The 54,710-nt window shown below is 70.9% G+C and carries 55 protein-coding genes and 2 tRNA genes (2 of these 57 cut by a window edge); 26 read left to right on the forward strand and 31 right to left on the reverse strand.

The features are described 5' to 3' along the window. On the reverse strand, positions 1-613 hold the 5' portion of the coding sequence (locus AB0J69_RS05745; protein ID WP_364113253.1) for an FAD-binding protein. 596 nt of this gene lie to the left of the window's left edge; 613 of the gene's 1,209 nt are visible here — the first part of the coding sequence; its start codon is at positions 611-613; its stop codon lies off the left edge, out of view. Between the two features lie 80 nt (positions 614-693). Here AB0J69_RS05745 and AB0J69_RS05750 point away from each other — a divergent pair, with 80 nt between their 5' ends. Further along, on the forward strand, positions 694-1,041 hold the full coding sequence (locus AB0J69_RS05750; protein WP_364113255.1) for a PLD nuclease N-terminal domain-containing protein: 348 nt from the start codon (positions 694-696) through the stop codon (positions 1,039-1,041). Here AB0J69_RS05750 and araA read toward each other — a convergent pair. From araA to AB0J69_RS05810, 12 genes are all read right to left on the reverse strand, one after another. Further along, positions 1,038-2,504, reverse strand: a complete 1,467-nt coding sequence (araA, locus tag AB0J69_RS05755; RefSeq protein ID WP_364113257.1) for an L-arabinose isomerase — start codon at positions 2,502-2,504, stop codon at positions 1,038-1,040. The genes AB0J69_RS05750 and araA overlap by 4 nt on opposite strands. Further along, positions 2,501-3,154, reverse strand: coding sequence for an L-ribulose-5-phosphate 4-epimerase (locus AB0J69_RS05760; protein ID WP_364113259.1), 654 nt, complete (start codon positions 3,152-3,154; stop codon positions 2,501-2,503). Before AB0J69_RS05760 ends, araA begins: the two co-directional genes overlap by 4 nt. Further along, positions 3,154-4,773 carry a ribulokinase gene (gene araB, locus AB0J69_RS05765; protein WP_364113411.1) on the reverse strand — a complete coding sequence of 540 codons (1,620 nt, stop codon included), beginning with the start codon at positions 4,771-4,773 and terminating at the stop codon, positions 3,154-3,156. The genes AB0J69_RS05760 and araB overlap by 1 nt, the downstream gene beginning before the upstream one ends. Positions 4,774-4,843: 70 nt before the next feature. Beyond that, on the reverse strand, positions 4,844-5,827 hold the full coding sequence (locus AB0J69_RS05770) for a LacI family DNA-binding transcriptional regulator (RefSeq protein ID WP_364113413.1): 984 nt from the start codon (positions 5,825-5,827) through the stop codon (positions 4,844-4,846). Positions 5,828-5,890: 63 nt separating this feature from the next. Then, the gene (gene mmsB / locus AB0J69_RS05775) at positions 5,891-7,150 is read right to left on the reverse strand and encodes a multiple monosaccharide ABC transporter permease (protein WP_364113261.1); all 1,260 of its coding nucleotides are present in this window, start codon (positions 7,148-7,150) and stop codon (positions 5,891-5,893) included. 76 nt (positions 7,151-7,226) lie between these two features. Then, positions 7,227-8,756 (reverse strand): multiple monosaccharide ABC transporter ATP-binding protein, encoded by a 1,530-nt coding sequence (mmsA, locus tag AB0J69_RS05780; protein ID WP_364113263.1) that lies wholly within the window; start codon positions 8,754-8,756, stop codon positions 7,227-7,229. 56 nt (positions 8,757-8,812) lie between these two features. Beyond that, positions 8,813-9,931: a multiple monosaccharide ABC transporter substrate-binding protein gene (gene chvE, locus AB0J69_RS05785; protein ID WP_364113265.1), complete on the reverse strand. Its 1,119-nt coding sequence runs from the start codon at positions 9,929-9,931 to the stop codon at positions 8,813-8,815. Between the two features lie 192 nt (positions 9,932-10,123). Continuing rightward, positions 10,124-11,107, reverse strand: coding sequence for a galactofuranose ABC transporter, permease protein YjfF (yjfF, locus tag AB0J69_RS05790; RefSeq protein WP_364113267.1), 984 nt, complete (start codon positions 11,105-11,107; stop codon positions 10,124-10,126). Beyond that, positions 11,104-12,117, reverse strand: a complete 1,014-nt coding sequence (locus AB0J69_RS05795; protein ID WP_364113269.1) for an ABC transporter permease — start codon at positions 12,115-12,117, stop codon at positions 11,104-11,106. Before AB0J69_RS05795 ends, yjfF begins: the two co-directional genes overlap by 4 nt. Then, a complete protein-coding gene (locus tag AB0J69_RS05800; protein ID WP_364113271.1) occupies positions 12,114-13,625 on the reverse strand; it encodes a sugar ABC transporter ATP-binding protein in 1,512 nt (503 codons plus the stop codon). The genes AB0J69_RS05795 and AB0J69_RS05800 overlap by 4 nt, the downstream gene beginning before the upstream one ends. Positions 13,626-13,786: 161 nt before the next feature. Then, positions 13,787-14,785: an ABC transporter substrate-binding protein gene (locus AB0J69_RS05805; RefSeq protein WP_364113273.1), complete on the reverse strand. Its 999-nt coding sequence runs from the start codon at positions 14,783-14,785 to the stop codon at positions 13,787-13,789. Positions 14,786-14,859: 74 nt separating this feature from the next. Further along, entirely contained in the window at positions 14,860-15,840 is a 981-nt protein-coding gene (locus AB0J69_RS05810; RefSeq protein WP_364113415.1) for a LacI family DNA-binding transcriptional regulator, read from the reverse strand. Positions 15,841-16,136: 296 nt separating this feature from the next. On the opposite strand from AB0J69_RS05810, the gene AB0J69_RS05815 reads away from it, so the two are divergent. Beyond that, positions 16,137-19,529, forward strand: a complete 3,393-nt coding sequence (locus AB0J69_RS05815) for an alpha-L-arabinofuranosidase C-terminal domain-containing protein (protein WP_364113275.1) — start codon at positions 16,137-16,139, stop codon at positions 19,527-19,529. Between the two features lie 31 nt (positions 19,530-19,560). On the opposite strand, the gene AB0J69_RS05820 is transcribed toward AB0J69_RS05815, so the two are convergent. Continuing rightward, positions 19,561-20,307 carry a metallophosphoesterase gene (locus tag AB0J69_RS05820; RefSeq protein WP_364113277.1) on the reverse strand — a complete coding sequence of 249 codons (747 nt, stop codon included), beginning with the start codon at positions 20,305-20,307 and terminating at the stop codon, positions 19,561-19,563. A gap of 77 nt (positions 20,308-20,384) precedes the next feature. Here AB0J69_RS05820 and AB0J69_RS05825 point away from each other — a divergent pair, with 77 nt between their 5' ends. The 3 genes from AB0J69_RS05825 (at position 20,385) to AB0J69_RS05835 (ending at position 23,601) form a co-directional block, all read left to right on the forward strand. Continuing rightward, entirely contained in the window at positions 20,385-21,800 is a 1,416-nt protein-coding gene (locus AB0J69_RS05825) for a PLP-dependent aminotransferase family protein (RefSeq protein ID WP_364113279.1), read from the forward strand. Between the two features lie 22 nt (positions 21,801-21,822). Continuing rightward, positions 21,823-22,026 carry a DUF4236 domain-containing protein gene (locus tag AB0J69_RS05830; RefSeq protein ID WP_364113281.1) on the forward strand — a complete coding sequence of 68 codons (204 nt, stop codon included), beginning with the start codon at positions 21,823-21,825 and terminating at the stop codon, positions 22,024-22,026. A gap of 102 nt (positions 22,027-22,128) precedes the next feature. Continuing rightward, a complete protein-coding gene (locus AB0J69_RS05835) occupies positions 22,129-23,601 on the forward strand; it encodes a pyridoxal-dependent decarboxylase (protein ID WP_364113283.1) in 1,473 nt (490 codons plus the stop codon). A 6-nt stretch (positions 23,602-23,607) separates the two neighbouring features. Here AB0J69_RS05835 and AB0J69_RS05840 read toward each other — a convergent pair whose 3' ends face one another. After that, positions 23,608-24,555 carry a WYL domain-containing protein gene (locus AB0J69_RS05840; protein ID WP_364113285.1) on the reverse strand — a complete coding sequence of 316 codons (948 nt, stop codon included), beginning with the start codon at positions 24,553-24,555 and terminating at the stop codon, positions 23,608-23,610. 98 nt (positions 24,556-24,653) lie between these two features. Here AB0J69_RS05840 and AB0J69_RS05845 point away from each other — a divergent pair, with 98 nt between their 5' ends. From AB0J69_RS05845 to AB0J69_RS05855, 3 genes are read left to right on the forward strand one after another with little or no spacing between them, the layout of a single operon-like run. Further along, positions 24,654-25,049: a VOC family protein gene (locus AB0J69_RS05845; protein ID WP_364113287.1), complete on the forward strand. Its 396-nt coding sequence runs from the start codon at positions 24,654-24,656 to the stop codon at positions 25,047-25,049. Positions 25,050-25,070: 21 nt separating this feature from the next. Continuing rightward, the gene (locus AB0J69_RS05850; RefSeq protein ID WP_364113289.1) at positions 25,071-25,592 is read left to right on the forward strand and encodes a nucleoside-triphosphatase; all 522 of its coding nucleotides are present in this window, start codon (positions 25,071-25,073) and stop codon (positions 25,590-25,592) included. 21 nt (positions 25,593-25,613) lie between these two features. Then, on the forward strand, positions 25,614-26,135 hold the full coding sequence (locus tag AB0J69_RS05855; RefSeq protein WP_364113291.1) for an AAA family ATPase: 522 nt from the start codon (positions 25,614-25,616) through the stop codon (positions 26,133-26,135). A 5-nt stretch (positions 26,136-26,140) separates the two neighbouring features. Here the strand turns inward: AB0J69_RS05855 and AB0J69_RS05860 are convergent. Then, positions 26,141-26,213, reverse strand: a tRNA-Ala gene (locus AB0J69_RS05860). Positions 26,214-26,287: 74 nt separating this feature from the next. Here AB0J69_RS05860 and AB0J69_RS05865 point away from each other — a divergent pair. Continuing rightward, positions 26,288-27,178: an RNA polymerase sigma-70 factor gene (locus AB0J69_RS05865; protein WP_364113293.1), complete on the forward strand. Its 891-nt coding sequence runs from the start codon at positions 26,288-26,290 to the stop codon at positions 27,176-27,178. Between the two features lie 40 nt (positions 27,179-27,218). On the opposite strand, the gene AB0J69_RS05870 is transcribed toward AB0J69_RS05865, so the two are convergent. The 8 genes from AB0J69_RS05870 to AB0J69_RS05905 all read right to left on the reverse strand — a co-directional run bounded on the left by AB0J69_RS05870 (position 27,219) and on the right by AB0J69_RS05905 (position 32,386). Then, entirely contained in the window at positions 27,219-27,749 is a 531-nt protein-coding gene (locus tag AB0J69_RS05870) for a hypothetical protein (protein WP_364113295.1), read from the reverse strand. 9 nt (positions 27,750-27,758) lie between these two features. Then, on the reverse strand, positions 27,759-27,974 hold the full coding sequence (locus tag AB0J69_RS05875) for a helix-turn-helix domain-containing protein (RefSeq protein WP_364113297.1): 216 nt from the start codon (positions 27,972-27,974) through the stop codon (positions 27,759-27,761). Between the two features lie 58 nt (positions 27,975-28,032). Beyond that, positions 28,033-28,872: a metal-dependent hydrolase gene (locus AB0J69_RS05880; RefSeq protein WP_364113299.1), complete on the reverse strand. Its 840-nt coding sequence runs from the start codon at positions 28,870-28,872 to the stop codon at positions 28,033-28,035. Beyond that, a complete protein-coding gene (locus AB0J69_RS05885; protein WP_364113301.1) occupies positions 28,869-30,035 on the reverse strand; it encodes an MFS transporter in 1,167 nt (388 codons plus the stop codon). The genes AB0J69_RS05880 and AB0J69_RS05885 overlap by 4 nt, the downstream gene beginning before the upstream one ends. A 244-nt stretch (positions 30,036-30,279) precedes the next feature. After that, positions 30,280-30,885 (reverse strand): SRPBCC family protein, encoded by a 606-nt coding sequence (locus AB0J69_RS05890; protein ID WP_364113303.1) that lies wholly within the window; start codon positions 30,883-30,885, stop codon positions 30,280-30,282. A 31-nt stretch (positions 30,886-30,916) separates the two neighbouring features. Further along, entirely contained in the window at positions 30,917-31,294 is a 378-nt protein-coding gene (locus tag AB0J69_RS05895) for a hypothetical protein (protein ID WP_364113305.1), read from the reverse strand. Then, positions 31,291-31,653: a hypothetical protein gene (locus AB0J69_RS05900; protein WP_364113307.1), complete on the reverse strand. Its 363-nt coding sequence runs from the start codon at positions 31,651-31,653 to the stop codon at positions 31,291-31,293. The genes AB0J69_RS05895 and AB0J69_RS05900 overlap by 4 nt, the downstream gene beginning before the upstream one ends. Positions 31,654-31,699: 46 nt before the next feature. Next, positions 31,700-32,386: a TetR/AcrR family transcriptional regulator C-terminal domain-containing protein gene (locus AB0J69_RS05905; RefSeq protein WP_364113309.1), complete on the reverse strand. Its 687-nt coding sequence runs from the start codon at positions 32,384-32,386 to the stop codon at positions 31,700-31,702. Positions 32,387-32,430: 44 nt separating this feature from the next. Between AB0J69_RS05905 and AB0J69_RS05910 the strand changes: the two genes are divergently transcribed. Continuing rightward, positions 32,431-33,789, forward strand: coding sequence for a DHA2 family efflux MFS transporter permease subunit (locus tag AB0J69_RS05910; protein ID WP_364113311.1), 1,359 nt, complete (start codon positions 32,431-32,433; stop codon positions 33,787-33,789). Next, positions 33,759-34,253: a DUF523 domain-containing protein gene (locus tag AB0J69_RS05915; protein ID WP_364113313.1), complete on the forward strand. Its 495-nt coding sequence runs from the start codon at positions 33,759-33,761 to the stop codon at positions 34,251-34,253. The genes AB0J69_RS05910 and AB0J69_RS05915 overlap by 31 nt, the downstream gene beginning before the upstream one ends. Here AB0J69_RS05915 and AB0J69_RS05920 read toward each other — a convergent pair. The 3 genes from AB0J69_RS05920 to AB0J69_RS05930 are packed head-to-tail and all read right to left on the reverse strand — an operon-like array spanning position 34,229 to position 35,750. Next, complete coding sequence (locus AB0J69_RS05920; protein ID WP_364113315.1) at positions 34,229-34,615, reverse strand: hypothetical protein; 387 nt, start codon at positions 34,613-34,615, stop codon at positions 34,229-34,231. The two genes, AB0J69_RS05915 and AB0J69_RS05920, sit on opposite strands and share 25 nt — an antisense overlap. 41 nt (positions 34,616-34,656) lie before the next feature. Next, a complete protein-coding gene (locus AB0J69_RS05925) occupies positions 34,657-35,253 on the reverse strand; it encodes a helix-turn-helix domain-containing protein (RefSeq protein WP_364113317.1) in 597 nt (198 codons plus the stop codon). Next, positions 35,253-35,750, reverse strand: coding sequence for a hypothetical protein (locus AB0J69_RS05930; protein WP_364113319.1), 498 nt, complete (start codon positions 35,748-35,750; stop codon positions 35,253-35,255). Before AB0J69_RS05930 ends, AB0J69_RS05925 begins: the two co-directional genes overlap by 1 nt. 38 nt (positions 35,751-35,788) lie before the next feature. Between AB0J69_RS05930 and AB0J69_RS05935 the strand changes: the two genes are divergently transcribed. The 8 genes from AB0J69_RS05935 (at position 35,789) to AB0J69_RS05970 (ending at position 45,770) form a co-directional block, all read left to right on the forward strand. After that, on the forward strand, positions 35,789-36,466 hold the full coding sequence (locus AB0J69_RS05935) for a response regulator transcription factor (RefSeq protein WP_364113321.1): 678 nt from the start codon (positions 35,789-35,791) through the stop codon (positions 36,464-36,466). 10 nt (positions 36,467-36,476) lie between these two features. Further along, positions 36,477-37,811 (forward strand): HAMP domain-containing sensor histidine kinase, encoded by a 1,335-nt coding sequence (locus AB0J69_RS05940; RefSeq protein ID WP_364113323.1) that lies wholly within the window; start codon positions 36,477-36,479, stop codon positions 37,809-37,811. 41 nt (positions 37,812-37,852) lie between these two features. After that, on the forward strand, positions 37,853-38,878 hold the full coding sequence (locus tag AB0J69_RS05945) for a lytic polysaccharide monooxygenase (RefSeq protein ID WP_364113325.1): 1,026 nt from the start codon (positions 37,853-37,855) through the stop codon (positions 38,876-38,878). A gap of 155 nt (positions 38,879-39,033) precedes the next feature. Beyond that, a complete protein-coding gene (locus AB0J69_RS05950) occupies positions 39,034-40,404 on the forward strand; it encodes a Dyp-type peroxidase (protein WP_364113327.1) in 1,371 nt (456 codons plus the stop codon). 338 nt (positions 40,405-40,742) lie between these two features. Beyond that, positions 40,743-41,423, forward strand: a complete 681-nt coding sequence (locus tag AB0J69_RS05955) for a GAP family protein (RefSeq protein ID WP_364113329.1) — start codon at positions 40,743-40,745, stop codon at positions 41,421-41,423. A gap of 44 nt (positions 41,424-41,467) precedes the next feature. Then, positions 41,468-43,372, forward strand: a complete 1,905-nt coding sequence (locus tag AB0J69_RS05960; RefSeq protein ID WP_364113331.1) for a VWA domain-containing protein — start codon at positions 41,468-41,470, stop codon at positions 43,370-43,372. A 44-nt stretch (positions 43,373-43,416) separates the two neighbouring features. Continuing rightward, a complete protein-coding gene (gene nhaA, locus AB0J69_RS05965; RefSeq protein ID WP_364113333.1) occupies positions 43,417-45,213 on the forward strand; it encodes a Na+/H+ antiporter NhaA in 1,797 nt (598 codons plus the stop codon). 65 nt (positions 45,214-45,278) lie between these two features. After that, a complete protein-coding gene (locus AB0J69_RS05970) occupies positions 45,279-45,770 on the forward strand; it encodes a hypothetical protein (protein ID WP_364113335.1) in 492 nt (163 codons plus the stop codon). Here AB0J69_RS05970 and AB0J69_RS05975 read toward each other — a convergent pair. Further along, a complete protein-coding gene (locus AB0J69_RS05975; RefSeq protein WP_364113337.1) occupies positions 45,761-46,537 on the reverse strand; it encodes an NAD(P)H-binding protein in 777 nt (258 codons plus the stop codon). The two genes, AB0J69_RS05970 and AB0J69_RS05975, sit on opposite strands and share 10 nt — an antisense overlap. Before the next feature lie 77 nt (positions 46,538-46,614). Between AB0J69_RS05975 and AB0J69_RS05980 the strand changes: the two genes are divergently transcribed. Beyond that, positions 46,615-46,947, forward strand: a complete 333-nt coding sequence (locus AB0J69_RS05980; RefSeq protein ID WP_364113339.1) for a hypothetical protein — start codon at positions 46,615-46,617, stop codon at positions 46,945-46,947. Here AB0J69_RS05980 and AB0J69_RS05985 read toward each other — a convergent pair. Beyond that, positions 46,934-47,386 carry a hypothetical protein gene (locus AB0J69_RS05985; RefSeq protein WP_364113341.1) on the reverse strand — a complete coding sequence of 151 codons (453 nt, stop codon included), beginning with the start codon at positions 47,384-47,386 and terminating at the stop codon, positions 46,934-46,936. The genes AB0J69_RS05980 and AB0J69_RS05985 overlap by 14 nt on opposite strands. A gap of 45 nt (positions 47,387-47,431) precedes the next feature. Here AB0J69_RS05985 and AB0J69_RS05990 point away from each other — a divergent pair, with 45 nt between their 5' ends. From AB0J69_RS05990 to AB0J69_RS06010, 5 genes are all read left to right on the forward strand, one after another. Further along, the gene (locus AB0J69_RS05990) at positions 47,432-48,409 is read left to right on the forward strand and encodes a YafY family protein (protein ID WP_364113343.1); all 978 of its coding nucleotides are present in this window, start codon (positions 47,432-47,434) and stop codon (positions 48,407-48,409) included. A gap of 114 nt (positions 48,410-48,523) precedes the next feature. After that, complete coding sequence (locus tag AB0J69_RS05995; RefSeq protein WP_364113345.1) at positions 48,524-49,384, forward strand: hypothetical protein; 861 nt, start codon at positions 48,524-48,526, stop codon at positions 49,382-49,384. 110 nt (positions 49,385-49,494) lie between these two features. After that, positions 49,495-49,848: an SPW repeat protein gene (locus AB0J69_RS06000; protein ID WP_364113347.1), complete on the forward strand. Its 354-nt coding sequence runs from the start codon at positions 49,495-49,497 to the stop codon at positions 49,846-49,848. A 519-nt stretch (positions 49,849-50,367) separates the two neighbouring features. Then, on the forward strand, positions 50,368-51,438 hold the full coding sequence (locus AB0J69_RS06005; protein WP_364113349.1) for a glycosyltransferase family 2 protein: 1,071 nt from the start codon (positions 50,368-50,370) through the stop codon (positions 51,436-51,438). 96 nt (positions 51,439-51,534) lie between these two features. Continuing rightward, entirely contained in the window at positions 51,535-51,870 is a 336-nt protein-coding gene (locus tag AB0J69_RS06010; RefSeq protein ID WP_364113351.1) for a hypothetical protein, read from the forward strand. A 755-nt stretch (positions 51,871-52,625) separates the two neighbouring features. On the opposite strand, the gene AB0J69_RS06015 is transcribed toward AB0J69_RS06010, so the two are convergent. After that, a tRNA-Ala gene (locus tag AB0J69_RS06015) sits at positions 52,626-52,698 on the reverse strand. A gap of 66 nt (positions 52,699-52,764) precedes the next feature. Next, on the reverse strand, positions 52,765-53,679 hold the full coding sequence (locus tag AB0J69_RS06020) for a TetR/AcrR family transcriptional regulator C-terminal domain-containing protein (protein ID WP_364113353.1): 915 nt from the start codon (positions 53,677-53,679) through the stop codon (positions 52,765-52,767). Positions 53,680-53,831: 152 nt separating this feature from the next. Here AB0J69_RS06020 and AB0J69_RS06025 point away from each other — a divergent pair, with 152 nt between their 5' ends. Beyond that, on the forward strand, positions 53,832-54,710 hold the 5' portion of the coding sequence (locus tag AB0J69_RS06025) for an FAD-dependent monooxygenase (RefSeq protein ID WP_364113355.1). Its footprint extends 354 nt past the window's final position; only the first 879 of its 1,233 coding nucleotides appear in the window; its start codon is at positions 53,832-53,834; the stop codon falls past the right edge of the window.

Here is a 54,710-nt window from a genome sequence, read left to right on the forward strand (position 1 = left end):
GGCTGACGCTGTAGCCGCTCGACATGATCGCGTCGAAGTCGCCGAGCGCGTCCGCCGGCAGGCCCTCGCGGACGTACTGGCGCAGCTCGAACGCGGGCACGAGGTCGAGCGTCAGCGAGGCCACGACGCCGAGGGCGCCGATCGAGACCACCGCTCCGGGGAAGTCGGCGTCCCCGCGCGTGAGCGACAGCAGCGAGCCGTCGGCGGTGACGAGGTCGATCCCGGACACGGCGGCGGCCAGGCTCGCCACGCCGTCGCCGGAGCCGTGCGTGCCCGTGGCGACCGAGCCGGCCACGGAGATGTGCGGCAGCGAGGCCATGTTCGCCAGCGCGAACCCGGCCTCGTGCAGCAGCGGCGCGAGCCGCGCGTACGTCATGCGCGCGCCCACCCGCACCTTGGCCGCTCCGCTGTCGATCTTCACCAGGTCCGGCATCCGGTCCAGCACCACGAGGTCGCCGGTGGTGTCGGCGACGTGGTTGAAGGAGTGCCCGCTGCCCAGTGCCCGCACCCGGGCACTGGCCGCGACGAGCCGCTGGAGCTCGTCGAGCGAGGTCGGATGATGGACATTGCTTGCCTGGAATGTGGTGTTTCCAGCCCAGTTGGTCAGCGTCACGGCCTTACCTTCCCACAGCGACGCCTTGTCAGCCCGCGCGGGTACCGCTAGTTTCAGGTGCCGCTGACCGGAGGTGTGCCGTGCTCTACTTGTCCCAGGTTCTCGGCCTGGTCACGCTCGCTCTCTGGCTCTACTGCGTCTTCGATGTGATCACCACGCCCGACACGCTCTGCCGGAACCTGCCGAAGATCGGCTGGGTGCTGATCGTGCTGCTGTTCCCGCTGATCGGGTCGATCGCCTGGCTGGTGGCGGGCCGGCCCGAGCGGACCCAGGCCGTCACGCGGCCCAGCGCCTTCCCTGAATACGACCGTCCCGGCCGCTTCGCCGCCACCAGTCCCGATGACGACGAGGAGTTCCTGCGCCGCTGCCGCGAGCGCGCCGAGGAGCAGCGCAGGAACGCCCCCGGGAAACCTCAGGACGAGAGTTAGAAGCCCTGGGCCAGGCGGTAGTACGCCTGGTTCCAGCGCAGCTCCTTGGTGAACCGCTCGGTCGTGGTGTCGGCGTCGATGACCACCAGCTCCACGCCCAGCACGTCGGCCAGGTCGGTCAGCTCCTCGCGGCCGACCGCCGTGGACAGGACCGTGTGGTGCGGCGCGCCGGCGGTGAGCCACGACTCGGTGGAGGTGCGCAGGTTCGGCCGCGGGCTCCAGACGGCGCGGGCCACCGGCAGCTTGGGCAGCGGCTCGGGCGGCGACACGATGTCGATCTCGTTGGCGACGAGGCGGAACCGGTCGCCCATGTCGGCCAGGCCGACCACGATGCCGGGGCCGGGCTGGGCGTCGAACACGAGCCTGACCGGGTCCTCGCGGCCGCCGATGCTCAGCGGGTGGATCTCGCACGACGGCGTGCCGGCCGCGATGGACGGGCAGACCTCCAGCATGTGCGCGCCCAGGATGAGCTCCTGGCCGGGCGTCAGGTGGTAGGTGTAGTCCTCCATGAAGGAGGTGCCGCCGGGTGTCCCCTTGTCGGCCATGGCCTTCAGGGTGCGCAGGAGGACCGAGGTCTTCCAGTCGCCCTCGCCGCCGAAGCCGTACCCGTCGGCCATGAGCCGCTGCACGGCGAGGCCGGGGAGCTGGCGCAGGCCGCCGAGGTCCTCGAAGTTCGTGGTGAACGCCTTGAAGCCGCCCGCCTCCAGGAAGCTCCGCAGGCCCAGCTCGATCCGGGCCGCGTAGCGCAGCGAGTCGTTGCGCTCGCCGAGCAGCTCGGGGGCCACGGTGTACTGCTCGGCGTACTCCTTGACCAGCGCCGTCACGTCGGCGTCGGGGACGGCGTCCACGACCTCGACCAGGTCGTTGACGCCGTAGGTGTTGACCGAGACGCCGAAGCGGAGCTGCGCCTCGACCTTGTCGCCCTCGGTGACCGCCACGTCGCGCATGTTGTCGCCGAAGCGGGCCAGCTTGAGCGTGCGCACCTCGGCCAGGCCCTTGGCGGCCCGCACCCAGGTCAGGATGCGCTCGCCCACGGACGGGTCGGAGACGTGCCCGGCCACGGTCTTGCGCGGCACGCCGAGCCGGGTCTGGATGTGCCCGAACTCGCGGTCGCCGTGCGCGGCCTGGTTGAGGTTCATGAAGTCCATGTCGATGGAGCTCCACGGCAGCTCCACGTTGGCCTGCGTGTGCAGGTGGAGCAGCGGCTTGCGCAGCGCGTCGAGCCCGGCGATCCACATCTTGGCCGGGGAGAACGTGTGCATCCACGCGATCACGCCGGCGCACTCGTCGTCGGCGTTGGCCTCGAGCATCACCCGCCGGATGGCCGCGGCGTCGGTCAGGACGGGCTTCCACTCCACCGGCGTGGGGAGCTGCTCGGCGATCCGCTGGGACTGCTCCGCCACCTGGCGCAGCGTGTCCTCGCCGTACAGTCCCTGGCTGCCGGTCAGAAACCAGATGTTCAACGCGGGCTCCTCTGTCCGTAGACGTTCTGATAGCGGTCGTACAGGCGGTCGATGTCGTCCTGCGCGATGGGCAGCGGGTCGCCGAGCTGGCGGGCGACGTGCACCGTACGCGCGACGTCCTCGCACATCACGGCGGCCTTCACCGCGGCCTTGGCGTCCTTGCCGATGCTGAACACGCCGTGGTTCTGCATCAGGACCGCCTTGGAGCGGTGGCCCTTGAGCGTCTCGACGATGCCCTGGCCGATCGAGTCGTCGCCGATGAGGGCGAACGGCCCGATCGGGATCTCGCCGCCGAACTCGTCGGCCATCGCGGTCAGCACGCACGGGATGGCCTCGCCGCGGGCGGCCCAGGCAGAGGCGTAGGTGGAGTGGGTGTGCACGACGCCGCCGACCTCGGGCATGTTGCGGTAGACGTACGCGTGCGCGGCCGTGTCGCTGGACGGCGAGTGCTCGCCCTCCACCAGGTTGCCGTCGAGGTCGCACACGACCATGTTCTCCGGCGTCAGCTCGTCGTAGGAGATCCCGGAGGGCTTGATGACGAACAGATCCTCGCCCGGGATCCGGCCGGAGACGTTACCGGCCGTCCAGACCACCAGGTTGTAGCGGACCAGCTCGGCGTGCAGGTCAGCGACGATCTTCCTCGTGTCCATCAAGCTTGTGCCTCGTTCCTGATCGCGCGCAGCGTGTGCAACATCCGTCCGTCCCCGAAGAAGTCGTGGAGCCTGCGGTACTCGGCGTAGAGCCGGTCGTAGGCGTCGGCGCGGGCCGCGTCGGGCACGTACGCGTTCTCGGTGCGCTTGCCCATGGCCGCGGCGGCCTCCTCGATCGAGGGGTAGGCCCCGGCGGCGACGGCCGCGTGGATGGCCGAGCCGAGCGCGGGCCCCTGGTCGGAGCCGATGACCGACAGCGGGCGGCGCAGCACGTCGGCGTAGACCTGCATGAGGAAGGGGTTCTTCAGCAGGCCGCCGGCGACCACGAACTCCTCGACCGGCACGCCCGACTTCTCGAACGTCTCCACGATCATGCGGGCGCCGTACGCGGTGGACTCGATGAGGGCCCGGTAGACGTCCTCGGGCTTGGTGGCCAGGGTCTGGCCGACGATCACCCCGGAGAGGTTGTGGTCGACCAGCACCGAGCGGTTGCCGCCGAACCAGTCGAGCGCGACCAGTCCGTGCTGGCCCACGGCCTGCTTCTCGGCCAGCGCCGTGAGCTGCTCGTGCCCTTCGGTGCCGAAGTTGTCCACGTACCAGGCGAAGATGTCGCCGACGGCCGACTGGCCGGCCTCGTAGCCCCACAGGCCGGGCACGATGCCGTCCTGGACCACGCCGCACATCCCCGGCACCTCGGCGAGCTGGTCGCTGGGCATGATGTGGCAGGTGGAGGTGCCCATGATGGCCACCATCTGGCCGGGCCGGACGGCGTCCGCGGCGGCGGCCGTGACGTGCGCGTCCACGTTGCCGACGGCCACGGCGACCCCCTCGGGGATGCCGGTCCACTCGGCGGCCCGCGCCGTCACCCGCCCGGCGAGGCCGCCCAGCGGGGCCAGCTTGACGCCGTTGACGTCGTCGCCGACCTCACCGGTGGCGAGCTTGCCGACGAATCCGGCGAAGCCCGGGTTGAGCTCGGCGAGGTATTCCGCCGACGGGTAGCTCCCGTCCTGGAAGACGCCCTTGTAGCCGACCGTGCAGATGTTGCGGCTCTCGACGCCGGTGAGCTGCCAGATGATCCAGTCGGCGGCCTCGATCCAGCGCTCGGCCCTGGCGTAGACCTCGGGGGCCTCCTCCAGGACCTGCAGGCCCTTGGCGAACTCCCACTCGGAGGAGATCTTGCCGCCGTAGCGCGGCAGCCAGCTCTCGCCCCGGCGCGCGGCCGTCTCGTTGATCCGGTCGGCGTGCGGCTGGGCGGCGTGGTGCTTCCACAGCTTGGGCCAGGCGTGCGGCTCGGCGGGCGTCTCGAAGCAGAGCGGGGTGCCGTCGGCCGTGGTGGGCAGGACGGTGCAGGCGGTGAAGTCGGTGCCGATGCCGACGATCTCCTCGGGGCGCACGCCCGCGGCGGCGATCGCCTGGGGCACGGCGACCTTCAGCACGTCGATCCAGTCCTGCGGCGACTGCAGGGCCCAGTCGGGGCCGAGCCGCACGTCCGTGCCGGGAAGAGTGTGCTCGATGACGCGGTTGGCGTACTCGTGGACGGCGCTGCCCAGCTCGGCGCCGTCGCTCACACGTACGACGACGGCACGCCCTGAGAGCGTGCCGAAGTCCACTCCGACCACGTATTTGTTAGCGTTCACATTGAACTCCAGGGAGTTTCCGGGGGCATGCCAATCATCTACCTGACAGCATCTACCTAACTGGGGCCGTGCTGGCCCTGACGACGAAGCTGGGCCGGACGACCAGGCGCTCGTACGCGGTGGGTCCCACGTCGATCTGCCGCAGCAGCACCTCGATGCAGTGCCGGCCCACTACGTCGAAATCCTGCCTGACCGTCGTGAGCGGCGGCGAGAAGAACTCCGACTCGGGGATGTCGTCGAAGCCGACCACGCTGATCTGGCCGGGAACCCGCACCCCCTTCTCCGACAGGGCGCGCAGCACGCCGAGCGCCATCTGGTCGTTGGCCGCGAAGACGGCCGTGACGCCGTCCATCGCGGCCAGGCTCTTGCCCGCCTCGTAACCGGCGCGCGGGCTCCAGTCGCCGGCCAGCGGCTCGGGCACCGGCCGGCCGGCCTCCTCCAGCGCGGCGCGCCAGCCGTCGACCCGGCCCTGGGTCTCCAGCCAGTCGGCCGGGCCGCGGACGTGCCAGACCGTCTCGTGGCCCTGGTCGAGCAGGTGCCGCGTGGCGAGCTTGGCGCCCTCCACCTGGTCGATGCAGACCACCGAGACGTCGGCGCTGTGCGTGCCCTCGACCGCCACCGCCGGCAGGCCGGTCGGCAGGTTCTCCAGGGCCCGCGCGGCCGAGCGCTGCGGCGCCACCACGACCACCCCGTCAACGCCCTGCTCGGCGAGGTAGTCGATGGCGTCGCCCACGCTGGCCGCGTCGATCGACTTGAGGCTGACGATGCTGACGAAGTAGCCGGCGGTCCTGGCCGCCTGCTCGATGCCGTAGATGGTGCTGGCCGGACCGTACAGCGTGGTGTCGAAGCTGACCACGCCGAGGGTCCTCGAGCGCTTGGTGACCAGGGCGCGGGCGACCAGGTTGCGGCGGTAGCCCAGCCGGGTGATCGCCTCCTCCACCCGGGCGCGGGTGTCGGCCCGGACGTTCGGGTGGTCGTTGAGCACCCGGGAGACCGTCTGGTGCGACACGCCCGCTTCCTTGGCCACGTCGGCCATGACCGGCATGCGGCGTCTGGGCGTCGTCACGGTCTCTCCTTTCGCTGGGCTCCGGGGATCTTACTAGCGCGAAGCTCCCGCCCTGCGCTTTGTCCAGACGTCGAACGCCACGGCGGCGAGCAGGACGGCACCCTTGACGAGCATGACCCGCTCACTGGGCGAGCCGATCAGGGACATGCCGTTGTTGATGACCGCCATGATCAGGCCGCCGGTGATGGCGCCGACGACCTTGCCGACGCCGCCCTGCACCGCCGCGCCACCGATGAAGGCCGCGGCGATGGCGTCCAGCTCGAAGCTGTTGCCCGCCGTCGGACCCGCCTGGTTGAGCCGACCGGCGAAGATGATGCCGGCGATGGCCGACAACACGCCCATGTTCACGAAGATCCAGAAGACCACCGACTTGACCTTCACGCCGGACATGATGGCCGCCTGGAGGTTGCCGCCGATGGCGTAGATCTGCCGGCCGAAGACCGTGCGGTTGGCCATCATCGAGTACGCCAGCACGAGGATCGCCAGCAGCACCAGCACCCACGGCAGGTTCTTGAACCGGGCGAGCTGGATGACCAGGAAGAGGATCAGCGCGGCACCGGCCAGCATCTTCAGCACGAACAGCGCCATGGGCTCGACCGACTGGCCGTAACCCTGGCGGGCGTTCCTGGTGCGCCACTGGGAGGTGAACATGCCGACGATCGCGACGACGCCGATCAGCAGGCTGAACAGGTCGGCGCCGCCGAGCGGGCCGAGGCCGATGTTGCCGAGGTAGCCGTCGGTGAAGCCGTTGGCCAGCGTACGGACCTGGTCCGGGAACGGGCCGATGCCCTGGTTGCCGAGCACGGTCAGCGTCAGCGCCCGGAACAGCAGCATGCCGGCCAGCGTCACGATGAAGGCCGGGATCCCGAAGTACGCGATCCAGTACCCCTGCCAGGCACCGATGAGGGCGCCCGCCACCAGCGTGGCCAGCAGGGCCAGCGGCCATGGCCAGCCCATGTTGACCATGAGCACCGCCGCCAGCGCTCCCGTGACCGCCACCACCGAGCCGACCGACAGGTCGATGTGCCCGGCGATGATGATCAGGATCATCCCGATCGCGAGGATCAGGACGTAGGAGTTCTGGACGATGATGTTCGAGATGTTCTGCGGCTGGAGCATGGCGCCGTCGGTCAGCACCGTGAACAACACGACGATCGCCGCGAACGCGATGTAGATACCGCTCGATCGCAGGTTGAGCGAAATTCCGCCGAGCGACACCCGGCCCGGCTGCCGTGGCGCTCCCCCGTCGCCCTTGGCGCCGACCTCCACGTCGGCGGGCGTGATGCTGCTCATGCGCCCGCCTTCGTCAGGCGCATGAGCAGCAGCTGGCTGCGTTTGATAGTTCGCTCGCTTCGCTCGCTCATCAGAGCTACTCCTGTCCCTTGGTCATGAGGTGCATGAGGCTTTCCTGGGTGGCCTCCTGGCGGGGAACCTCGCCGGTGATGCGACCTTCGGAGAGTGTGTAGATGCGGTCGCACAGGCCAAGCAGCTCAGGCAACTCACTCGAGATCACCAGCACGGCCTTGCCCTGGTCAGCGAGGTGGTTGATGATCGTGTAGATCTCGTACTTGGCACCGACGTCGATGCCGCGGGTCGGCTCGTCGAGGATGAGCACGTCCGGCTCGGTCATGATCCACTTGGACAGCACGACCTTCTGCTGGTTGCCGCCGCTCAGCTTGCCCACGACGCTGTTGACGCTGGGCGCCTTGATGTTCATGCTCTTGTGGAACTCTTCGGCGACCCGGTATTCCTCGTTCTCGTTGACCCAGCCGCGCTTGGCCAGGCCCTTGAGCCCGGCCGCGCTAATGTTGCGCTTGATGTCCTCGATGAGGTTGAGCCCGTAGCGCTTGCGGTCCTCGGAGGCGTAGGCGATGCCGTGCCTGATCGCGTCCTGCACGTGGCGGATCTCGATCGGCTTGCCGTCCTTGAAGATCTTGCCGGAGATGTGCACGCCGTACGCCCGCCCGAACACGCTCATCGCCAGCTCGGTGCGTCCGGCGCCCATCAGGCCCGCGAGCCCGACGATCTCCCCGCGGCGCAGCGTGAGCGATGCCCCGTCGACGACCTTGCGGTCCGGCTGGCTGGGGCTGTACACCGTCCAGTCCTCGATCCGCAGCGCCTCCTCGCCGACCGTCGGCTCGTGCGGCGGGAAGCGGTTGTCGAGGGCGCGGCCGACCATGCCGGAGATGATGCGGTCCTCCGTCACGTGGTCGCTGGCCATGTCGAGCGTCTCGATCGTCCGGCCGTCACGGATGATCGTGACGGAGTCGGCGATCGCGATCACCTCGTTCAGCTTGTGGGAGATGATCACGCACGTGATGCCCCCGTCCCGCAGCCCGCGCAGCAGGTCCAGCAGGTGAGCGGAGTCGTCGTCGTTGAGCGCCGCGGTGGGCTCGTCGAGGATGAGGAGCTTCACCTCCTTCGACAGCGCCTTGGCGATCTCCACGAGCTGCTGCTTGCCGACGCCGATCTCGGAGATCGGCGTGGTCGGGTTCTCGCGCAGGCCGACCCGCTTCATCAGCTCGGCGGCCTCGTAGTTGGTGCGGTTCCAGTCGATGATCCCGCGTTTGGCGCGCTCGTTGCCGAGGAAGATGTTCTCCGCGATCGACAGCTGAGGGCTCAGCGCCAGCTCCTGGTGGATGATGACGATGCCGGCGTGCTCGCTGTCACGGATGCTGCCGAACTCGCATCTCTGACCCTCGAAGAAGATCTCGCCCTCGTACTCGCCGTGCGGGTAGACCCCGGACAGCACCTTCATCAGCGTCGACTTGCCGGCGCCGTTCTCGCCGCAGATGGCGTGGATCTCGCCCTGCCGGACCGACAGGTTGACGTCCTGCAGCGCCTTGACACCGGGGAACGTCTTGGTGATCCCGCTCATCCGCAAGATGTGCTCGGTCATATGCCCCTCGCTCAGGGAGAGCCCCGGGGACGCGGAGGCGTCCCCGGGGCAGGCCCTTACTTGAGCTGGTCCTCGGTGTAGTAGTTGCCGCCGATGATGACTTCCTTGTAGTTGGACTTGTCGACGATCACCGGGTCGAGCAGGTACGAAGGAACGACCTTGTTGCCGTTGTCGTAGTCCTTGGTGTTGTTCACCTCGGGCTGGGCGCCCTTGAGCACGGAGTCGGCCATCTTCACCGTCTGCTCGGCGAGCTTGCGGGTGTCCTTGAAGATGGTCGAGTACTGCTCGTCAGCGATGATCGACTTGACCGAGGCGAGCTCGGCGTCCTGGCCGGTCACGATCGGGTAGGGCTGGCCGCTGGTGCCGTAGCCGGAGCTCTTCAGCGCCGACAGGATGCCGATGGACAGGCCGTCGTACGGCGACAGCACGCCGTCGACCTTGGTGCCACCGGTGTAGGACTTGGTGAGGAGGTCCTCCATGCGCTTCTGCGCGGTGGCGGGGTCCCAGCGGAGGATGGCGGCGGTCTTGAAGTCGGTCTGGCCGCTCACGACCTTCAGGGTGCCGTCGTCGAGCTTCGGCTTCAGCACCGACATCGCGCCCTCCCAGAAGAAGGTGGCGTTGTTGTCGTCGGGCGAGCCGCCGAACAGCTCGACGTTGAACGGGCCCTTCTTGCCGTCCTCGACGCCGAGGCCCTTCAGCAGCGAGGTCGCCTGCTGCACGCCGACCTTGAAGTTGTCGAAGGTGGCGTAGTAGTCGACGTTCGGGCTGTTGCGGATCAGCCGGTCGTAGGCGATGACCGGGATCTTCGCGTCAGCGGCCTGCTGGAGCTGGGAGGTGATCGCGGTGCCGTCGATCGAGGCGACGATCAGGAGCTTGGCGCCCTTGGTGATCTGGTTCTCGATCTGGTTGGCCTGCGTGGGGATGTCGTTCTCGGCGTACTGCAGGTCGACCTTGTAGCCGAGCTTCTCGAGCTGCTGCTTGACGTTGTCGCCGTCGTGGATCCAGCGCTCGGAGGACTTGGTGGGCATGGTGACGCCGATCAGGGCGCCCGCGTTGCCGGCAGCCGCGGAGGTGGAGGCCTCCTGGTCGACTGTCTTCGTGCTCGACCCACAAGCCGTCATGGTCGCGGCGAGAGCGATGGCGGACACCACGCCCCCGATTCGTCCCAACCTCATGTGCATCCCTTTCCATGGGGGTCGCGGCAGCGCTGGACGCGGCGACTGCCGGTTAAGCGAGGGATTCAGTCACAGAACGTGACGAATCAGAACAAAGTTCGCATTCGTTTCCGCCGATTGTTATCGCTAACAAAGCTTATGTCAACGGTAGGACATAACCTGACGGAAACTTTCAGGTAACTTCTATGCAGGTCAGCGGCGTGACCGAGCCGAGAATAGCCGCTGCAGCAGGATGAAGACGAAGAGCAACATTCCGATGAAGATCTTGGTCCACCACGAGGAGAGCGTCCCTTCGAAACTGATGATCGTCTGGATCAGTCCGAGCACGAGCACGCCAAGCACGGTCCCGAGCAGGAAACCGCTACCGCCGGTCAACAGCGTGCCGCCGATGACGACCGCCGCGATCGCGTCCAGCTCCATGCTCAGCGCGTGCAGGCCGTAGCCCGAGAGCATGTAGAACGACAGGAGCACCCCGCCCAGCGCCGAGCAGAACCCGCTGACGGTGTAGACAGTGATCTTCGTCCGGCCCACGGGCAGGCCCATCAGCAGCGCCGACTGCTCGCTGCCGCCCGTCGCGTAGACCGAGCGGCCGAAGCGGGTGTAGTGCAGCACGTACGCCGCCACCCCCACGACCAGGATCGCGATGATCACGCTCGGCGAGATCCACAGGTCGGCGAACAGGTCGATCCGGGTCTGCGCGAACGCCGTGAACGTCGGGTCGTCGATCGGGATCGAATCCGTGCCGATCGTGTAGCACAGCCCCCGCGCCAGGAACATCCCCGCCAGCGTCACGATGAACGGCTGGATGTCGAAGGCGTGCACGATGTAGCCCATCACCAGCCCCAGCCCGGACCCGATGGCCAGCACCAGCGGCACCACCAGGTACGGCGGCCACCCCGGCCCCTCCATGAGGCTCGCCGAGATCATCGTGGACAGCGCCACCACCGACCCCACCGACAGGTCGATGCCCCCGGTGAGGATCACGAACGTCATCCCCACCGCCACGACCAGCAGGAAGGCGTTGTCGATGAAGACGTTCAGGATCACCTGCCCGCTGGCGAACCCCTCATAGCGGACCCCGCCCACCAGGAACATGGCCAGGAACAGGCACCCGGTCACCAGAACCGGCAGGTACTTGGCAGGGACGGTCGCCCTGCCGATCGTCATGGTGGTCATGCGGTCACCCGCACCTTCTCCTCGGGGGCGGGACTGGGCGGGGCCGTGCGCCCTTTCCGGCGGAACACCTTCGCGCGGAAGGACGGGGACTGGATGAGGCAGACGGCCGTCACGACCAGCGCCTTGAACAGCAGCGTGGTCTCCGGCGGCACCCCGATCGAGTAGATCGTCGTGGTCAGGGTCTGGATGATGAGCGCGCCCAGCACGGTCCCGCCGAGCGAGAACCGGCCGCCGGCCAGCGACGTGCCGCCGATCACCACGGCCAGGATCGCGTCCAGCTCGATCCACAGGCCGGCGTTGTTGCCGTCGGCGCTGGAGACGTTCGAGCTGATCATCAGTCCGGCCACACCCGCGCACAGGCCGGCGAACGCGTACACCATGATGATGATCCCGCGCGCCCTGATGCCCGCCAGCCTGCTGGCCTCGGCGTTGCCGCCGACCGACTCGATCAGCATGCCCAGCGCCAGCCGCCTGGTCAGGAACACGGTGATCGCCAGCACGGCGATGACGATGAGGATGCCGAACGGCACGGTCAGCCAGTAACCGCCGCCGATCACCTTGTACGCCGGGCTGTTGACGGTGATGATCTGGCCGTCGGTGATGAGCTGGGCCAGACCGCGCCCGGCCACCATCAGGATGAGCGTGGCGATGATCGGCTGGATCCCGATGCCCGCGACCAGGAACCCGTTCCAGGCCCCCAGCGCCAGGCACAGCCCGAGCGCCAGCGCCACGGCGGTGAACACGCTCGCGTCCTGGCTGATCTGCAGGCAGGCCAGCGCGCCCGAGATCGCCACCACCGAGCCCACCGACAGGTCGATGCCGCCGGTGGCGATGACCAGCGTCATGCCCAGCGAGACCAGGATCAGCGGCGCGCCGAAGCGCAGGATGTCGATCAGGCTGCCGTACAGGTGGCCGTCCCTGACCTGGATCGAGAAGAAGCTGGGCGTGAAGAACACGTTCAGCGCCAGCAGCAGGGCCAGCACCACCAGCGGCCACAACAGCCGTCTCATGAGGCTCGCCCTCCGCTCGCGATCGTCTCCAGCAGCACGTCTGTCGTGAGCGCCTCGTCGTTGGGCAACTCGGCCACCAGCCGCCGGTCGCGCAGCACCTCGACCTTGTGGCTGAGCCGCAGCACCTCCTCCAGCTCGGCGGAGATGAACAGCACCGCCATCCCGCCGTCCGACAGCTCCGCGACCAGGCGCTGGATCTCGGTCTTCGCGCCCACGTCGATGCCCCGGGTGGGCTCGTCCAGGATGAGCAGCCGGGGCTCCAGGATCAGCCACCTGGCCAGCACGACCTTCTGCTGGTTGCCGCCGCTGAGGTTGCGGACGAGGTGCTCGGGGTTGGGCGGGCTGATCTTCAGGGCCTTGACGTACCTGCCGACCAGCTCGTCCTGCTGCTCGCGCGGCACCGGCCTGGTCCAGCCCCTGGTGGCCTGGAGGGCGAGGATGATGTTCTCGCGCACGGTGAGGTCCGGGATGAGGCCGTCGGCCTTGCGGTTCTCCGAGCAGAACGCGATCTTGTGGTTCATCGCCGCGCGGGGCGTGCGTAACGACGACGGCGAGCCGCCGATCGCGATCTCGCCCGTGCTCGCGTGGTCGGCGCCGAACAGCAACCGGGCGATCTCCGTACGGCCGGAGCCGAGCAGCCCCGCCAGGCCCACGACCTCGCCCTCGTGGATGGTGACGCTGAACGGCTCGATCGCCCCGGTGCGGCCCAGCTCGCGCGCCTCCACCAGCGGGCGGTCGAAGACCTTGGCCTCGCCGTGCAGGCGCTCCAGCGCGGCCAGCTCCTGCCCGATCATCTTCGCGACCAGCTCGACCTGCGGGAGCTCCCTCGTCAGGTAGTCACCGACGAGCCGCCCGTTGCGAAGAATCGTCATACGATCCGAAATTTCGTAGATCTGGTCGAGAAAGTGGGAGACGAAGAGGATGGCGATGCCCTCCTCCTTCAGCCGCCGCATCACCCTGAAGAGCTGCGCGACCTCGTCCGCGTCCAGGCTGGAGGTGGGCTCGTCGAGGATCAGCACCCTGGCGTCCACGTCGATCGCCCGCGCGATCGCCACCATCTGCTGGATCGCCAGCGAGTACGACGACAGCGGCGCCGACACGTCCAGGCTCAGCTCCAGCCGCGACAGCAGCTCGCCGGCCCTGGCCCGCATGCGCTTCCAGTCGATGCGCCCCCGGCGGCGCGGCTCGCGGCCGAGCAGGATGTTCTCGGCCACCGAGAGGTTCGTGCAGAGGTTGACCTCCTGGTAGACCGTGCTGATCCCGGCCTGCTGCGCCTCCAGGGGGCTGCCGAACGCGACCGGCGCGCCGCCCAGCTCGATGGTGCCCGCGTCGGCGGGGTAGACGCCGGTGAGCACCTTGATCAGGGTGGACTTGCCCGCGCCGTTCTCTCCCATGAGCGCGTGCACCTCACCGGGCAGCAGCCGCAGGTCCACGCCGTCCAGGGCCTTCACCCCCGGAAACTGTTTGCCGATCCCGCTCATCGTCAGGACCGGCGCGGGTACGGCCATCAGCCATTCCCCTTTCGCATCGCGACGGCGGCCCGGGCTGTTCCCCGGACCGCCTCCCTCGTCCATACGCCCCTGCCGCCCCTCCGTCCACCCGCCCGAGGGACCCCGGTCCCGCACGGCCAGGATCCCTTCCGGAATGACGGATGGGGGACGGGCCGGGCTCAGTACTGGCGGGTGGACAGGACCTGCTTGGCCTGCTCCTGGGTGAACGTGGTCTCCTCGGTCACCACGCGCGCCGGCACCTGCTCACCCTTGACGACCTTCTTGGCCAGGTCCATCAGCTGCGGGCCGAGCAGCGGCGAGCACTCGACGATGAAGTTGATCTTCCCGTCGGCCAGCGCCTGCATGCCGTCCTTGACCGCGTCGACAGTGATGATCTTGATGTCCTTGCCGGGCACCTTGCCCGCGCCCTCGATCGCCTCGATCGCGCCCAGGCCCATGTCGTCGTTGTGCGCGTACAGCACGTCGATGTCCGGGGTGGACTTCAGGAAGGCCTCCATGACCTCCTTGCCCTTGGCCCTGGTGAAGTCACCCGTCTGCGAGGCGACGACCTTGAACTTCGCGTCCGCCCCGATGACCTCGGCGAAGCCCGCCTTGCGGTCGTTGGCCGGCGCCGAGCCCGTCGTGCCCTGCAGCTCGACGATGTTCACCGTGTCCTTGGTGTCCTTGTACTCCTCCACCAGCCACTGCCCGGCCTTCTTGCCCTCCTCGATGAAGTCGGAGCCCAGGAAGGTCTTGTAGAGGGTCGTGTCCTTGGAGTCCACGGCGCGGTCGGTCAGGATGACCGGGATCTTCGCGTTCTGGGCCTCCTTGAGCACCGTGTCCCAGCCCGACTCCACCACCGGCGAGAAGGCGATGATGTCCACCTTCTGCTGGATGTAGGAGCGGATGGCCTTGATCTGGTTCTCCTGCTTCTGCTGGGCGTCGGAGAACTTGAGCGTGATGCCCGCGTTCTTCGCCGAGTCCTGCACGGATTTGGTGTTGGCGGTCCGCCAGCCGCTCTCCGCGCCCACCTGGGAGAAGCCCATGGTGATCGCATCGCTGCCGCTGCCGCTGCCCGTACCGCTGCCACCGCTGGCACCACTGCCACCGCTGCCGCAGGACGCCACCGACATCGCGGTGAGCCCGGCGAGCACCAACGCCGAGATCCTCTTTAACACGTGGGGGGTTCCCTTCTGATGTGAACGCTAACAACCCTGGTCGGGTGCCAGCGCGTCCTGCCTTCCGGTACGGCTCAGGCCCGGGCCGTACTGACCCTGGCGACGAACGTCGGCGGCACCACGAGCCGCTCACGCTCCTGGAGTCCGCCTTCGAGCTGCCGTACGAGCACCTCGATGCTGTGTCTGCCCACCGCGTCGAAGTCCTGCCTGATGGTCGTGAGCGGCGGCGAGAAGAACTCGGACTCGGGGATGTCGTCGAAACCGACGACGCTCACCTGCTCGGGCACTCTCACCCCCTGCTCGGTGAACGCCCGCAGCACGCCGAGCGCCATCTGGTCGTTGGCGACGAAGACCGCGGTGACGTTCCTCATGCTCGCCAGGCTGCGGCCCGCCTCGTACCCCGAGCGCGGGCTCCAGTCCCCGGCGAGCGGTCGTGGGGCCTCGCGGCCCGCCTGCTCCAGCGCGGCCCGCCACCCGGCCACGCGCCCTTCGGCCTCCAGCCAGTCGGAGGGACCGCTGACGTGCCACACCGTCTCGTGGCCCAGCGACAGCAGGTGCTCGGTGGCGAGCCTGCCTCCCGCGACCTGGTCGACGCACACCACGGACACGTCGCCCGCCTCGCCGCCCTCGACGGCGACGGTGGGGACGCCGAGCGGCAGGTCGGCCAGGGCCCGGGCGGCCGAGCGCTGCGGCGCGACCACGACGATGCCGTCCACGCCCTGGTCGGCCAGGTAGTCCAGGGCATCGCGCACGCCGGCCTTGTCGATCGACTTGAGGCTGACGATGCTGACGAAGTAGCCGGCCGCCCTGGCCGCCTGTTCGATGCCGTAGACGGTGCTGGCCGGGCCGTACAGCGTGGTGTCGAAACTGACCACTCCGAGCGTTCTGGAGTGCTTGGTGACGAGTGCGCGGGCGACGAGGTTGCGGCGGTAGCCGAGCTTGTCGATCGCTTCGAGCACCCGTGTACGGGTCTCGCTGCGCACGTTCGGATGATCGTTGAGCACGCGGGAGACAGTCTGATGCGACACGCCGGCCTCTTTGGCCACATCGGCCATGACCGGCAGGCGACGCCCCAGGGTGGATCCCACAGCCGTGCTCCTTTCCTGGCTTGGCCCCGACTGTGAACGTTAACAACCCGTTCCGTCAAGGGCTCTCCGCATTACGTTCGGGTTACGCGAGTTCACCTTGCCGGGCTCCGCTCGGCGGGCGGGATGGATGCCCCTCGCTTCGCCGCGGATCCATCTCAGCGCCCCTTGACGCCGCTCCCGGGCAGTCCTTAACTTGTCGCGAATCGCCGTTGTTAACGCTCACTTCTGTGTTAACGCTAACAACCAGTGAGGAGCCCCCACTCATGTTGCGAATCGCCTTATCCGCCCTGCTCTTAGCGGGCCTGGTGGTGGCGCCTCCGGTCGCGGCGGCAGCGGACCCCATCCCCGAAGGCGCCGTCGTGGACCAGTTCGACGGCACCACGCTCGGCGAGGACTGGACGGTGTTGTCTCCTGACAGCTCCCGCTGGAGCCTGTCAGGCGGCGCGCTACACCTGGACACCCTGACCGGCGACACCCACCAGGGCACGAACAACGCCCGGAACCTCTTCCTCGTGGACGTCCCCGACGGCGACTTCGAGGTCGTCACCAAGCTCAGCGCGCCCGTCACGCTGGACTACCAGAGCGCGGGCCTGCTGGCCTGGCAGGACTGGGACAACTACGTACGGGCCGGGCTGGCCCACGTCGGGTTCGCGGGCGGACCGGTGATCGAGACGGCCGCCGAGGTGGGCGCGGCCTTCACCTCGGCCTTCGCGGCCAGACCCGGCTCCACCGCCGAGATCGTCAAGCTGGCCAGGACCGGCGACGAATTCGTCTCCTCCTACTGGGACGGCACGGCCTGGGTGCAGGCGTCGAGGATGACCGCCGCGCTGAAGATCGGGCAGGTCGGACTCTTCGGGCTCTCGGCGCAGAACGGCACCTCCGTCCGGGCCGACTTCGACTACATCGCGATCAAGGCGGCCGAGGGGCAGCCGGTGGTGCCGGAAGGGGCGTTCACGCTGCGGGCGGCGGCGCTGCCGTACCTGTCGGCCGACCGCTCGGGGACGGTGCGCGCCTCGGCGAAGGCTCCCATGACCGCCCTGGCCGTCACGGCGGAGCCCAGCGGCGACGGCGTCAAACTCAAGGACGTGGCGACCGGCGAATACCTGGAGGCGAGGCCGCAGGTGCGGCTGAGCGGCTCGGCCTCGGTCTGGCGGTTGACGGATGCCGGTGGGGGCAAGGTCACGGTGTCCTCCGGCGGCCGGAGCATCTCGATCAGCGACGGGAAGCTGGTCATGGGCACGGACGCGACGAAGTTCCGGGTCGAGGGCTACACATCGGGCAAGCTGACCGTGGACCCGAAGGCCAAGGGCACGAAGGTCAGCCCCGACCTGTACGGCGTCTTCTACGAGGACATCAACCACGCCGCCGACGGCGGTCTCTACGCCGAGCTGGTGCAGAACCGCTCGTTCGAGTTCAACTCCACCGACGAGAGCTCCTACACCGGCCTGACCGCGTGGTCCAAGGCCGAGCGCGGCGCCACCGCCGCCCTGACCGTCACCGGCGAGGACCCGCTGAACGCCGCCAACCGCAACTACCTGCGGCTCGACGTGACCGGCGACGGCACGGCGGGAGCGGCCAACGCCGGGTTCAACCGCGGCCTGCCGCTCAAGGCCGGCAAGCGCTACGACCTGTCGCTGTGGGCCAGGCGCCAGCAGGCCGGTCCCCTGACGGTCACCGTGGAGGACGGCACGACCGTGCTGGGCCGGGCCACTCTGCAGGTCAAGGCCGGCGGCTGGGCCACGTACAAGGCGTCGTTCACCGCCTCGGGCACCACCGACGCGGGCCGGCTCGTGGTGCAGGCACCCGCCGGGCGGACCGATCTGGACATGGTCTCGCTGTTCCCCCGCGACACCTTCAAGGGCCACGGCATGCGGGCGGACCTGGCCAAGATGATCGCCGATCTGGAGCCGCGGTTCCTGCGCTTCCCCGGCGGCTGCGTCACCAACGTAGGCACCTACGACCCGTACTCGGAGAACCAGGACCGGCGCCGGATCTACCAGTGGAAGGAGACGATCGGCCCGGTCGAGGAGCGGCCGACGAACTTCAACTTCTGGGGCTACAACCAGACCTACGGCATCGGCTACTACGAGTACTTCCAGTTCGCCGAGGACATCGGGGCCGAGGCGCTGCCGGTGCTGTCGGTGGGCGTGAACGGCTGCGGCGAGAACCGGCCGCTGACCGACGAGGCCAAGCTGGCCCGGTGGGTGCAGGACACGCTGGACCTGATCGAGTTCGCCAACGGGCCGGTCACCTCGACCTGGGGCAGGAAGCGGGCCGAGCTGGGGCATCCCAAGCCGTTCGGGCTGGAGTACATCGGGCTCGGGAACGAGGAGATCTACGAGGAGTTCTTCACGAACTACCCGAAGTTCGCGAACGCGGTGCGGGCCGAGTATCCCGACATCAAGATCATCAGTAACTCGGGTCAGACGTCGCAGGGCGCCTGGTTCGACCGGATGTGGCAGTTCGCCCGCGACCAGAAGGCCGACCTGGTCGACGAGCACTACTACAACAACCCGGACTGGTTCCTGGCCAACAACCACCGCTACGACACCTACGACCGCACTGGACCGAAGGTGTTCGTGGGTGAGTACGCCTCCCGGGGCAACACCTTCTACAACGCGCTGAGCGAGGCGTCGTACATGACGGGCATCGAGCGCAACTCCGACGTCGTGCAGCTGGCCTCGTACGCGCCGCTGCTGGCCAACGTCGACTACGTGGACTGGACGCCGGACCTGATCTGGTTCGACAACGACCAGGCCTACGGTTCGCCGAGCTACCACGTCCAGCGCCTGTTCTCCACGAACGTGGGCGAGCGGGTGGTGCCGAGCGCGTTCGAGGGTGAGGCCAGGCCGGTCGAGGACATCAGGGGCGCGGTCGGGCTGGGCGCGTGGAACACCGCGGTCCGGTACGACGACGTACGGGTCACCGCGGCGGACGGCACCGTGCTGCTGTCGGACGACTTCTCGGCCGGGGCCGGCAGGTGGACGCCGGGCCTGGGCACCTGGGCCGTGCAGGACGGGGCCTACGTCCAGACGGCGCAGGTCGAGGACGCCAGGTCCACGGCGGGCTCGGCCGACTGGTCGAACTACACGATGGAGGTGACGGCCCGCAAGACCGCGGGCGCGGAGGGCTTCCTGGTGATGTTCGGGGTCGCGGACACCGGCAACTTCTACTGGTGGAACGTCGGCGGCTGGGGCAACACCCAGTCCGCCGTCGAGAAGGCCGTGAACGGCGGCAAGTCCTCGATCGCCACCTCGGCCACCACCGTCGAGACCGGCCGCGACTACCGGCTCAAGGTCCAGGTCAGCGGGCGGCGGATCACGACCTGGCTGGACGGGCAGCGGATCAACGACTTCGTGGACAGCGCCCGGGTGGAGCCGCTGTACCAGGTGGTATCCAGGGACGGGAAGTCGGTGACGCTCAAGGTCGTCAACGCGCAGGACACAGCCGTGCGCGGCAGCGTGGACCTCGGCTCGGCCCGGTTCCGGCCGACGGCCACGGTCACCTCGCTGACCGGCGCGCCGTCGGACGTGAACTCGATCGCCGAACCGGACCGGATCGCGCCGGTGCGGCGGCAGGTGAACGGCTTCTCCTCGGCCTTCGCCTACGACTTCCCCGCGTACTCGGTGACGTTCATCGAGCTCACCGAGCGGTGAGAACGCCGTAGGGGGCGGAGCCCCCCGCCCCCTACGGGACGACGCGGTAGTGGGTGGTCATCCGGCCCGCGTCGTCCAGCACGTGGAAGGCGATCACCGGCGGGAGCTCGTAGTCGACCGAGTCGGCGAAGCTCTCGCCGCCCTCCCACGGCAGCTTCAGCGTGGACACGACGCCCCCGCCCACCAGCAGCGGCCGGCCGGCGAACGTGGTGGCCGCGGCCATGTGAGCGTGCCCGACCAGGATCGCGGGCACGCCGGTGCGGCCGGCGAGCAGCGCCTCCAGCCGCTCGGCCCGCCGCAGCCGGATCGCGTCCAGCGGCGCGCTGTGCAGCGGCACCGGCGGGTGGTGGAAGGCCACGAAGACCGGCAGGTCGGTGCCGTCCAGCACGCCTTCGAGCCAGGCGATCGTCTCGTCGTCGAGGTCACCCGGGTCCTCGCCCGGGATGGAGGAGTCGCACATGGCGAAGACGGCGCCGGGAGTGCGCAGGACCTGGTTGACGGGCCCGTCGGCGGCCTCCTCGCTGAGCAGGACGCGGCGGAACTCCGCCCGCACGTCGTGGTTGCCGGGAACGACCAGGACGGGGTGGCGGGAGGTGAGCAGCTTGGCGGCAGTCTCGTACTCCTCGGCGAGCCCGTGGTCGGCGATGTCGCCGGTGACCAGCACCGCGTCGACGTCGCCGGGCATCGCGTCCAGGTAACGCATGACGGCGTCGGCCCGGCCGGCGCTCTGCGGTGTGGCGCCGATGTGGATGTCGCTCAGGTGAGCGATCACGATCATGACGGTGGTCCCCTTCCGGTTCTGCCAGCTCACCTACGGTAAGCCCGGACACCGGACCACACGTAAGATCCGGTTCCGTGCGAAAAGATTGGGCCGGCTCCGGAGTGGACCTGCACCTGGAGCTCTCAGCCGGGGGCGGGCGGCGCGGCGCGCTGGAGGACGCGCTGCGGGCGGCGGTCAGGGACGGGCGGCTGGCGCGCGGCACCCGGCTGCCCTCGACCCGCTCGCTGGCCGCGCAGCTGCGGCTGTCCCGGGGCACGGTGACCGCGGCGTACGACCAGCTCGTCGCGGAGGGCTACCTGACCACCCGCCCGGGCTCGGGAACGGAGGTCGCCGCCGTCTCGACTCCCGGCCCCGTCCCCCCTGCCCCGGAACCTGCCGCCCTGCCCGAGCCCGTGCACGATCTGCGCCCGGGGCAGCCCGACGTGTCCGCCTTCCCCGCCCGCGCCTGGCTGCGCGCCACCCGGCACGTGCTCGCGACCGCGCCCGCCGCCGTCCTCGGCCTCTGCGACCCGCGCGGCCGGATCGAGCTCCGGCGGGCGCTGGCCGGCTACCTGGCCAGGACCCGGGGAGTGGTGACCACGCCCGAGCACATCGTCGTCACGACCGGCTTCGTCCAGTCGCTCAACCTGCTCGCCGCCGTCATCGGCGACGGCCCGATCGCCATGGAGGACCCGGGGCACGACTTCTACCGGGAGGTGGTCCGCCGCGCCGGGCGCGAGGTCGTACCGCTGCCGGTGGACGAGCTCGGCGCGCGGGTCGGGACGCTCACCCCCGCCGTCGCCGCCGCGGTCGTCACCCCCGCGCACCAGTACCCCATGGGCGTCCCCCTGCACCCGAGCCGGCGCCACGCGCTGCGCGAGTGGGGCGGCCTGGTCGTCGAGGACGACTACGACGGGGAGTTCCGCTACGACCGGCAGCCGGTCGGCGCGTTCCAGGGCACGGCGCCGGAGCAGGCCGTGTACTTCGGCACCACCTCGGAGTCCCTCGCCCCCGCCCTGCGCCTGGCCTGGATGGCGGTGCCGCCCGCGCTGATCGGCCCCGTCACCGAGGCCAAGCTGCACGCCGACATCCACACGGAGGTGCTCGGCCAGCTCGTGCTGGCCCGGCTGATCGAGACCCACGACTACGACCGGCACATCCGCGCCGCCCGCCTGCGCTACCGCCGGCGCCGCGAGCTGCTGCGCGCCCGCCTGGCCGCCGCGCTGCCCGGCGCGGTCCTGCCCGGCGTGGCGGCGGGCCTGCGCACCCTCCTGCTGCTGCCCGGCGGCGGCCCCTCGGAGGCCGAGCTGCTCGACGCGTGCGCGCGCCGGGGCATCGCGTTGCGCCCCGCCTCCCCGCTCTGGCACGGCGCCGGGCGGGAGGGCCTGCTCATCGGGTACGCCGGCCCCTCGGAACGCGCCTACCCCCACGCGCTCGAAGCCCTGGCGGAGACACTCACGCGCGCGGCCGGCCGGGAACCAGCGGCCGATTCCGGTCGTTCTACCTCATGAGCGCACGATGCGGAGGAGGGACATGGGCTGGCACTACCGCAAGTCAATCAAAGTGGGGCCGTTCCGGATCAACCTGTCGCGGCACGGCGTCAGCCACAGCTTCGGCAACCGGCGCTTCCACGTCTCGACCACTCCCGACGGACGCAAGCACGTGTCCGTCCGCCTGCCCGGTGGCTTCCACGTCGGCAAGTCGTTCGGGAGCAGGCGCTACCCCAGACATTACTGACGCTCGGCGGTCTCCCGACCGCTTGAGATAGAACGGGCCGGAGGCGAAAGCCTCCGGCCCGTCCCCTTTCCCCGAGACCGCAAATGCCTACAGAGTGGGCGGATGAGCCCTCACATGACCCCTGAGGAGTTCCGCCGCCACGGCAAGCAGGTCATCGACTGGATCGCGGACTACCTCGCCGGCATCGAGTCCCATCCCGTGGTGTCACAGGTCAAGCCGGGTGAGATCCGGCGCGCCCTGCCGTCACGGCCCCCCGAGCACGGGGAGCCGTTCGAGGCCGTGCTGTCGGACCTGGGGCGGATCCTGCTGCCCGGCATCACGCACTGGCAGCATCCCGGCTTCTTCGCCTACTTCCCCTCCAACGCCAGCGGCCCGGCCATCCTGGGCGACCTGCTGTCCAGCGGGCTGGGGGTGCAGGGCATGCTCTGGGTCACCAGCCCGGCGTGCACGGAGCTGGAGACGGTGGTGGTCGACTGGCTGGCGGGCCTGCTCGGCCTGCCGGACCACTTCCGCACCGACGGGGCGGGCGGCGGCGTCATCCAGGACTCGGCGTCGAGCGCCTGCCTGGTCGCGCTGCTGGCCGCGCTGCACCGGGCCGGCGACGGCCAGGTCACCTCGGACGGGATCACCCGCCGGTACACGATGTACGTGTCGTCCCAGACGCACTCGTCCCTGGAGCGGGCGGCACGCATCGCGGGCCTGGGCGCGCAGGGCGTACGCGTCGTGGACGTCGATCCCCGTACGCTCGCCATGGACCCCAGCCACCTGCGCACCCTCCTGGACCGGGACCGGGCGGCCGGCGCCGTCCCCGCCATGGTGTGCGCCACCGTCGGCACCACCTCCACCACCGCCATCGACCCGGTCCCCGCGATCGGCGAGGTGTGCGCGGAGCGCGGCGTCTGGCTGCACGTGGACGCCGCCTACGCCGGGGTCGCGGCGATCTGCCCGGAGTTCCGGCGGCTCAACGACGGCGTGGGCGAGTACGCCGACTCCTACGTCACCAACCCGCACAAGTGGCTCCTGACGAACTTCGACTGCACCGTCCTGTGGACCGCCGACCGCGCCCCGCTGCTCGCCGCTCTCTCGACCCTCCCCGAATACCTGCGCAACACCGCCACCACGACCGGCTCCGTCATCGACTACCGGGACTGGCAGGTGCCGCTGGGCCGCCGGTTCAGGGCGCTGAAGCTGTGGTCGGTGATCCGCTGGTACGGGGCCGAGGGGCTGCGCGCGCACATCCGCAAGGGCGTCGCGCTGGCGCAGGACCTGGCCTCGTGGATCTCCGCGGACCCCGGCTTCGAGCTGCACGAGCCGCACCCCCTCGGGCTCGTGTGCTTCCGCCCGCGGTGGCCGGGCCTGACGGCGGCCGAGGCGGACCGGGCCACGCTGCGGCTGATGGAGCTGCTCAACGCGAGCGGGTCGATGTACGTGACGCACACCAGGATCGGCGACCGGGTGGTGCTGCGGATGGCCGTCGGGGCCGCGATGACGGAGCGGCGGCACGTGGAGCAGGCGTGGGAGCACATCCGCTGGGAGCACGCGGCCCTGTCCGGCACCCTCCCCGCCGAGGACTGACGGCTGTCAGGGCCGGTAGCGCTCGACCAGCTCGGCGCCGATCCTGGCCAGCTCGGCCCTGACCTGCTCCGGCTCCACCACCTCCACCCGCGCGCCCCACCCGGCGAGCTGCTCGGCGATGGTCAACGCCATCGGGGCCGCCACCCGCACCCGGACCCGCCCGTCCGCCTCGGTTCCCAGGGTCCGGCAGTGACGCCCGAAGTGGTCGCGCAGGATGGGCAGGAGCCGGTCGGCGATGAGCACGGTCGCGGAGACCGTCGAGCGCCGCCGCTCCATCTCCTCCACGACCCCCTCCCAGGCCCGGGCCAGCTCGAAGTCGCCGGGCCGCTCGAACCCCTCCTCCGTCACCACGGCCTCGGCGATCCGGTCCACCCGGAACGTCCGCTGGCCGCGCTCGGTCCCCGCCAGCAGATACCAGACGTCGTCCTTGTCCACCAGCCCCCACGGATCGACGACCCGCTCGGTGCGTTCCCGGTCGCGGCGGCCCTCGTACACGAGCCGGACCCGGCGCCGCCGTACGGTGGCGCCCTGCAGGACCCGCACCAGCTCGGGCCGCTCCTTCTCCGGCTCGCCCCAGCGGGCCGGGTCGACCACCACCGCGCCGGCCGCGGCCTCCGCCTCCTCCCTGAACGTCTGGGGCAGCGCCCGCATCAGCTTGCGCAGCGCGGACCTGACCTCGGGAGCGGCCGGCGCGGCCGGGCCGGCCAGCAGGAACAGCGCCTGAGCCTCGTGCGCGGTGAGCCCGGTCAGATCGGTGCGCGCGCCGCCCAGCAGCGACCACCCCCCGCCCCGGCCCGCCTGCGGGTACACGGGGATGCCCGCGGCGGACAGCGCTTCGAGGTCGCGGCGCGCGGTGGCCACGGACACCTCCAGCTCCCCGGCCAGTTCCGCCGCGGTCACCCGGCCGCGCGCCTGCATCAGCAGCAGCGCGGCCACCAGTCGATCGGCTCTCATGTTTCCGATTCTCCCGGAAAAAGTGCTCATTTGATGAACACTTTCATCCCGCAAACTGTCCATGTAGCTCAACGGGAACGAGACGAGAGGTCACCGACATGCTGCGAGGATTCGCCACACTGACGTTCTGGGCCGCCGACCTGGAGGCCGCCAAGGCCTGGTACACCGAGTTCCTCGGCATCGAGCCGTACTACCAGAAGCCCGGCTACATCGAGTTCCGCATCGGCGACTACCAGCACGAGTTCGGCCTGATCGACGCCCGCTACGCCCCGCCCGGCGCGACCGACCGGCCCGCGGGCGCGGTCATGCACTGGCACGTGGACGACCTGGAGGCCACCCTGGAGCGGCTGCTCTCCATGGGCGCCAAGGAGTACCAGCCGATCACCCACCAGGGCGACGGGGAGGGGTTCGTCACCGCGTCGGTGGTGGATCCGTTCGGCAACATCCTGGGAATCATGCGCAACCCGCACTACCTGACCGTTCTCGGGGAGTGACGGGTCTGCCATCCTGGAGCCGTGTCCAGGCCGCGCATCCTGCTCACCGCCCCGCCCCGCACGGGCAAGACCACCGTCGTCCGCCGCCTCGCCGACCTCCTGCGGGCGGCGGGGGTGCCCGTCTGCGGCTTCCTCAGTGACGAGGTGCGCGAGCACGGGCGGCGGGCGGGGTTCACGGTGGAGGAGTTCGGCGGCCGCAAGGCCGTGATGGCCCACCTCTCGTGGGTGTCGGGTCCGCGGGTCGGCAGATACGGCGTCAACGTGCCCGCGTTCGAGCGCATCGCGCTGCCGGCCATGCAGCGGGCGCTGACCACGAAGGGCGCGGTGACGCTCATCGACGAGATCGGCCCGATGGAGCTGCTGTCCCCGGCCTTCCTGCCGCGCTGCGTGGCGCTCTTCGAGGCCGGCCTCCCGATCGTGGCCACCGTCCACCAGCGCACCCACCCGACGCTGAAGGCGCAGATCGAGGCCGAGCTGATCACCGTGACGCCGCAGAACCGCGACGACCTCCCGCGGGCCCTCGCCCGCCTGCTCGCCCCCTGACCCTCTGGGATGATCGGCTCCATGACACGGGGACGCCTCATCCTGCTCTGCGGCCTGCCGGGCTCCGGGAAGACGACGCTGGCCCGCCGCCTGGCGGCCGAGCTGCCCGCCGTCCGGCTGTGCCCGGACGAGTGGCTGGCGCACCTCGGCCTCGACCCGTACGACGACCCGGCGCGCGACCGGCTGGAGAAGCAGCTCTGGCGGCATGCCCAGGATTTGCTGCGGCTCGGCCACACCGTCGTCCTGGAGTACGGCTTCTGGGCCCGGGCGGAGCGCGACGAGCTGCGGCTGGCCGCCCGCGCCCTCGGCGCCGCCGTGGAGCTGCGCTATCTCGCGACCCCGATGGACGAGCTCCACCGCCGCCTGGCCACGCGCAACGAGGCCGGCTCCTGGGGCACCGTCCCGATCACCCCGGACCTGCTCGACGAGTGGGCGAAGCTGTTCGAGCCGCCGACGAAGGCGGAGCTGGCCCTGTTCGACCCGGTCACGAGCGGGCCGTGGAACGCGAACGGCGGCGCCCGGGAGGACACCGCCGCTGACTGAAGGGGTGGAGCTATGGGGATTCGAACCCCAGACCTCCTCCATGCCATGGAGGCGCGCTACCAACTGCGCCATAGCCCCTTGCGATCAACAAGTGTAACGGAGTCCCGGAGCCCTTGTGTCACGCCGAGGCTCCCGTGATACGTCTAGGTTTCATGTCGACCTTTGACGAGCACCGAAGCCTGCTGACGGGAGTGGCCTACCGGATCCTCGGTAGCGTCGCCGACGCCGAAGACGTCGTCCAGGAGGCGTGGCTGCGCTGGTCGGGGGTGGACGAGTCGACCGTCGACGAGCCCAAGGCATACCTGATCAGGGTGACCTCGCGGCTGGCCATCGACCGGCTGCGGTGGGCGAAGTCGCGGCGGGAGTCGTACATCGGGCCGTGGCTGCCCGAGCCGGTGAGCACCGCGCCCGACGTCGCCGAGCGCGCCGAGCTGGCCGACTCCGTGGAGATGGCGTTACTCGTCGTGCTGGAGACGCTGTCGCCGCTCGAACGGGCCGTGTTCGTGTTACGGGAGGCGTTCGACCTGCCGTTCTCGGAGATCGCGGAGATCATCGGGCGGGCCGAGCCGGCCACCAGGCAGCTCGCCCGGCGGGCGCGCGACCACGTGCACGAGCGGCGGCCGCGCTTCGACGTGGACCGGAAGGAGCGCCGGCGGATCACCGAGCGGTTCATCAGCGCCTCCGCCGACGGCGACCTCGACGGCCTGATCGAGCTGTTCGCCGACCAGGTGACGATGGTCAGCGACGGCGGCGGCAAGGCCAGGGCGGCGCTGCGGGTCATCACCGGCTCCGAGAACGTGAGCCGCTACCTCCTGTCGATCAACACCCCGGCGAACATCGCCAAGTTCATGGCCTCGATCGGCATGGCGGAGGTCGCCGGGATGTCGTTCGCGGTGGCGATGCTGAACAACGCTCCCGCCGTGGTCATCTCGGCCGACGGGCGGGTGATCAGCGTCCTGACGTTGCTCGTCGCGGACGGCAAGATCGAGACGATCTACCTGGTCGCCAACCCCGAGAAGATCGCCCACCTGAAGCCCGTCTGACCCGCGGCCCCGGCCGGGTCCAGCGGGCCCGGCACCGGGGTCAGGCGGCGCGGCGGGTCGGGATGCCGGCCTCGCGGACCAGGTCCGGCAGGTTCACCCCGGCGTCGCAGAGGATCCGGCCGACGCCGTTGGCGTAGTCGGCGAGCAGGCCCCACAGCAGCCGCTCGCCGGTGATCGGGCCCGGCCGCCACTGGGCCACCTCGATCACCTTCCTGGCGTGCATGGCCAGCGGGATCTGCCCCAGCGGCCCGTACAGGGTCACCCGCAGCGGGCGCACGCGGGAGCGGCGCAGCGTCCACCGCTCCGGCTCGTCCGTGCCGGCCCGGGTGCGGCGGTGCACCTCGGCCAGGTCGATGCCGAGCGTGGCCAGGAGCGACCCCGGGTCCGGCACGTCCACGCGCTCGCGCACGTCGGCCGCCGAGGCGGTGAAGGACGGCAGCGAGAACGGGCGCACCTCCGCCACCCCCAGCAGGATCACATCGGCGTCGAGGGCGGGCCGCCCGGCGTCGAGCGCCAGGATCCCCGCCCTGACCATCGCCCGGCGGGCGCCTTCCGTGTACCTGTCGAACATCACCTTCTCCTACCTCCCCGTCCTGCGAGCGTGCTTGCGGTGTGCCGACTGCCGGCGGACCCCCAGCGCGTCGGCGATCTGCTCCCACGACCACCCCTGGGCGCGGGCGTTCGACACGTGGACCGCCTCCAGCTCCTCCAGCAGGGCCCTGAGCGCGGCCACCGCCGCCAGCCCCACTCCCGGGTCGCGATCGGTGGCCGCCTCGGCCAGCTCGGTGACTTCCATGGTGTCAGCATGTGCTGACAAGCACCCGCTTGTCAACAGATGCTGACAGATGGATCCCTCAGGCGCGGCCCGTCCGCATGGTCAGGGTCGCGTCCTCCGGCGACAGCTGCAGCTCGACCGCGACCCCGGCCAGCTCAGCCGTATGCCCCACATGGGTGCCGCCGCACGGGATCGACGCCTCGCCTTCGGGCAGCGAGCAGTGCCACGTACGGCGGGCCGTCAGCCCCGGCCCCGGCACGTCCAGCCGGACCGGCGCGTCGGCGGCCACCCACGCCGCCAGCCGGTCGTTCACCCGCCGGGCCACCTTCGCCGGGTCCAGGTCCTCGCCGGAGAAGCCCTTCTTGCGCAGCGACTTGCCCAGGCGGTAGACGTCCACGCTGCCGTGCGGCACGATCCGCGAGGAGGTGATCGCCGCCTGGTCGAAGTCGGGGCTCCCGAGCGCGTCGGGCCGCGCCTCCTTGCGCCAGTGATCGGCCAGCGCCGCGTTGAGGGCGAGCGCGGCCAGGTGGCAGGCGGTGTGGCCGTAGCAGAGCGCCGCCCGGAAGGCCGGGTCGACTTCGAGGTCCACCTCGGCCCCCACCGGCAGCGGCGCCTCCGTCACGTGGACGACCAGCCACTCCCAGCCCTCGGTCCCGCGCCGCACGGGGATGGACTCGCCGAGGAAGACCTCGCCGGCGGTCGGTCCGGTCGTCGACTGGGCCCCTGTAACGCAGTCGACGACCGGCAGACCCCCGATCGTGCCGCGGTCCGCGGGCTGGTCGGGCCAGGTGTGGTCGAGGGGGTGGAAGGGTGTCTCGGCGGCGACGAGGCCGTGCCGCTCCCCCACCGGCACGGCCCCGACGATCTGGGAGCGGCCGCTGGTCAGGCCGCTCGGGAAGGTGACGACAGTGGATCTCACCCGGCCATTCTGGCAGCGGCCCGCTCGTCCTCCAGGTAGCGGTTGCGGCCGGCGTACAGGCCGGTGACGAGCTGCGCCACCAGCACGGCGAAGATCAGCACGTACGGCACCGCCCACCCGCCGGTCGCCTCCCGCAGCACGCCCACGAGCAGCGGGCCGACGCTGGAGATCAGGTAGCCGGCGCTCTGCCCGAACGCCGACAGCGCGGCCGTGGCCTCCGGAGTACGGGTGCGCAGCGCCAGCATCATCAGCGCCAGCGGGAACGACCCCATCCCCACGGCCACGAACACCACCCACACCATCGCCGTGGAGGGCGGCGCGAACCAGAGCCCGAGGAAGCCGACCGCGTAGAAGGCGACGAGCCCGGCCACGGCGGGCCGCTGGTCGCGGTAGCGGGAGGCGATCACGGGCACGAGGATCGAGACGGGGATGCTCAGCGCCGTGAACACGCCGAGCACCAGCCCGGCCTCCGAGGTGGTGTAACCGGCGTCGGTGAGGATCGTGGCGAGCCAGCCGAACATGATGTAGGCGATCATCGACTGGGTGCCGAAGTAGATCGCGATCATCCACGCCAGCTTGCTCCTGACCAGGCCGCGCAGGCTCGCGTCCCGGCCGCCCGTGTCCCGCTCCGGCTCACTGCGCAGCAGCGCAAGCCACGGAATGGCGGCCACGGCGGCCAGGGCCGCCCACACGCCGAGCGCGACGTGCCAGTCCCCCGACGCGCGCTCGATGGGCACGGTCGCGGCGGCGGCCAGCATGGTGCCCGCCGCCAGGGCCGTGGTGTAGACGGTGGTCATGATCCCGGTGTTCGCCGGGAAGTGACGCTTGATCAGCGTCGGGATGAGCACGTTGCCGACGGCGCCGCCGGACAGCGCGACCGCGCTGCTCAGCAGGAACACCGGGGCCGAGCCGACCATCGACCTGACGAGCAGCCCCGCGCCCAGCGTGACGAGGGCGAGCAGCAGCAGCCGGTGCTCGCCGACCCGCCGGGCCAGTGCCGGGGTGATGGCGCCTACACTGGCGAAGGCCAGCACGGGCAGCGTGGTGAGCAGCCCGGTGCCGGCGCTCGACATGCCGAGGCCGGCGGCGAGGTGGTCGAGCAGCGGGCCCACGCTGGTGACGGCGGTGCGCAGGTTGAGCGCGGCGAGGACGATTCCCAGCACGAGGAGCCAAGCCAGCGGGGTGGTTCTGCCTCGGGACTCTTGGGCGAGCACGCTCATGTCGGTGGTAGTCCTCCACTCATCAAATCATGGGACGAATCACCACCTTAACAGGACCGAAATATCCGTTTATTCCTGGTCATGGCAAAACCCCCGGCGATGGGATTCCGGGGGTCTTGCGCGCGCCCTGAACAGATCCGCCCTGATCAGAGGGCAGGCGCTCAGGGACGGCGCTCAGTGGACAGGGTCAGAGGACGGGCCGCGGGCCCTCGGGAGGCTCGCCGCCCGGAGGCACCGGACCGGGAGGCGGGAGCGTGCCGCCGGGCGGATAGTCGCCGCCGCCCACGGTCCCGGGCGGGACGGGCCGGTCGCTCTCGCCGTAGGAGGAGCCGCGCTGGTGCGGCCCCGGCACGTCGCCGCGCCAGCCGCCGGTCTCGCCGCCGCGCGACTCGATGAAGGTCTTGAAGCGCTTGAGGTCGCCGACGACCCGCATGCGTACGAGCTGCAGCCAGTCACCGGCGGTCTCGACGAAGCCCTCGGGGTCGTACTCCATCTGGAGCGTGATCCTGGTCCTGCTGTCGTCGAGCCGGTGGAAGGTCACCACACCGGCGTGGTGCGGCCGGTCCACGCTGCGCCAGGCGACGCGCTCGTCGGGGTGCTGCTCGGTGATCTCGGCCTCGAACTCGCGCCGGACGCCGGCGATCTCCGCCACCCACGCCGTACGCGTGTCGCCGATCTGCTTGACCGACTCCACGCCCTCCATGAACTCGGGAAAGCTCTCGAACTGCGTCCATTGGTTGTAGGCCGCCCTGATGGGGACCTCGACGTCTTCCGAATGTTCGATCGTGCTCATGGGGTCTGCCACTGCCCGGGCAGGGCGGGCGCTAACGCCTGCGCCGCAGCCAGAACAGGCCCACCAGAGGCAGCACGAGGGGGATGAACAGGTAACCCCTGCCGTACGCCGACCACACTGTCTCGTCGGGGAAGGCGGCCGGATCGAGGAGGCTGAGCGTGCCGATGATCAGCACGCCGGCCAGCTCGATGCCGAGCGCGACCAGCGCGAGGCGGCGGGCGCCGCGCCAGAGCGCGACGGTGAGCAGGATGTAGACCAGCGCCGCGAACGCCGACAGCGAGTACGCCAGCGGCGCCTCGGCGAACCTCCCGGCGATCTGCACGGCCGCCCGCGCCCCGGCGGCCAGCGAGAACAGCCCGTAGACCGCGATCAGCGCCCGCCCGGGCCCGGTCCCGATGGAGGTCGTCACGCCACGCCCTGCCAGATCTGCAGCACCCGGGCGTTCATCACGGCGATCGCGAACCCGGCCACGGCCAGGATCCCCGACCCCCATCTGCTCCGCTCGGCCAGCGCCAGGAACACCCCGGCGGGCGGGATCAGCACCTGCCCGCCGATGTAGCCGAACAGCGTGACCTTGTCGGCGGGCCCCTCGCCGCCCGACACGGCCGCGATCACGAAGCCCGCCTGCACCAGCACGGCCACTTCGAGCAGGCCGAAGCCGACCAGCAGCACCATGCCCATCGGCCGGTTGCGGATCGCGACGATCAGGCTCACCAGCATCAGCAGCAGCGAGCCGGCGATGACGATCGTGGAGACGGTGGTGTTCATCGGGGGTAAGGCTATCGCCCGGGCGTGTCGCCCCCGAGAACGGCCGTCACCCTCGCCGGTGGGCCTCGATCCCGTCCAGCACCCAGTTGAGCCCGCGCTCGAAGTTGTCGTCCGCGCCCGGCACGCCCTGCTCGATCATCGGCGCCAGCCGGGGGAACTCACCGCTCTCGACCAGCTCCCTGATGTACGGCTGCGCCACCGCGGCCCGCTCGGCGTCGTTGACCCCCTGTTCCCTGGGCGCCCCCCGCTCCTGCGCCTCCCTGACCACGAACCCGGTCATGTAGTCGTTGAACACCGCCAGGAACCGCCAGGCCGTCAGCCGGTCGACCCCGAGCCCGTCGAACGCGGCCAGCTTCTGCTCCACGTGCCGCAGCCCGTTGGGCCCGATGTCCACCCGCTGCGAGATCAGCTCGACCCGCCACGGATGCCGCCGCACCAGCTCGCGCTCGCGCCGGGCGAGCAGCAGCAGCGCCTCGCGCCAGTCGCCGGGCAGCGGCCCCTCGACGAGCGTCTCGGCGGCGATCTCGTCGGCCATCAGGGCGAGCAGGTCCTCCTTGCGCTCGATGTAGGAGTACAGCGTCATCGCCCGGGCGTCCAGCTCGGCGGCCACGCGCCTGATGGAGACCGCGGCCAGCCCCTCGGCGTCGGCGACGGCGATGGCGGCGGCCACGATCGCCTCCCTGGTCAGCACGGGGCGGCGGGGCGGCGAGGGTCTCGACCAAACGGAACTCACGGCTCCGATTCTAGACAGCGTACGAAAGTGTTACGCTGTACGATATGCGATACGGCGTACGAACTCCCCTCGGGGCCACGGGCCTGGTCGTCCTCCTGGGCGTCGTCATGACGATGCTCGACACCACGATCGTCAACGTCGCGCTCGGCACCCTGGCCCGCGACTTCCACACGACGCTCGCCACCATGCAGTGGGCCGTCACCGGCTACCTGCTGGCCCTGTCGATGACGGTTCCCGTCACCGGCTGGGCGGCGGGCAGGTTCGGCGGCCGGAACGTCTGGCTCGTCTCGCTCGTGCTGTTCATCGCGGGCTCCGCGCTCAGCGCCGCCGCCTGGTCGGTCGCGAGCCTGGTCGTCTTCCGCGCCGTCCAGGGGCTGGGTGGCGGGCTGCTCCTGCCGGTCGGCCAGATGATGCTGGCCCAGGCGGCGGGCAAGGAGCGGATGGGCCGCGCGATGGCCCTGATCTCGATGCCCGCGATGCTGGCGCCCGTGCTCGGGCCGCCGCTCGGCGGGGTGGTCGTGGAGACCCTCGGCTGGCGGTGGCTGTTCCTGATCAACGTGCCGATCTGCGCCGTGGCGCTGGTGGCGGCGTTCGTGCTGCTGCCCCCCGCGACGGGCGCCGGCGCCCAGGGCCTCGACGTGCTCGGCCTGGCCCTGCTCTCCCCCGGCCTGGCCGCGCTGGTCTACGGGCTCTCCGAGGTGGGCAACGGGGCCTCGCTCCTGCATCCGGCGCTGTGGCTGGGCCTGGCGCTGCTGGCCGCGTTCGCGGTGCGGGCCCTGCGGGGCCCCGGGACGCTGCTGGACCTGCGGCTGTTCGGCGACCGCACGTTCGCCGCGGCGGTGGCGGCGCTCGTGTGCTACTCGGCCGCGATGTTCGGCTTCACCGTGCTCGTCCCGCTCTACAGCCAGCTCGCCGAGGGCGGCGACGCGCTGGACGCCGGGTTGCTGCTGGCGCCGATGGGGATCGGCGCGGCGATCACGATGCCCCTCGCGGGCAAGCTCACCGACAGCAAGGGACCACGCGGCACCGGAGCGGCCGGCGTGGTCGTGGCGGTGGCCGGGATCGTGGCGTTCGTGCTGCTCGGCGGGGGTCCGATCCCGATGTTCGTGCTCGGGCTCGGGCACGGGCTGGTGTCGACGTCGGTGATGGCGGCGGCGTTCAGGACGCTGGAGCGGGCCGAGATCCCGGGGGCCACCACGCTGAGCACGATCGCGGTGCGCCTCGCCTCGCCGTTCGGCGTCGCGGTCCTGGCCGTGCTGCTGGAGGTGTTCACCAGGGCCGGGGTTGCGCGGCCGTTCACGTACGCGTTCTGGGTCGTGGTCGCGCTGGCGGTCGTCTCGCTGGTGCCCATCGCGCTCATAGGATCGAAGACGTGCAGAAGATCCTCGTCAGCGCCTGCCTGATGGGCCGCAAGGTGCGCTACGACGGCGGCGCGAAGACCAGCTCCGACGCCTGGCTCGCCGGGTGGCGGGAGGAGGGGCGGCTGGTGCCGTTCTGCCCGGAGGTGGAGGGCGGGCTGCCGATCCCCCGTCCCGCCGCCGAGATCGAGGGCGGCGCGGGCGGGGCGGCCGTCCTGTCCGGCACCGCCCGCGTGCTGGCGACGGACGGCTCCGACGTGACGGCCGAGTTCCTGGCGGGCGCGCGGGCCGCGCTCGAGGTCGCGCGCTCCCAGGGGATCCGGATGGCGGTGCTGAAGGAGGGCAGCCCCTCGTGCGGCGCCCTGTCGATCTACGACGGCAGCTTCCAGGGGCGGCGAGCCCCGGGGCAGGGCGTCACGACGGCCCTGCTGGAGCAGCACGGGATCCGCGTGTTCAGCGAGGAGCGGCTGCCCGAGGCGGCCGGCTATCTGCGCACCCTGGAGACGTAGAAGGCGCCGATCAGCCCGGCGGCCAGCACGACGGCCATCGTGCTGTGATACCAGTTGAGCAACGCGCTCGCCGCGCCCCCGCTGTCGCCGAAGGCCAGGGCCAGGATCCCCATCAACACGCCGCCCAGCGCGGCCGCGTGCGCGTAGATCACGCCGTCCCACGCCCACGCCCGCCCGGCGAGCGCGCCGTACGCCCCGGCGGCGGTGGCCACGGCGCACAGCGTCTCGACGACGGCGGCCGGCACGATGACGGGTTCGCGCACCGGGCCGAACGCGATCCCGGCGTGCAGCAGCGCGAACGAGAGGAAGACCAGGGCGTAGAGCGCCAAGAGCCCGCCCAGTGCCCTGCGGAGTGCGTCCATGCCCTCCACGCTGCCACTCCGCGCGGGCTGTCGAATCGTCCCTAGGGAGATCCCTCCGCTACGCCGTCCGGCGTAGGCAGCAGCCGTCTCACCAGGCGGATCGTCTCGTCGATCGTCACCTGGGCGTCCTGGTCCGACTCGCACGCGGCCACCTCGCGGCCCGCCTCGCCCATCATGGTGGTGAGCAGCACCACGAGAACCTGGCTCTCCCGCGTGTCCGCCAGGCCCAGCAGGCGCTTGTTGCCGCCGATCCAGTTCCAGCCGCGCTGCCTGCGCAGGGTGGTGAACTCGATGGGCCCGTCGCTCTCCAGGAACAGCCGGGCCACCTCGCGCTGCTCCCACGACCCTTCCAGGTACGCGCGGGCGCCGGCCAGGAACCGCTCGGCGGTGCCCTCGACCGCCTTGGCCGCCTTCGAGGTGCGCTCCTCCTGGCCGTGCATGAACTGCTCCCACAGCGCCAGGAACAGGCCGGGCTTGCCGCCGAAGTGGTGGTACAGGCTGCCCACGCTGATCCCGGACGCCTCCACGATGTCGGCGACGGTGGCCTCGGCGTACCCCTTGGCCAGGAAGACGTCGCGGGCCGCGCGCAGCAGGGTGTCGCGGGTGCCGCTGGAACGGCTCCAGCGCCGGCTCCTCATCAGTACTCCCAGGTGTCGGTGCGCTGCTCGTGACTGATGCAGAACACGCCCGTCCCGTGCTCGCCCTTGACCAGGTCCACCCGGATCCAGCCGTCGGCGCGGGCGACCTTGGCGGTGTAGCCGCCGACCGGGGTGGCCGAGACCAGGCGGCAGCCCTCCGGGCCGAGCGTGAACGCCACCTCGCCGCCCTTCACCGTCACCACCTTGAGCTGCTTTCCCGACGTCGAGCTCGGGGTGGGGGGCGGACTTGGTGTCGGCTTCGGGGTCGTTTTCGGATTTATCGGCTTTTTTGTGGTCTTCACGGTACGGCGGGGCGCCGGCGTGACCGGCACCCGCGAATTGACGTCCGCCGCGACGGTCTGCGCGAGAAACGGTTCCACGTTCACGTCGTCCACGAACTCGTTACGCAGCACTCCGCGCACGCCGAACCACGAGACCGACACGGCGACCACGGTGGCCCCGCACCAGATCGCCGCATATTTCATGGCTCGACGCATGAGAGGAATTATGTACGCCCCCGGTACGGTTGGGGCGCATGGCGACGGTTCTCGTAGTCGAAGACGACGAATTCGTCAGATCGGCGATCATTCACGAGCTGGGCCGGCGGCAGCACGCCGTCCGCAGTGTCGGCTGCGCCCTGGACGCGCTCAGGGAGATCTCGCAGGCCCCTCCGGACGCCGTCATCCTGGACCTCGGCCTGCCCGACCTGGACGGCTCCGAGGCGCTGCGCATGGTCCGCGGCATCTCGGACGTGCCGGTCATCGTGGCCACCGCCCGCGACGACGAGGCCGAGATCGTCCGGCTGCTGCGCGCGGGCGCCGACGACTATCTGGTCAAGCCGTTCTCCGGCGACCATCTCAGCGCCCGGCTGGACGCCGTGCTGCGCCGGGCCAGGTCCGCGCCCGAGCCCCGCACGCTGCGGGTCGGCGGCCTGGTCGTGGACGTGGACCGGCGCGAGGCCGCGCTCGACGGCGGGCCGCTCGTGCTGACCAGGCGGGAGTTCGACCTGCTGGCCTACCTCGCCGCCCGCGCCGACCGGGTCGTCACCCGCAAGGAGTTGCTGTCCGAGGTCTGGCGGCAGGCCTACGGCGACGACCAGACGATCGACGTGCACCTGTCGTGGCTGCGGCGCAAGCTCGGCGAGAGCGCTTCCCGGCCCCGCTACCTGCACACCGTGCGCGGCGTCGGGTTCATGCTGTCGGCGCCCCGATGAGCCGGGCGCGATGAGGAGGACCCTGGCGGTGCTGATGGTCGCCGTCACCTCGATGGTGGCGCTGGCCTTCCTGGTGCCGCTCGCGCTGATCGTCAGGGAGACCGCGCAGACCAGGGCCGTGGCGGACGCCGAGCGGCAGGCCTCGGCACTGGTGCCGGTGCTCGCGCTGACCACCGGGGGCGACGACCTCGGGCACGCGATGGCGCGTACGGAGGCGGGCCGGCACGGGCGGCTGGCCATCCACGTCAAGGGCGGGGCGACGGTGGGCACCTCGCGGGCGCCCGCCGCCGAGGTGGCCGGCGCCGCCGCGCAGACCAGGGCGAGCACGGTCGAGCTGGACGGCGGATACGTGCTGCTGCGGCCCGTGGCGCTGGACGGTGACCGGAGCGCGGTGATCGAGGTGTTCGTCCCCGCCGACGAGCTCAACCGGGGCGTCCTCACCTCGTGGGCGGTGCTGACCGGGGTGGCCGTGGTGCTCGTGCTCGGCTCCGTGCTGGTGGGCGACCGCCTCGGGGCCCGCGTCGTACGCGCCGCGCGCCGGCTCGGCACGGCCGCCACCGCGCTCGGATCCGGCGACCTGAGCGAGCGCATCCACCCCGACGGGCCGCGCGAGCTCAAGGCGGCGGCGACCGCGTTCAACTCCATGGCCAACCGGGTCACCCACCTCCTGGCAGCCGAGCGGGAGCTGGCCGCCGACCTCTCCCACCGGCTGCGCACGCCGCTCACCGCGCTCAAGCTCAGCCTGGACCAGCTCGGACCCGAGGCGGAGCCGAGCAGGCAGGCGCTGGGCAGGCTGGAGGGCGAGGTCACCACGATCATCTCCGCGGCCCGGCGGCCGTCGCGGGCGGCCCAGTCGTACGGCGGGTCGTTCGGCGGGTCGTTCGGGGCCTCGTGCGACGCCGCCGAGGTGCTGCGCGAGCGGCTGGCGTTCTGGTCGGCGCTGGCCGAGGACCAGGGGCGGCCGTGGCAGCTGGTCGGGGCCACGCTGCCGGTGCGGGCGCCCGTACCGGCCGGGGAGCTGACGGCGGTGGTGGACGCGCTGCTCGGGAACGTGTTCCGGCACACGGCGGAGGGGACCGCGTTCAGCGTCACGCTGCACGAGGGCCGCGATACGGTCGGCATCCTGGTCGCCGACGCCGGGCCGGGCATCCGGGACCCGGAGGCGGCGCTGGAGCGGGGGGCCAGCGGGAGCGGGTCCACGGGGCTCGGGCTGGACATCACGCGGCGGCTGGCCGAGTCGACCGGTGGGGTGCTGCGGCTCGACCGGTCGTCGCTGGGCGGGGCTCAGGTGCAGGTCTGGTTGCGCCTTGAAAAGGCATCTAAGACAGCCTTAAAGGACGCTTAAGCCCGATATTTCGGCTGTTGCGGTGCTCCAAGGTGGTCTGCATGCAGATCAACCGCAAGGCGCTCGTCGCCACCACCCTGGCCACCCCCACGCTGCTCGTGCTGGCGCTCACCCCCGGCACGGCCTCCGCGCACGGCACCATGAGCAACCCGCCCAGCCGCACGATGGTCTGCTACAGCGAGGGCCCGGAGAGCCCGAAGTCGGCCGCGTGCAAGCAGGCGGTGGCGACCGGCGGCACCCAGCCCCTGTACGACTGGAACGAGGTCAACATCGCCGACGCGGCGGGCCGGCACCGCGAGATCATCCCGGACGGCAAGCTGTGCAGCGCGGGCCGCGACAAGTACCGCGGCTTCGACCAGGCGCGGGCCGACTGGCCGGCGACGACCATGACGAGCGGCGCCTCCCACGCCTTCAAGTACCGGGCGACCGCGCCGCACAAGGGCGCCTTCGAGCTGTACCTCACCAAGGACGGCTACGACCCGGCCAAGCCGCTGAAGTGGTCGGACCTGGAGGCCAGGCCGTTCCACACCGTGCAGAACCCCACCGTGGCCAACGGCTACTACACGATGACGGCGAAGCTGCCGTCCCGCCAGGGCCGGCACCTGATCTACGCGATCTGGCAGCGCAGCGACAGCCCCGAGGCGTTCTACTCCTGCTCGGACGTGCTCTTCGGGCAGAGCAACCCCTCCCCCGCGCCGACGCCCACCGGCACGCCGACGGCGACCCCGAAGCCCACTCCCCCCTCCACCGCCACCCCGAAGCCCACCGCGACCGCCACGACGCGGCCTCCGGGCGACGGCGGCGGCTCCCTGGCGGCCGTCAACGCGGGCGTCGGCGTGTCCCCGGCCACCGCCGTGCTGGGCGGCCAGGTGAAGGTGACCGCCGTCTGCGGCGGCTCCCAGGTGCGTGACGTCACCTCGAACGCCTTCTCCACGGCGCGGAACCAGCCCGGCGTCCCGACGGTCGCGTGGTCGCCGACGCTGAAGGCGGCCCGGGCCGGGACGCACGCCGTGACCGTACGCTGCAAGAACGGCGGCGTCGCCCGGACCGCGATCAACGTGGGCTGATCGGGAAATCCACCCGACCGCATTTTCGGAAACTTTCTCATACCATCGCGAGTCGTACAGGTGGGGCGCGTAGCAAGACGGGGGATTCATGGGAGATTTCCCGATGACGCGCCAGGGGGCCCGATTTCATCGGAAACGGGGAAAGGGACTCGACAATGCCTGTCGACCTGAACAACGAACGACCCCTGGCCTGGGACTCGGCCACGCTCGACGCGGACACCAAGGCGATGCTGGACAATCTGCAGCCGAACATCCTGCGCGCGCACGTCCGTGAACACCTTTCCGTACTGTTCGTCCGGTTCAACGATGTGGCCGAGGGCAAGGCATTTCTGCGCCGCATCGCGACCACGAAGATGAAGTCGGCACGCAAGCACCTGGAAGAAGTACGCGATTTCGCCGCCGGCCGCCGGCGCGGGACGCCGTACGTGGGCATCGGCATCAGCAAGGCCGGCTACCGCGACCTGGGCCACACGGTCGAGGACGTGCGCAAGTTCGGCGACCCGGTCTTCCGCGACGGCATGAAGCGCCGGGTCGGCCTGGTCGAGGACCCGCCGGTGGAGCAGTGGGAGCGCACCTACCAGCGGGAGATCCACGCCGTCATCCTGATCGGCGACGCGGAGCCCGGCCCGGTGGCCGCGCTGCGCGAGGAGATCCTCGGCGACCTGCCGGAGAGCGCCCGGCTGCTCGGCGAGGAGAGCGGCCGGGGCATGCGCAACCCGGCCGGCGAGGGCATCGAGCACTTCGGCTACGTGGACGGCCGCAGCCAGCCGCTGTTCCTGAAGGACGAGGTGGACAAGGAGCCGAAGAAGCACTGGGACCCGGCGTTCCCGCTGAGCAACGTCCTGGTGCCCGACCCGTTCGCACCGAACCCCGCCCGTCACCACGGCAGCTACCTGGTGTTCAGGAAGCTGGAGCAGAACGTACGGGCGTTCAAGGAGATCGAGCGGGACCTGGCCGACGGCCTGGGCCTGTCCGGGACCGACCGCGACCGGGCGGGCGCCATGCTCGTCGGCCGCTTCAAGGACGGCACCCCCTTGACGCTCAAGCCCAAGGCGACCGGCGGGCCGGTGGACAACGACTTCACCTTCGAGGCGGACGACGGCTCCAAGTGCCCGTTCAGCGGCCACGTCAGGAAGACCAACCCGCGCTCGTTCGGGCGCGAGGTGCTGATGGCCAGGCGCGGGCAGACGTACGGCGAGCGCACCGACGACCCGTGGGACGACTCCGCGCCCGAGGACCGGCCGAGCGGGGAGGTCGGGCTGCTGTTCATGGCGTTCAACGGCAGCCTGCTCGACCAGTTCGAGTTCACGCAGCAGAGCTGGGCGGACAACCCCGACTTCGAGGTGCCGGCAACCGGTCACGACCCGGTCATCGGGCAGGGTGATCGCGACATCAAGGTGAGCTTCCCCAAGGCGTGGGGCAAGCCGGAGATGTCCGTCCCGCAGGCTCAGGTGGCCCAGACGGTCACGATGAGGGGCGGCGAGTACTTCTTCGCGCCGTCCCTGGCCTACCTGCGCAACCTGTAGGGGCCCCGCTGGGGGCGGCGCGCCCCCAGCGGTTCACCCCCGTCATGTGGCCTGCTCCCCCGCCTGCCCGCCCGAGATGCCGAGGGCGCCGCTGACCAGCCGCTCCCTCAGCGTCGCGGGCAGGCGGGGGAGCAGGCCGCTGCCGGGCCGTCACCGCGCTGATGTCGATCAGCCGGCCGTTGCCCGCCCGCAGCGGCGGCAGGAACGCCTGGGTGACGAAGGTGAGCCCGATGCTCGGCCCTGGCCACCGAGGAGCCCCCGCATGAGCAGAAGGATGTACGCCTGATTCAGCCCGCCGGAGGAGGCAGGCGCCTGCCCGCAATCGGGATGATTCCCTCATGACGCTCGCACTGCTGCTCACCCTCGCGGCCCTGGCGGTGGTCGACAGCACCAGCTTCGGCACCCTCGGTATCCCCATCTACCTGCTGCTGTCCTCGGACCGGTCGAGGAGCTCCAGGTTGCTGATCTACCTGGCCACCGTGGCGGTCTTCTACTTCCTGGTGGGGGTGGCGCTCATGCTGGGGCTGGCCACGGCGATGGACGCCTTCGGCGACGTGCTGCGCAGCCGGCCCGCGTACATCGTGCAACTGGTCCTGGGAGTGGGGCTGTTCGCGCTGAGCTTCCGGTTCGACCCGAAGCGGCGGGCGAAGCTGGGCAAGCCGGAGCGCACGTTCGAGCCGCGGGTGGGCGGGCCCCGGGTGATGGTGCTGCTGGGGCTGACCGCCGGGGTGCTGGAGGTGGCGACGATGCTGCCGTACCTGGCCGCGATCGGCATCATGACGACCTCCGGGCTGGCGACGGCGCAGTGGCTGCCGGTGCTGGCGGCGTACGTGCTGATCATGATCCTGCCGCCGCTGGCGCTCATGGGGCTGCGCGCGGCGGCCGGGGGCCGGCTGGAGCCGAAGCTGGAGCGGCTGCGGGCCTGGATCAGCAAGCACTCGGCGTCGATGCTGAGCTGGGCACTGGCCATCGTCGGGTTCCTGCTGGCCCGGGACGCGGCCGTCTACCTCTTCTTTTAGCGTCTTTCAGGCGCTTGCAAGCGGGATGATCGATAATGCGGCGCATGCCCCGGTTACTCGTGGTCATCCTGATGGTTCTGTCCCCCCTGGCCCTCCCCTCCGCGGCGATGGCCCGCGAACCCGCCGGTCAGCTCGTGGTGCTGCTGGACGTCTCCGGCTCGATGGAGGAGAGCGACGGCTCCGGCTCGACCCGGATCGCCGCCGCCCGCAAGGCACTCGACGGCATGGTGGCCGCGGCGCCGGAGGGCGCGCTGGTGGGGCTGCGCTCGTACGGCGGAGGTTGCCAGGACACCGAGCTCCACATGCGCCCCTCCCCGCTGGACCGCGACCGCTTCAAGAGCGAGGTGGCCGGTCTGCGCCCCCAAGGCGACACGCCCATCGCGTACGCGCTGAAGCAGGCGGCCAAGGACTTCACCTCCGACGGCCAGAAGACGATCCTGCTCGTCTCCGACGGTGAGGAGACGTGCGGCGGCGACCCGGTCGCCACCGCGCGCAAGCTGGCCGGGCAGGGCATCGGCGTACGGGTGGACGTCGTCGGCTTCCGGGTCGGGAACGCCACGCGGAACCAGCTCGTCCGGATCTCCAAGGCCGGCGGCGGCAGCTACGCCGACGCCCAGAACGGCGACGAGCTGGCGGGGCGCATGCGCCGGCTGGCCCAGCGCGCGCTCCGGGGCCAGTCACCAGTGGGCATCCCGGTCAACGGCACCGCCGACCGGGCGTCCGCCCTGGTGCTGAAGCCCGGCGCGTACCTGGACGAGATGCCGCCCGGCCCCGACGTCAAGCGGCACTATGCCTTCGACCTGCCCGCCGGCGCCACCGCCTACGTCGGGCTGCGCATCGGCGTCACCGCCCCGCCGGGCGCCAGGGCGCTCATCGGCGAGAGCCTGGCCATCTGGCCGCAGAGCGGCTCCGGCCCCTGCAGCACCCGGGACTTCCTGACCGACCTGCCCACCGGCGGCAGCGCGTTCGTGGTCGGGCAGGGACAGATCACCGAGGGCTCCGGGCCCTGCGAGGCGGCGGGCCGCTTCACGATCGAGGTGACCAACAAGGGCGACCAGGTCCGCGGCTCCACCGCGCCGCTGGAGCTCAATCTGGTCATCGAGCCGCCCGCCACCGACGTCGCCGCCCTCCCCGGGCCGGCCACGGGGATGGAGACCGTCGAACCGCAGGTGGCGCAGGCCGAGCCGGTGCCCGTGACGGGCAGCGGCTCGTACGGTGACGGCCCCGTGCTGGCGGACGGCCGCTACACCGACACCGTGATCCCCGGCGAGGAGGCGTACTTCCGGGTGCCGCTCAACTACGGGCAGCGCCTGGCCTACCGGATCGAGGTGCCCGCCCTGCCGGAGGCCGACCGCGCCGCGCTGGACGGCGCCCGGCTCCAGCTGTCGAGCTCCATCCTGAGCCCGGAGAACCCCCGAGTGCTCGGCGGCGGCGGCGACCAGGCCTGGCGGGTGACGCTCGGCGATCAGCCGCAGTCGTTCACCGGCACGTCGGTGCCCGTGAACTACCGCAACCGCGAGTCGGGCCAGGACCACGTCAAGGACACCACGCTGCCCGGCTACTACAAGCTGTGGGTGCGGCTGTTCACCGACCGGGGGAACCCGTACGTCGAGGTGCCCGTGACGCTGACCGTGGACGTGCAGGGCGAGCCCGCGGGCGTGCCCACGTACGCCGACGCCATGGGCTACGGGCCGCCCGACCGCCAGCAGGGCCTGTCCCTCACGCCCGAGGCGCGGATCGTGACCCCGAGCCCGTCCGCCACCGCATCGCCACCGCCGTCGTCCGGCCCGCCCTCCTCCGCGCCCGCCACCACGGCGGTCGCGACCGGCTCCCCCGGCTCCTCCGGAGTCCTCCCGCTGCTCCTCGCGCTGGCCACGGCCGCGCTCGCCGTGGTCACGGCCTTCGCGATCTGGATGGTCCGGCGCGGGCGCGGCCCCTCCGGCGGCTGACGGAAGGGCGCCCTTAGGATCAGATCTCCGGGGGGAGATCTGTCATGTTGCGGGCGTTCCTGAGGACCGAGGCGGGCAGCACGAGCGTGCTGCTCGTCGCCACCGTGCTGGCCCTGCTGTGGGCGAACTCGCCGTGGGCCCACACCTACGAGGCGTTCTGGCACACGCCGATGGGGATCTCCTTCGGGGACGCCCTGTTCACGCTGGACCTGCGGCACTGGGTCAACGACGGCCTGATGACCGTCTTCTTCTTCCTCATCGGGCTCGAGGTCTCCTACGAGGTGCGGCTCGGGCAGCTCAGAGACCGGCGGCTGATCGCGGTGCCGGCCGTGGCGGCGCTCGGCGGGATGCTCGTGCCGGCCGGCCTCTACCTGCTGCTCAACTTCGGCGGGCCGGGAGCCGGCGGCTGGGGTGTGCCGATCGCCACCGACACCGCGTTCGTGCTGGGCGTGCTCGCCGTGGTGGGGGCCCGGTGTCCCGATCCGCTGCGGGCGTTCCTGCTGACGCTGGCCATCGTGGACGACGTCCTGGCCATCATGATCATCGCGCTGTTCTACACCGCCAGCCTGTCCGTGCCCGCGCTGCTCATCGCGGCACTGCTGCTGGCGGCCATCATGACGCTGCGGTGGCTGAAGATCTGGCGGGCGCCGGCGTACATCGTGCTGGGGTTCGGGCTCTGGGTGGCCACGCTGGAGAGCGGGATCCACCCCACGCTGGTCGGCATCGCGCTGGGGATCCTCGTCTTCGTGTACGCCCCCACCGACCAGAAGCTGCTGCTCGCCGGGGAAGCCGTGCAGGAGTTCACCAGCGAGCCCAGCGCGCTGGCCGCCAGGGAGGCCGCGCGGCGGGTCCAGCGGGCCGTCTCCGTGAACGAGCGGCTGCAACTGCGGCTGCACCCGTGGACCAGCTACGTGATCGTGCCCGTCTTCGCGCTGGCCAACGCCGGGGTGAGCCTCGACCCCGAGACCCTGCGCGCGGCCGCCACCTCCCCCGTCGCCATCGGCGTGGCGCTGGGGCTGCTGCTGGGCAAGTTCGTGGGGATCTCGCTGGGCACCTGGCTGCCGCTGCGGTTCGGGTGGGGGATCCTGCCCGGGAACCTGGTGTGGGGGCAGTTGCTGGGCGGGGCCGCGGTGTCGGGGATCGGGTTCACGGTGGCGCTGTTCATCGTGGACCTGGCCTTCGACGACCAGGCCCTGCACGACCAGGCGAAGATCGGGATCCTGGCCGGGTCGCTGCTGGCCGCCGTGCTGGGCTGGGTGATCTTCCGGATGGCGTGGGACCGGGGCGGGGTGTGCGCGCCGCCCGAGGCCGAGCCCGCCGAGGAACTGCCCACGATCCTGGCCGTGCCGGTGGGGCCGGACGACCACGTGCGCGGTCCCGCGGACGCCCGGGTGACGATCGTCGAGTACGGCGACTTCGAGTGCCCGTACTGCGGGCGGCTGCACCCGATCCTGGAGGAGATCCTCAGGCGCAACCCGGACGTGCGGCTGGTGTTCCGGCACTTCCCGCTGCGGACCCTGCACCCCCGGGCGGCCTCGGCCGCCGTCGTGTCGGAGGCCGCCTCCGACCGGGGCCGGTTCTGGGAGATGCACGACATCCTCTACGACAACCAGCGTTTCCTCACCGACGCCGACCTGGAGCACTACGCCGCCGAGCTGGACGTCGACCCGTGGTCGGCGGTGCCGCGGCACGTCTCCAGGATCGCGGTCGACGAGGTGTCCGGCCGCGACAGCGGCGTGCGCGGCACGCCCACCCTCTTCCTGAACGGCGTGCGCTACGAGGGCGGTCATGACCTCGACTCGATCACCCGTGCGGTGGAAGAAGCCCGGCAGTCCGCGTAGCGTCGTCGGATCGCCCCCTATCCGCAGGAGTTTCCTTGTTGTCCAATATTTCCAACATCATCAATATGCTGACCTTGGTCGTGATGGCCGTCGTGCTGCTGGGGGGCGCCGCCCTGATGGCGGCCCGCAGGCAGGAGCACGGCCGCGGCTCCGTGCTGGGCATCGTGGGCTGCGTCGTGCTGCTGCTGGGACTGGGGATCAGCGCCCTCTACATCTTCTGGGTGCCCGAACTGGTGGAGACGGCCGGCCCGGACGGCTACGGCCCGATCCTCGCGATACTCAGCCTGGTCTCCTTCGTCATCCAGGTGGCCGGCACCGGGCTGCTGATCTTCGCCGTGATCGCCCGCCGGACCCCGCGGCCGCAGCCCCAGCAGCCCTACCCGGGACAACCGCAGGCGCCCTGGCAGCAGCAGGGATCCTGGCCGCAGGAGCAGCAGGGGTCCTGGTCGCCGGAGCAGCCCCAACCGCCGTACCAGCAGCCGCAGCAGCCGCCGTACCAGCAGCCTCCCGGCTGGCAGACACCGCCGCAGCCGCCCTTCGGCGAAGGTCAGCGCTGACCGTCGCCCAGATACCGCCCCCAGGTGATGTCGCCCGCGGGCCGTGCCTTCGTGGTGAGATGCCCGGCCCGGAACGCGCGGCCCAGACCGCCGGGAATGCGTACGTTCAGGACGGGCCTGCGCAGCCCGCGCGCCCGCAGCCAGCTCCGCGCCGCCTCGGCCATCGTCAGCGTCTCGGGGCCGCCGTACTCCTCGATCTCGCCGCCCGGCCCACGCGCCACCAGCGTCACCAGGTGCCCGGCGAGATCACGCACGTCCACCGGCTGCATCGGGATGCCGGGATCGGCGACCACGAGACCGAGCCTGGCCATCCCCCGGAACGCCTGCTCCACGAACTCGTGGAACTGCGTGGCCCGCACGATCGTCCAGGGCACGCCCCCGTCGCGGACGAGACGCTCGGCCCGCACCTTGGTCCGGAAATATCCCCACGGCACCCGATCCACACCCACGATCGAGAGGTAGATCAGGTGCCGCACCCCGGCCTCGCGGGCCGCCGCGAGCAGCCCCGACGTCCCGCCGAGCTCGACCCGGAGCGTGTAGCGGCCCTTGTACGGGGCCGAGGCCAGGTGCACGATCGCGTCCACCCCGGACACGGCCTCCGCCACGCCCCGGCCGGTGGTCAGGTCCGCCACCACCCAGCGCACGCCCCCGGCCGTGGCGCGCGCTCCGCGACTGGCCGACCGGACCTCGTACCCCGCCTCGACCAGCGCTTCCAGCACCGCGCGGCCGAGCCGCCCGCTGCCGCCTGTCACGAGTACAGATCTCATGCCACCTGGACGGGGCAGCAGGCGGAAGTGTGACAATGTTGGCGTAACAGACACTCCGCAGCGTGCCTGAGGGAATCATGACTCCAGAGCAGCCGGACCGGCGGGAACCGGATCCCAACCAGACGATCAGGCACCGCTACCCTCACCCCACCCCGCCGCCCCCGCAGCCACCCGACCAGGGACCGCCGGAAGCGCCGTACACGCAGCGGCTCCCCTACACGCCGGACATGCTGCCCGACGTGCCCCTCTACGAGGCCAAGCCGCCGCGGTCGGCCTGGTGGTGGGTGATCGTGGCCGGCGGGCTCGTGCTGCTGATCGCGGCCGTGGCCGTGGTCGCGGTCCTCTGGGTACGCGGCAACGCTGAAACCGGCACGCGGGCGGCACCCGCGGGGACCGTCAGGCTCGCGTGAAGTCCATCGTCCAGTTCGTCTCCCACGTGCGCCCGTCGTCCTCCGAGAACGCCTGCTCCCAGCGGGCGGCGTCGTCGCCGATGACCGTCCAGACGAACCGGCAGCGCACCGGCCTGCCCTCGTGGGTCTCCTCGCCGTAGAACTCGCCCCGGTCACCCTCGAACGCGCCCACCATGGGCGAGGTGTCGAGCACGCCACTGGCGCTGCTGGCCCAGTAGATGGACCACTGCCGGGTCTGCGGGTTGTACACGCGGACGGTCAGCCCGCTGAAGCCCTTCGTCGGGCACTCGATCTCGTCGAAGCTGGCCGCGCCGCCGAAGTGCCGCGTGGCGACCGAGTAACCGGGGAACTCGTCCCATTCGTCACTGCCGGACAGGGCCTTCACGAGCCGGCGGTTGGTGACGTTCCAGTGTCCGGCGAGAAAGTCGAAGTCGTTCATGTGGGACAACGTACGCCCGGGTCACTGACAGGTAGTGTCAGTGATATGCGCGCCTCTCGCCTGGTCTCCATCCTCCTGCTGCTGCAGACGCGCGGCCGGATGACCGCGCAGGAGCTGGCCGAGCGGCTGGAGGTGTCCGTACGCACCATCTACCGCGACGTCGAGTCCCTCCACTCCGCCGGCATCCCGCTCTACGGCGACGCCGGTCCCAAGGGCGGCTACCAGCTCCTCGACGGCTACCGCACCCGCCTCACCGGCCTGACCACGGACGAGGCCGAGTCCCTCTTCCTGGCGGGCCTGCCGGGGCCGGCCGCCGAGCTGGGGCTGGGCGCGGTGGTGACGGCCGCGCAGCTCAAGCTCATGGCCGCGCTGCCGGTCGAGCTGCGCGACCGTGCCGGGCGCATCCAGGAGCGCTTCCACCTCGACGCGCCCACCTGGTATCGCGACCGGGAGCCGGCGACCTACCTGCCCGCCGTGGCCGACGCGGTCTGGAACGAGCGGCGCATCCAGGTCAGATACCGGCGGTGGAAGGCGCCGCAGGAGGTGGAGCGGCGGCTGGAGCCGTACGGGCTGGTGGTCAAGGCCGGGCGCTGGTATCTGGTGGCGCGGTCGGACGATGACGTACGCACCTACCGCGTCTCGCAGATCCTCGACCTGCACCCGCTGCCCGAGGGGTTCACCCGGCCGGAGGGGTTCGACCTGGCGGCCTACTGGCAGGGCTACCTGGCCGAGTTCGAGGCCAGGCTGCGGTGGGGCGAGGCCGTGGTGCGGCTGTCGCCGCGCGGGCTGCAGCGCCTGGCCGACCTCATGACCCCCGGGGTGGTGGCGGCGGCCAGGGAGAGCGCCCAGCCGCCGGACGACGACGGGTGGACGCGGGTCACGGTGCCGATCGAGTCGATCGAGCACGCGGTGGGCGAGTTCCTCAGGCTCGGCACGGACGCCGAGGTGCTCTCCCCGGGCGAGCTGCGCCATCGGCTGGCCGCGACGACGTACGAGCTGGCCCGGCGCTACCACGCCTCCTGAGCCGACGGACGAGCCGACCCGGCGCTACCGCGCCTCCTGAGCCGGCGGCGTTCCCTGCCGCGTTTGTGGGGATAGTTCGGGTAGAGGACACCCCAGCCCCAGAGAGCGCGCGCCATGGACCTCCACGAGCGCCTGCTGATCCAGGTCAGCGCCAGGGACGTCTACGACGCGGCGGCGCTGGCCGGGCACCCCGGCTCCGGCCTGGTCTTCACCGGCCAGGCCGCGCACGACGCGGTCCGCATGGTCCGCCGGCACGGCTACGACGGCCCCCTGCTGGCCGACCGCCGCCGTTACGCCGGGTCGGCCCGGGTGCGGGGCACGGCGCGGCTCTCGCCCGACTGGATCGCGGACCAGGTGGAGGCGGGGGCGACGGCCCCGCTCACCGATTCCGGTTATGTCGGTGAAGGGGACCACGAAGCCCTGCACACCATCCTCGAACAGGCCATCCAGTGGGAGGACGCGATCGCGGTGCTGCCCGTGCACGCGCGGTGGGTCATCGAGGACCGGGGGACGCTGCTGCGCACGGTCAACGACTACGGGGCGCCGGTGGCGCTGGTGGTCGAGGACGGGCGGCCGTACCGGCCGGTGCCGCTGCCCCTGCTCTCGGCCGGGGTCGCGGCGCTGGCGGCGCTGGCGCACGGGGCGGGCTGGGCCGCGGTCGGGGTGCGCGAGGTGCTGCGGCACCTGTATCCGGAGCCGCACGAGATGCGCGGCGGCTGGCGGCGGGGCGGAGCGCGCAGCGCGTTCGTGCCGGAGTCGCTGGAGTTCGTGCCGGTCGAGCGGCTCGGGGAGGGCACGTGCGGCTGCTCCACCTGCCACGGCCGCCCGCTGCGCCACCTGGCGGGAGCCGAGGAACTGGTGGTGAACACGCACAACGCCAAGGTCCTGCACCGCCTGCACAACCGCCTGCTGCGCTCCACCCATCGGGAGCAGTGGTGGCGGGAGCTGACGGACGCCGCCGCACCCGCCCGATGACTGTGTGGAACATCACCCTCAGCAGGGGAATCTTCGCACGTCACCCTAGGTTTCAGCAGATCGACTGACCAAACAGGCCAGCCTCGCAAACGCCTTTTGCGGAGGTTCTCATGAAGGCATGGTCACGCTGGCAGGACTGGGTAACCCTGGTCGCCGGCCTCTACGCGGCACTCTCCCCGATCTGGGTCGTCGGCGCGTCGGGCGCCACGCCCGCGCTGATCGTGCTGGGTGCCCTCATCGCGATCACCTCGCTCGTGGCACTCGCGAACCCGGGCGTCGTGGCGACGGAGTGGCTCAACGTCCTGTGGGGCGTGCTGCTGTTCGTCGCTCCGTGGGCCGTGACGTACACGGAGGGCCAGGGGGCGTCGTGGACGTCCTGGGTCGTCGGGGTCGTCACGGTGGTCCTCAGCCTGACCGCGGTGCCCGCCAGCCGGGCGGCACACCGCCAGGTGATCCAGCACTGACACACCGTCTCCATCGAAGGCCGGGCCGCATCGCGGTCCGGCCTTTCTCAACTTGATCACCTGTTGGGAACCAGCCCTTTCGGATGATTCTGGGAGCTCTCCCGTCATGACCGAAAGGGACCACCAGCTACGTGTCGTGGTCACTGCCGCACCTACCCCCTGAGACAACACCGGCAGGGACCAGGGGCACGGACGGCGCACCCTCGGCCCTCCGCCCATCAACCCTCCATCAACCCTCCGCCCATCCTCCGTCAACCCTCCGTCAACCCTCCGCCCACCCTCCGTCCACAGGACAACCCAGACACCCAGCTTCCCCTCCACAGAACCCGATTCGGGCCTCCGGCACCCACCCCACACGGAGCATCCTCATACCCGCGCCACCCACCACCACCATCAGCATCACCAAGGGAGCCAGAGGATGCCCGGAGGCCCGCCCACACTCGGTTTCAGCCTGATCGTCTACGCCACCGTGGGGCTGATCACCCTGGTCGCGCTCAAGCTGAAGCGGAGGCGACACAGGTGAGCCCGACCACCACCGCCACCTTGACCGTCACGGTCATCATCCCCGCCCACAACGAGGAGCTCGGCCTCCCCGCCACCCTCCGTTCCATCCAGGCCCAATCCATCCCGCCGGAGAAGGTCATCGTGGTGGACGACGCCTCGACCGACCGCACCGGCGAGGTGGCGGCGTCCTACGGCGTCACCGTCCTGCGCCCACCCCGCAACCTGGGCAGCAAGGCCAAGGCTCAGAACCACGCCCTCCCCCACTGCGACACGGACCTGGTCCTGGCCGTGGACGCCGACACGGTCCTGGCCCCCGACTACATCGAGCGCATCAAGCCCGCCTTCTCCGACCCCGCCGTGAACGTGGCGGCCGGAAACGTGCAGACGAGGTTCGCCCGCACACCATGGGAGCGCGGCAGATCCACCGAATACCTCTTCGGCTTCCACTGGCACCGCCCGATCCAGCAACTGGCGAACAGTCCCATGGTCTGCTCGGGCTGCTGCTCGGTGTTCAGACGCACGACCCTGACCGAGTTCGGCGGGTTCCCGGAGCGCACCATCGTCGAGGACATGGACTTCACCTGGAGCCAGCAGCTCGACGGCCACCGGGCGGTCTACGTCGCCGACGCCATGGCGTGGGCCGCAGACCCGGAGACCCTCACCTACCTCCGCAAGCAGGTGTGGCGCTGGATGGCGGGCTTCATGCAGAATGTCCGCCTCCACCTCCCCCGCCTGCTCACCCGCAAGCCCATGCTGGCCACCTGGATCATCGTGGCCCTCCTCGAGATCCTGCTGGCCCCGCTGTGGTGGGCGACCCCGCTGGTGCTGACGCTCGCCCTGGACGAGCCGGTGGCCCGCACGATGGCGTGGTGGGCGGGCGGCGAGCTCCTCCTGACCGTCCCCGCCCTCCTCTACGCGGCCAGACGCCGCCGCCTCCCTGTCGGCCAGGTCCTGTTCAACCTGCCCTTCGTCTACCTGAACAAGGCCGTCAACCTCTACTACGCCTGGAAGGCCCTGGTGGTCGAGCTCGTCATGGTCCCCCTCCACCTCTCCCAAGGCCTGGTCATCTACGAAAAGGGGCGCTGACCGACCACATATCTGTAACCGATCAACTACACAGAGTAGCCATAGGATTGGCGGCGACCGCAGCGTCAACCACAACCGAAGGGACGTACACCGCCCATGTTCGCTCGCACCATTACCGTGGCCGCCTCCTGCCTGGCACTGGCACTGTCTCCCTGCGCCCCCGCCCAGGCCGCCACCGGCACCTTCAGCTACCGCTTCCCCACCGAATACGGCGGCCTGGGCACGGGCGAGCTGACCCACCCGAGGAGCGGAGTCTGCATCAATCTCCCGGAGGTCCGCGACACGGAAGACAGCGCCCACACCCCGTCGAACGCCACGGACTCCACGGTCACGGTCTTCACCGGCATCGACTGCACCGGCGACTACTACTCCCTGCGCCCCGGCGGCCGCGCCTCCAGCCGCCTCCTCCTCAAGTCAGCCGTCTTCTCGTAAAACCGAGAAACACCCGGCCACCCACGCCAACCGGCCACCCCTCGGCCCGAACAAACCACCGGACCTGAACGGCCCCTCGAAAGTCGGACCCGGCGGACCACCCACCGCCGGGCCGGCATCACGGCATCACGGCAACCGGGAACCGGGAACCGGGGAAACCGGAGGCCCGGGGAACCAGAAGCCGGGGAAACCGGGAGCCGGGGGAACCGGGAGCCGGGGGGAGCGGGGGGGAACCGGGGGGAACCGGAAACCAGGGGAACCGTCTCCCCATGAGCATCACCACCGGATGCCGCAACCGGCCCGAGCAGCGCACTCCCCGAGACCAGCAACTCCACGGGACAGCCAACACCGCACAGAGCAGCCACCGCACAGACCAACCGCCTCACAGGACAGCCGCCTCACAAGCCAGCCACCCGCAGGCCGGAACCTCCGCGAAAACGTCCAGCCCGGAGCAGAGAACCTCCGCGAAAACGGACGGCCCGGAGCAGACAACCCCACACGACGAATCCCGGCCATAACGAGCAGTCACCCAGCCCGCCTGATGGCTCGACCGCGCACCCGCAGCGCTCGCGAACCCGCAGCACTTGGGACGTCCGCGTGCGTCGACAACACGGTTCACAGCCGCCCGATCCGCCCGCTGGGGCCCCGGCGCCGAAAATCAAGCGCTGCCGGAGCGACGTCCAGCCCTTCACCCCATCATCGTCCACAGGACACGACCGGGGAGCAGGTCCAAGCCTGCCGACAACCACAAGGGGTGGAGCTATGGGGATTCGAACCCCAGACCTCCTCCATGCCATGGAGGCGCGCTACCAACTGCGCCATAGCCCCTGGTCACCGCTTCGGGTCCACCCGTTGCGGCGCTCCGAGAGCATATAGCCATCCGCCCTCATTCGCCTAATCGCGCCGCCTCTCCCGGGCCCTGGCCGCCGCCACCAGCACGGCCAGCCCGTCAAGGTGCCGGCGCAGCGCGAACTCGAAGATCGAGTCCAGGTCCATGTCCAGCCCGGGCCCTGCCACCACCTTGGCGAGAGTGGGAAAGGCACCGGAGGCGAACAGCTCGTGCAGCTCCGCCTCCCGCGCCCGCATCCACTCGTCGTCCGTGACCCCCGTCTCCGTCCGCGCCTGCTCCTCGGCCTCCAGGCTCACGGCCGTGCCGCGGACCAGGTTCACGAGGGACAGCGCGGCGTGCAGCATCGTGTTCGCGTCCAGGCCGAGCCCGTCCACCGCCCGCAGCAGCCGGTCCGTGTGCGCCATGCCGTTGCGGACGAACTCCGGCCGGGTCAGCGAGATGGCCTGGGTCAGCCACGGATGGCGCCGGTGGATGCGCCACTGCTGCCGCAGGGCCAGTTCGAGCTGCTCCCGCCAGCCGCGGGGGATCCGGTCGGGCGGCGGGTCGTCCCCGTACACGGCGTCGGCCATCAGGTGCAGGAGCTCGTCCTTGCCCGCCACGTACCGATAGAGGGACATGGCCGAGGCCCCCAGCTCGGTGGCGATGCGGCGCATGGAGACGGCGGCCAGCCCCTCCCCGTCGGCGATCCCGATGGCCGCCCGCACGATGCGCTGCCTGGTCAGGTCCTGCGCGGGCGGCTCGCGCCCGGCCACCACGGTGCCCACCCCCGGTACGGCCCGCGCCACCCCTTCCTCCTGCAACCGGCTCAGTACTTTGCTGGCCGTGGCCATCGCCACCCCGAACTCCCGGACGATCTGCCGGGTGGAGGGCAGCCGGTCGCCCGCCGCCAGCTCCCCCGCCGCGACGCGGCGCCTGAGCTCCTCGACGATCCGGAGGTACGGCGCGTCCGCTCGATCCACCAACCGCCCCTTCACGAAGGCGCTCTAGTGCACCGGCCGCCCAAGTCCGCGGGACCGCCTGCCGCCGTACTAGTGCACCAGGTAGCCATATTGCCTGGTCAACAACCCCATCCTAGAGTGCGCGTACACCGTAAACGAGAGGGGTACCAGAAATGCGCGACCTCACCATCCTGATCTCCGGCGGCGGCATAGCGGGCCCCGCCCTCGCCCACTGGCTCGAACGCCACGGCAACCACCCCACCATCGTCGAGCGCGCCCCGGCGATCCGCCAGGGCGGCCAGGCCGTCGACTTCCGCGGCGCCCCGCAACTCGACGTGCTCGCCCGCATGGGCATCCTCGACGCGGTACGCCGGGCCCAGACCCGCATGGGCGACATCAAGATCGTCGATGCCCGCGGCAGGCGCCTGTCGAGCCTCCCCTCGGAGGCGTTCAGCGGCGAGGTGGAGATCCTCCGCGGCACCCTGAGCCGCATCCTCCACGACGCCACGGACGCCGAGTACGTCCACGACGACTCCATCACCTCGCTGACCGAGACCCCGGCGGGCGTGCACGTCACGTTCGAACGAGCCGCGCCGAGGACGTTCGACCTGGTCGTGGGCGCGGACGGCCTCCGCTCCAAGGTGCGGGAGCTGGTCTTCGACGAGGCGCAGCTCCGCCATCTGGGCATGTACGGCGCGATCTTCTCCATCCCCGGCACCTACGACCTCGACCACGAGGGCCTGATGTACAGCGCCCCGGGCAGATGCGCCACCATCATGAGCACCGGCGGCCGCACCAGGGCCGCACTCGACTTCGCCGCGCCCCCGCTCACCTACGACCACCGCGACCGCCACGCGCAGCGGACCCTGGTCGAGACCGCCTTCGCGGGCCTGGACTGGGAGATCCCGCACCTGCTCGACGAGATGCGCCGGGCCGACGACTTCTACTTCGCCCCCGCCGCCCAGGTCGTCCTGCCCCGCTACTCCTCCGGCAGGGTGGCCGTCCTGGGCGACGCGGGCTATGGCCCGGGCCCGGGCGGCATGGGCACCGGT

Source organism: Nonomuraea sp. NPDC049709, assembly GCF_040674815.1.
Classification (GTDB): Bacteria; Actinomycetota; Actinomycetes; order Streptosporangiales; family Streptosporangiaceae; genus Nonomuraea.

What these genes read in the sequence shown, in the direction of transcription:
- nhaA (WP_364113333.1), top strand. Translation starts at nt 43,417, where the DNA reads ATGTTGCGGGCGTTCCTGAGGACCGAGGCGGGCAGCACGAGCGTGCTG.
- AB0J69_RS05935 (WP_364113321.1), top strand. Translation starts at nt 35,789, where the DNA reads ATGGCGACGGTTCTCGTAGTCGAAGACGACGAATTCGTCAGATCGGCG.
- AB0J69_RS05890 (WP_364113303.1), bottom strand. Translation starts at nt 30,885, where the DNA reads ATGAGCACGATCGAACATTCGGAAGACGTCGAGGTCCCCATCAGGGCG.
- AB0J69_RS05970 (WP_364113335.1), top strand. Translation starts at nt 45,279, where the DNA reads ATGCTGACCTTGGTCGTGATGGCCGTCGTGCTGCTGGGGGGCGCCGCC.
- AB0J69_RS05800 (WP_364113271.1), bottom strand. Translation starts at nt 13,625, where the DNA reads ATGGCCGTACCCGCGCCGGTCCTGACGATGAGCGGGATCGGCAAACAG.
- AB0J69_RS05955 (WP_364113329.1), top strand. Translation starts at nt 40,743, where the DNA reads ATGACGCTCGCACTGCTGCTCACCCTCGCGGCCCTGGCGGTGGTCGAC.
- AB0J69_RS06000 (WP_364113347.1), top strand. Translation starts at nt 49,495, where the DNA reads ATGAAGGCATGGTCACGCTGGCAGGACTGGGTAACCCTGGTCGCCGGC.
- AB0J69_RS05950 (WP_364113327.1), top strand. Translation starts at nt 39,034, where the DNA reads ATGCCTGTCGACCTGAACAACGAACGACCCCTGGCCTGGGACTCGGCC.
- AB0J69_RS05975 (WP_364113337.1), bottom strand. Translation starts at nt 46,537, where the DNA reads ATGAGATCTGTACTCGTGACAGGCGGCAGCGGGCGGCTCGGCCGCGCG.
- yjfF (WP_364113267.1), bottom strand. Translation starts at nt 11,107, where the DNA reads ATGACCACCATGACGATCGGCAGGGCGACCGTCCCTGCCAAGTACCTG.
- AB0J69_RS06010 (WP_364113351.1), top strand. Translation starts at nt 51,535, where the DNA reads ATGTTCGCTCGCACCATTACCGTGGCCGCCTCCTGCCTGGCACTGGCA.
- mmsB (WP_364113261.1), bottom strand. Translation starts at nt 7,150, where the DNA reads ATGAGCAGCATCACGCCCGCCGACGTGGAGGTCGGCGCCAAGGGCGAC.
- AB0J69_RS05760 (WP_364113259.1), bottom strand. Translation starts at nt 3,154, where the DNA reads ATGGACACGAGGAAGATCGTCGCTGACCTGCACGCCGAGCTGGTCCGC.
- AB0J69_RS05875 (WP_364113297.1), bottom strand. Translation starts at nt 27,974, where the DNA reads ATGGAAGTCACCGAGCTGGCCGAGGCGGCCACCGATCGCGACCCGGGA.
- AB0J69_RS05990 (WP_364113343.1), top strand. Translation starts at nt 47,432, where the DNA reads ATGCGCGCCTCTCGCCTGGTCTCCATCCTCCTGCTGCTGCAGACGCGC.
- AB0J69_RS05920 (WP_364113315.1), bottom strand. Translation starts at nt 34,615, where the DNA reads ATGGACGCACTCCGCAGGGCACTGGGCGGGCTCTTGGCGCTCTACGCC.
- AB0J69_RS05945 (WP_364113325.1), top strand. Translation starts at nt 37,853, where the DNA reads ATGCAGATCAACCGCAAGGCGCTCGTCGCCACCACCCTGGCCACCCCC.
- AB0J69_RS05830 (WP_364113281.1), top strand. Translation starts at nt 21,823, where the DNA reads ATGGGCTGGCACTACCGCAAGTCAATCAAAGTGGGGCCGTTCCGGATC.
- AB0J69_RS05995 (WP_364113345.1), top strand. Translation starts at nt 48,524, where the DNA reads ATGGACCTCCACGAGCGCCTGCTGATCCAGGTCAGCGCCAGGGACGTC.
- AB0J69_RS05910 (WP_364113311.1), top strand. Translation starts at nt 32,431, where the DNA reads ATGCGATACGGCGTACGAACTCCCCTCGGGGCCACGGGCCTGGTCGTC.
- AB0J69_RS05815 (WP_364113275.1), top strand. Translation starts at nt 16,137, where the DNA reads ATGTTGCGAATCGCCTTATCCGCCCTGCTCTTAGCGGGCCTGGTGGTG.
- AB0J69_RS05795 (WP_364113269.1), bottom strand. Translation starts at nt 12,117, where the DNA reads ATGAGACGGCTGTTGTGGCCGCTGGTGGTGCTGGCCCTGCTGCTGGCG.
- AB0J69_RS05855 (WP_364113291.1), top strand. Translation starts at nt 25,614, where the DNA reads ATGACACGGGGACGCCTCATCCTGCTCTGCGGCCTGCCGGGCTCCGGG.
- AB0J69_RS05925 (WP_364113317.1), bottom strand. Translation starts at nt 35,253, where the DNA reads ATGAGGAGCCGGCGCTGGAGCCGTTCCAGCGGCACCCGCGACACCCTG.
- AB0J69_RS05835 (WP_364113283.1), top strand. Translation starts at nt 22,129, where the DNA reads ATGAGCCCTCACATGACCCCTGAGGAGTTCCGCCGCCACGGCAAGCAG.
- AB0J69_RS05840 (WP_364113285.1), bottom strand. Translation starts at nt 24,555, where the DNA reads ATGAGAGCCGATCGACTGGTGGCCGCGCTGCTGCTGATGCAGGCGCGC.
- AB0J69_RS05960 (WP_364113331.1), top strand. Translation starts at nt 41,468, where the DNA reads ATGCCCCGGTTACTCGTGGTCATCCTGATGGTTCTGTCCCCCCTGGCC.
- chvE (WP_364113265.1), bottom strand. Translation starts at nt 9,931, where the DNA reads ATGAGGTTGGGACGAATCGGGGGCGTGGTGTCCGCCATCGCTCTCGCC.
- AB0J69_RS05900 (WP_364113307.1), bottom strand. Translation starts at nt 31,653, where the DNA reads ATGAACACCACCGTCTCCACGATCGTCATCGCCGGCTCGCTGCTGCTG.
- AB0J69_RS05980 (WP_364113339.1), top strand. Translation starts at nt 46,615, where the DNA reads ATGACTCCAGAGCAGCCGGACCGGCGGGAACCGGATCCCAACCAGACG.
- AB0J69_RS05930 (WP_364113319.1), bottom strand. Translation starts at nt 35,750, where the DNA reads ATGCGTCGAGCCATGAAATATGCGGCGATCTGGTGCGGGGCCACCGTG.
- mmsA (WP_364113263.1), bottom strand. Translation starts at nt 8,756, where the DNA reads ATGACCGAGCACATCTTGCGGATGAGCGGGATCACCAAGACGTTCCCC.
- AB0J69_RS05870 (WP_364113295.1), bottom strand. Translation starts at nt 27,749, where the DNA reads ATGTTCGACAGGTACACGGAAGGCGCCCGCCGGGCGATGGTCAGGGCG.
- AB0J69_RS05810 (WP_364113415.1), bottom strand. Translation starts at nt 15,840, where the DNA reads ATGGCCGATGTGGCCAAAGAGGCCGGCGTGTCGCATCAGACTGTCTCC.
- AB0J69_RS05985 (WP_364113341.1), bottom strand. Translation starts at nt 47,386, where the DNA reads ATGAACGACTTCGACTTTCTCGCCGGACACTGGAACGTCACCAACCGC.
- AB0J69_RS05770 (WP_364113413.1), bottom strand. Translation starts at nt 5,827, where the DNA reads ATGGCCGACGTGGCCAAGGAAGCGGGCGTGTCGCACCAGACGGTCTCC.
- AB0J69_RS05865 (WP_364113293.1), top strand. Translation starts at nt 26,288, where the DNA reads ATGTCGACCTTTGACGAGCACCGAAGCCTGCTGACGGGAGTGGCCTAC.
- AB0J69_RS05845 (WP_364113287.1), top strand. Translation starts at nt 24,654, where the DNA reads ATGCTGCGAGGATTCGCCACACTGACGTTCTGGGCCGCCGACCTGGAG.
- AB0J69_RS05940 (WP_364113323.1), top strand. Translation starts at nt 36,477, where the DNA reads ATGAGGAGGACCCTGGCGGTGCTGATGGTCGCCGTCACCTCGATGGTG.
- AB0J69_RS05820 (WP_364113277.1), bottom strand. Translation starts at nt 20,307, where the DNA reads ATGATCGTGATCGCTCACCTGAGCGACATCCACATCGGCGCCACACCG.